Source organism: Clostridium sp. (assembly GCF_016650035.1).
GTDB lineage: Bacteria > Bacillota > Clostridia > Clostridiales > Clostridiaceae > Clostridium_AD.
Map to the genome: position 1 here is coordinate 1 of NZ_JAENWM010000008.1, position 57671 is coordinate 57671.

General features: G+C 31.2%; 64 protein-coding genes and 1 tRNA gene (1 of these 65 running past the window's edge). 6 read left to right on the forward strand and 59 right to left on the reverse strand.

Going from position 1 to position 57671, the window contains the following annotated elements:
* Positions 1-157 precede the first annotated feature (157 nt).
* Complete coding sequence (locus JJD95_RS03130) at positions 158-850, reverse strand: hypothetical protein (protein ID WP_291640261.1); 693 nt, start codon at positions 848-850, stop codon at positions 158-160.
* Positions 851-981: 131 nt separating this feature from the next.
* Between JJD95_RS03130 and yyaC the strand changes: the two genes are divergently transcribed.
* A complete protein-coding gene (gene yyaC / locus JJD95_RS03135) occupies positions 982-1536 on the forward strand; it encodes a spore protease YyaC (protein ID WP_291640263.1) in 555 nt (184 codons plus the stop codon).
* Positions 1537-1622: 86 nt separating this feature from the next.
* Here yyaC and JJD95_RS03140 read toward each other — a convergent pair whose 3' ends face one another.
* The 19 genes from JJD95_RS03140 to JJD95_RS03230 form a co-directional block, all read right to left on the reverse strand.
* The gene (locus JJD95_RS03140) at positions 1623-2657 is read right to left on the reverse strand and encodes a rod shape-determining protein (protein WP_291640265.1); all 1035 of its coding nucleotides are present in this window, start codon (positions 2655-2657) and stop codon (positions 1623-1625) included.
* A gap of 126 nt (positions 2658-2783) precedes the next feature.
* On the reverse strand, positions 2784-3038 hold the full coding sequence (gene spoIIID, locus JJD95_RS03145; protein WP_291640267.1) for a sporulation transcriptional regulator SpoIIID: 255 nt from the start codon (positions 3036-3038) through the stop codon (positions 2784-2786).
* A 119-nt stretch (positions 3039-3157) separates the two neighbouring features.
* Positions 3158-3940, reverse strand: coding sequence for a M23 family metallopeptidase (locus tag JJD95_RS03150; protein WP_291640269.1), 783 nt, complete (start codon positions 3938-3940; stop codon positions 3158-3160).
* Positions 3941-4162: 222 nt separating this feature from the next.
* Positions 4163-5209, reverse strand: coding sequence for a stage II sporulation protein D (gene spoIID, locus JJD95_RS03155; RefSeq protein WP_291640270.1), 1047 nt, complete (start codon positions 5207-5209; stop codon positions 4163-4165).
* A gap of 232 nt (positions 5210-5441) precedes the next feature.
* Positions 5442-6713: a UDP-N-acetylglucosamine 1-carboxyvinyltransferase gene (gene murA / locus JJD95_RS03160; RefSeq protein WP_291640272.1), complete on the reverse strand. Its 1272-nt coding sequence runs from the start codon at positions 6711-6713 to the stop codon at positions 5442-5444.
* A gap of 27 nt (positions 6714-6740) precedes the next feature.
* Positions 6741-7454, reverse strand: a complete 714-nt coding sequence (locus tag JJD95_RS03165; protein WP_291640274.1) for a YwmB family TATA-box binding protein — start codon at positions 7452-7454, stop codon at positions 6741-6743.
* Between the two features lie 305 nt (positions 7455-7759).
* Positions 7760-8158 carry a F0F1 ATP synthase subunit epsilon gene (locus JJD95_RS03170; RefSeq protein ID WP_291640276.1) on the reverse strand — a complete coding sequence of 133 codons (399 nt, stop codon included), beginning with the start codon at positions 8156-8158 and terminating at the stop codon, positions 7760-7762.
* A gap of 43 nt (positions 8159-8201) precedes the next feature.
* A complete protein-coding gene (gene atpD / locus JJD95_RS03175) occupies positions 8202-9599 on the reverse strand; it encodes a F0F1 ATP synthase subunit beta (protein ID WP_291640278.1) in 1398 nt (465 codons plus the stop codon).
* Between the two features lie 15 nt (positions 9600-9614).
* The gene (gene atpG / locus JJD95_RS03180; protein ID WP_291640280.1) at positions 9615-10469 is read right to left on the reverse strand and encodes an ATP synthase F1 subunit gamma; all 855 of its coding nucleotides are present in this window, start codon (positions 10467-10469) and stop codon (positions 9615-9617) included.
* A 93-nt stretch (positions 10470-10562) separates the two neighbouring features.
* Positions 10563-12080, reverse strand: a complete 1518-nt coding sequence (gene atpA, locus JJD95_RS03185) for a F0F1 ATP synthase subunit alpha (RefSeq protein ID WP_291640282.1) — start codon at positions 12078-12080, stop codon at positions 10563-10565.
* A 15-nt stretch (positions 12081-12095) separates the two neighbouring features.
* Positions 12096-12629, reverse strand: a complete 534-nt coding sequence (locus tag JJD95_RS03190) for a F0F1 ATP synthase subunit delta (RefSeq protein ID WP_291640284.1) — start codon at positions 12627-12629, stop codon at positions 12096-12098.
* A gap of 1 nt (position 12630) precedes the next feature.
* A complete protein-coding gene (locus tag JJD95_RS03195; RefSeq protein WP_291640286.1) occupies positions 12631-13116 on the reverse strand; it encodes a F0F1 ATP synthase subunit B in 486 nt (161 codons plus the stop codon).
* A 78-nt stretch (positions 13117-13194) separates the two neighbouring features.
* Positions 13195-13443 carry an ATP synthase F0 subunit C gene (gene atpE, locus JJD95_RS03200; RefSeq protein ID WP_291640288.1) on the reverse strand — a complete coding sequence of 83 codons (249 nt, stop codon included), beginning with the start codon at positions 13441-13443 and terminating at the stop codon, positions 13195-13197.
* A gap of 23 nt (positions 13444-13466) precedes the next feature.
* The gene (locus tag JJD95_RS03205) at positions 13467-14147 is read right to left on the reverse strand and encodes a F0F1 ATP synthase subunit A (protein ID WP_291640290.1); all 681 of its coding nucleotides are present in this window, start codon (positions 14145-14147) and stop codon (positions 13467-13469) included.
* 4 nt (positions 14148-14151) lie between these two features.
* Entirely contained in the window at positions 14152-14526 is a 375-nt protein-coding gene (locus JJD95_RS03210) for an ATP synthase subunit I (protein ID WP_291640292.1), read from the reverse strand.
* Between the two features lie 694 nt (positions 14527-15220).
* Entirely contained in the window at positions 15221-16348 is a 1128-nt protein-coding gene (gene wecB / locus JJD95_RS03215) for a non-hydrolyzing UDP-N-acetylglucosamine 2-epimerase (protein WP_291640294.1), read from the reverse strand.
* A 38-nt stretch (positions 16349-16386) separates the two neighbouring features.
* On the reverse strand, positions 16387-17415 hold the full coding sequence (locus tag JJD95_RS03220; protein ID WP_291640296.1) for a glycosyltransferase family 4 protein: 1029 nt from the start codon (positions 17413-17415) through the stop codon (positions 16387-16389).
* Between the two features lie 43 nt (positions 17416-17458).
* Entirely contained in the window at positions 17459-17947 is a 489-nt protein-coding gene (locus JJD95_RS03225) for a dCMP deaminase family protein (protein WP_291640298.1), read from the reverse strand.
* A 207-nt stretch (positions 17948-18154) separates the two neighbouring features.
* A complete protein-coding gene (locus tag JJD95_RS03230; RefSeq protein WP_291640300.1) occupies positions 18155-18883 on the reverse strand; it encodes an ATP-binding protein in 729 nt (242 codons plus the stop codon).
* 134 nt (positions 18884-19017) lie between these two features.
* On the opposite strand from JJD95_RS03230, the gene JJD95_RS03235 reads away from it, so the two are divergent.
* Positions 19018-19713, forward strand: a complete 696-nt coding sequence (locus JJD95_RS03235) for a Crp/Fnr family transcriptional regulator (RefSeq protein ID WP_291640302.1) — start codon at positions 19018-19020, stop codon at positions 19711-19713.
* Positions 19714-19930: 217 nt separating this feature from the next.
* Positions 19931-20476 carry an NADH peroxidase gene (locus JJD95_RS03240; RefSeq protein ID WP_291640304.1) on the forward strand — a complete coding sequence of 182 codons (546 nt, stop codon included), beginning with the start codon at positions 19931-19933 and terminating at the stop codon, positions 20474-20476.
* 73 nt (positions 20477-20549) lie between these two features.
* Here the strand turns inward: JJD95_RS03240 and upp are convergent, their stop codons facing one another.
* The 9 genes from upp to JJD95_RS03285 all read right to left on the reverse strand — a co-directional run bounded on the left by upp (position 20550) and on the right by JJD95_RS03285 (position 27910).
* On the reverse strand, positions 20550-21179 hold the full coding sequence (upp, locus tag JJD95_RS03245; RefSeq protein WP_291640306.1) for a uracil phosphoribosyltransferase: 630 nt from the start codon (positions 21177-21179) through the stop codon (positions 20550-20552).
* A gap of 28 nt (positions 21180-21207) precedes the next feature.
* Positions 21208-21657: a ribose 5-phosphate isomerase B gene (rpiB, locus tag JJD95_RS03250; RefSeq protein WP_291640307.1), complete on the reverse strand. Its 450-nt coding sequence runs from the start codon at positions 21655-21657 to the stop codon at positions 21208-21210.
* A gap of 233 nt (positions 21658-21890) precedes the next feature.
* Positions 21891-22937, reverse strand: coding sequence for an L-threonylcarbamoyladenylate synthase (locus tag JJD95_RS03255; RefSeq protein WP_291640309.1), 1047 nt, complete (start codon positions 22935-22937; stop codon positions 21891-21893).
* Between the two features lie 15 nt (positions 22938-22952).
* Positions 22953-23681, reverse strand: a complete 729-nt coding sequence (locus JJD95_RS03260) for a ZIP family metal transporter (protein ID WP_291640311.1) — start codon at positions 23679-23681, stop codon at positions 22953-22955.
* Between the two features lie 76 nt (positions 23682-23757).
* Positions 23758-24360: a hypothetical protein gene (locus tag JJD95_RS03265; RefSeq protein ID WP_291640313.1), complete on the reverse strand. Its 603-nt coding sequence runs from the start codon at positions 24358-24360 to the stop codon at positions 23758-23760.
* A gap of 42 nt (positions 24361-24402) precedes the next feature.
* Complete coding sequence (prfA, locus tag JJD95_RS03270) at positions 24403-25482, reverse strand: peptide chain release factor 1 (RefSeq protein ID WP_291640315.1); 1080 nt, start codon at positions 25480-25482, stop codon at positions 24403-24405.
* 81 nt (positions 25483-25563) lie between these two features.
* Positions 25564-26418, reverse strand: a complete 855-nt coding sequence (gene prmC / locus JJD95_RS03275) for a peptide chain release factor N(5)-glutamine methyltransferase (RefSeq protein WP_291640317.1) — start codon at positions 26416-26418, stop codon at positions 25564-25566.
* A complete protein-coding gene (locus tag JJD95_RS03280; protein ID WP_291640320.1) occupies positions 26418-27323 on the reverse strand; it encodes a DUF1385 domain-containing protein in 906 nt (301 codons plus the stop codon). Before JJD95_RS03280 ends, prmC begins: the two co-directional genes overlap by 1 nt.
* 2 nt (positions 27324-27325) lie before the next feature.
* A complete protein-coding gene (locus JJD95_RS03285; RefSeq protein ID WP_291640322.1) occupies positions 27326-27910 on the reverse strand; it encodes a thymidine kinase in 585 nt (194 codons plus the stop codon).
* Positions 27911-28165: 255 nt separating this feature from the next.
* On the opposite strand from JJD95_RS03285, the gene rpmE reads away from it, so the two are divergent.
* Positions 28166-28384: a 50S ribosomal protein L31 gene (gene rpmE / locus JJD95_RS03290; protein ID WP_291640324.1), complete on the forward strand. Its 219-nt coding sequence runs from the start codon at positions 28166-28168 to the stop codon at positions 28382-28384.
* 101 nt (positions 28385-28485) lie between these two features.
* Here rpmE and rho read toward each other — a convergent pair whose 3' ends face one another.
* From rho to JJD95_RS03375, 17 genes are all read right to left on the reverse strand, one after another.
* Positions 28486-29967: a transcription termination factor Rho gene (rho, locus tag JJD95_RS03295; protein WP_291640326.1), complete on the reverse strand. Its 1482-nt coding sequence runs from the start codon at positions 29965-29967 to the stop codon at positions 28486-28488.
* Positions 29968-30173: 206 nt separating this feature from the next.
* Positions 30174-30518 (reverse strand): hypothetical protein, encoded by a 345-nt coding sequence (locus JJD95_RS03300; protein WP_291640328.1) that lies wholly within the window; start codon positions 30516-30518, stop codon positions 30174-30176.
* Positions 30519-30651: 133 nt separating this feature from the next.
* Positions 30652-32256, reverse strand: a complete 1605-nt coding sequence (locus JJD95_RS03305; protein ID WP_291640330.1) for a CTP synthase — start codon at positions 32254-32256, stop codon at positions 30652-30654.
* A 353-nt stretch (positions 32257-32609) separates the two neighbouring features.
* Positions 32610-33032, reverse strand: coding sequence for a DUF1934 domain-containing protein (locus JJD95_RS03310; protein ID WP_291640332.1), 423 nt, complete (start codon positions 33030-33032; stop codon positions 32610-32612).
* Between the two features lie 14 nt (positions 33033-33046).
* Positions 33047-34030 (reverse strand): tRNA 4-thiouridine(8) synthase ThiI, encoded by a 984-nt coding sequence (locus tag JJD95_RS03315; RefSeq protein WP_291640334.1) that lies wholly within the window; start codon positions 34028-34030, stop codon positions 33047-33049.
* A gap of 28 nt (positions 34031-34058) precedes the next feature.
* Entirely contained in the window at positions 34059-35090 is a 1032-nt protein-coding gene (locus tag JJD95_RS03320; protein ID WP_291640336.1) for a D-alanine--D-alanine ligase family protein, read from the reverse strand.
* Between the two features lie 214 nt (positions 35091-35304).
* Complete coding sequence (ypeB, locus tag JJD95_RS03325) at positions 35305-36675, reverse strand: germination protein YpeB (protein ID WP_291640338.1); 1371 nt, start codon at positions 36673-36675, stop codon at positions 35305-35307.
* 35 nt (positions 36676-36710) lie between these two features.
* Positions 36711-37340, reverse strand: coding sequence for a stage II sporulation protein R (spoIIR, locus tag JJD95_RS03330; protein ID WP_291640340.1), 630 nt, complete (start codon positions 37338-37340; stop codon positions 36711-36713).
* A gap of 62 nt (positions 37341-37402) precedes the next feature.
* Positions 37403-38578 carry a Ger(x)C family spore germination protein gene (locus JJD95_RS03335; RefSeq protein ID WP_291640342.1) on the reverse strand — a complete coding sequence of 392 codons (1176 nt, stop codon included), beginning with the start codon at positions 38576-38578 and terminating at the stop codon, positions 37403-37405.
* A complete protein-coding gene (locus JJD95_RS03340; protein WP_291640344.1) occupies positions 38568-39677 on the reverse strand; it encodes an endospore germination permease in 1110 nt (369 codons plus the stop codon). Before JJD95_RS03340 ends, JJD95_RS03335 begins: the two co-directional genes overlap by 11 nt.
* A 42-nt stretch (positions 39678-39719) precedes the next feature.
* Complete coding sequence (locus JJD95_RS03345) at positions 39720-41180, reverse strand: spore germination protein (RefSeq protein WP_291640346.1); 1461 nt, start codon at positions 41178-41180, stop codon at positions 39720-39722.
* A 59-nt stretch (positions 41181-41239) separates the two neighbouring features.
* Complete coding sequence (locus JJD95_RS03350) at positions 41240-41431, reverse strand: CLC_0170 family protein (protein WP_291640348.1); 192 nt, start codon at positions 41429-41431, stop codon at positions 41240-41242.
* A gap of 148 nt (positions 41432-41579) precedes the next feature.
* Complete coding sequence (gene ispE, locus JJD95_RS03355) at positions 41580-42422, reverse strand: 4-(cytidine 5'-diphospho)-2-C-methyl-D-erythritol kinase (protein WP_291640350.1); 843 nt, start codon at positions 42420-42422, stop codon at positions 41580-41582.
* A 167-nt stretch (positions 42423-42589) separates the two neighbouring features.
* Entirely contained in the window at positions 42590-44152 is a 1563-nt protein-coding gene (locus JJD95_RS03360; RefSeq protein WP_291640351.1) for an SPOCS domain-containing protein, read from the reverse strand.
* 428 nt (positions 44153-44580) lie between these two features.
* Positions 44581-44817, reverse strand: coding sequence for a Veg family protein (locus JJD95_RS03365; protein WP_291640420.1), 237 nt, complete (start codon positions 44815-44817; stop codon positions 44581-44583).
* A 226-nt stretch (positions 44818-45043) separates the two neighbouring features.
* Positions 45044-45958: a sporulation peptidase YabG gene (gene yabG, locus JJD95_RS03370; protein ID WP_291640353.1), complete on the reverse strand. Its 915-nt coding sequence runs from the start codon at positions 45956-45958 to the stop codon at positions 45044-45046.
* Between the two features lie 120 nt (positions 45959-46078).
* Positions 46079-47083, reverse strand: coding sequence for a CotS family spore coat protein (locus tag JJD95_RS03375; RefSeq protein WP_291640355.1), 1005 nt, complete (start codon positions 47081-47083; stop codon positions 46079-46081).
* Between the two features lie 139 nt (positions 47084-47222).
* Here JJD95_RS03375 and JJD95_RS03380 point away from each other — a divergent pair, with 139 nt between their 5' ends.
* Positions 47223-48350: a glycosyltransferase family 1 protein gene (locus JJD95_RS03380; RefSeq protein ID WP_291640357.1), complete on the forward strand. Its 1128-nt coding sequence runs from the start codon at positions 47223-47225 to the stop codon at positions 48348-48350.
* Between the two features lie 45 nt (positions 48351-48395).
* On the opposite strand, the gene JJD95_RS03385 is transcribed toward JJD95_RS03380, so the two are convergent.
* The 4 genes from JJD95_RS03385 to JJD95_RS03400 are packed head-to-tail and all read right to left on the reverse strand — an operon-like array spanning position 48396 to position 51551.
* Positions 48396-49451, reverse strand: a complete 1056-nt coding sequence (locus JJD95_RS03385; protein WP_291640359.1) for a CotS family spore coat protein — start codon at positions 49449-49451, stop codon at positions 48396-48398.
* A gap of 48 nt (positions 49452-49499) precedes the next feature.
* On the reverse strand, positions 49500-50264 hold the full coding sequence (locus JJD95_RS03390; RefSeq protein WP_291640361.1) for a hypothetical protein: 765 nt from the start codon (positions 50262-50264) through the stop codon (positions 49500-49502).
* A 47-nt stretch (positions 50265-50311) separates the two neighbouring features.
* A complete protein-coding gene (locus JJD95_RS03395) occupies positions 50312-50536 on the reverse strand; it encodes a hypothetical protein (RefSeq protein ID WP_291640363.1) in 225 nt (74 codons plus the stop codon).
* A 4-nt stretch (positions 50537-50540) separates the two neighbouring features.
* Entirely contained in the window at positions 50541-51551 is a 1011-nt protein-coding gene (locus tag JJD95_RS03400) for a CotS family spore coat protein (protein WP_291640422.1), read from the reverse strand.
* A 186-nt stretch (positions 51552-51737) separates the two neighbouring features.
* Here JJD95_RS03400 and JJD95_RS03405 point away from each other — a divergent pair, with 186 nt between their 5' ends.
* Positions 51738-52865, forward strand: coding sequence for a glycosyltransferase family 1 protein (locus JJD95_RS03405; protein WP_291640365.1), 1128 nt, complete (start codon positions 51738-51740; stop codon positions 52863-52865).
* Between the two features lie 56 nt (positions 52866-52921).
* On the opposite strand, the gene JJD95_RS03410 is transcribed toward JJD95_RS03405, so the two are convergent.
* From JJD95_RS03410 to JJD95_RS03450, 9 genes are all read right to left on the reverse strand, one after another.
* Entirely contained in the window at positions 52922-53203 is a 282-nt protein-coding gene (locus tag JJD95_RS03410) for a nucleotidyltransferase family protein (RefSeq protein ID WP_291640366.1), read from the reverse strand.
* A gap of 1 nt (position 53204) precedes the next feature.
* Positions 53205-53642 carry an HI0074 family nucleotidyltransferase substrate-binding subunit gene (locus tag JJD95_RS03415; RefSeq protein WP_291640368.1) on the reverse strand — a complete coding sequence of 146 codons (438 nt, stop codon included), beginning with the start codon at positions 53640-53642 and terminating at the stop codon, positions 53205-53207.
* A 183-nt stretch (positions 53643-53825) separates the two neighbouring features.
* Positions 53826-53901: transfer RNA gene (locus tag JJD95_RS03420), tRNA-Ala, on the reverse strand.
* A 187-nt stretch (positions 53902-54088) separates the two neighbouring features.
* Positions 54089-54922 carry a site-specific integrase gene (locus JJD95_RS03425; RefSeq protein WP_291640370.1) on the reverse strand — a complete coding sequence of 278 codons (834 nt, stop codon included), beginning with the start codon at positions 54920-54922 and terminating at the stop codon, positions 54089-54091.
* Positions 54923-54945: 23 nt separating this feature from the next.
* On the reverse strand, positions 54946-55329 hold the full coding sequence (locus JJD95_RS03430; RefSeq protein ID WP_291640372.1) for a hypothetical protein: 384 nt from the start codon (positions 55327-55329) through the stop codon (positions 54946-54948).
* A gap of 70 nt (positions 55330-55399) precedes the next feature.
* Entirely contained in the window at positions 55400-55726 is a 327-nt protein-coding gene (locus tag JJD95_RS03435; RefSeq protein ID WP_291640374.1) for a helix-turn-helix domain-containing protein, read from the reverse strand.
* A 435-nt stretch (positions 55727-56161) separates the two neighbouring features.
* Positions 56162-56731 (reverse strand): HNH endonuclease signature motif containing protein, encoded by a 570-nt coding sequence (locus tag JJD95_RS03440; RefSeq protein ID WP_291640376.1) that lies wholly within the window; start codon positions 56729-56731, stop codon positions 56162-56164.
* 255 nt (positions 56732-56986) lie between these two features.
* Entirely contained in the window at positions 56987-57280 is a 294-nt protein-coding gene (locus JJD95_RS03445) for a hypothetical protein (protein ID WP_291640378.1), read from the reverse strand.
* Positions 57281-57481: 201 nt separating this feature from the next.
* A protein-coding gene (locus tag JJD95_RS03450) for a hypothetical protein (RefSeq protein ID WP_291640379.1) crosses the window boundary here: on the reverse strand, positions 57482-57671 show its end. The gene runs 341 nt beyond the window's last position; only the last 190 of its 531 coding nucleotides appear in the window; the start codon falls outside the window, past its right edge; it ends in the stop codon at positions 57482-57484.

The window sequence follows — 57671 nt, forward strand, 5'->3', positions numbered from 1 at the left end:
ATGTTTCTTTCAAAAAAAGTATAGCATACACTAGGTCTATTAAATTTACCCAAAATCATGATATAAAAAAAGTAAAGCACCAACAATTTGTTGGTGCTAATGTTTCACTTATTTAGGGACATTTTCAAAAATGCTTGACAGTGTTTTTTTTATATGATTAATATAACCTCTCCGCTGCCTCCATGTCTATAAACCTCCCAGCTATGATTCGCACTTTTTTATATTCCTTTTCCGATAAATTTTCTTTTAATAATTTTAATGCTTTGAGAACTCCATCCTCAGCATCTCGCGAATATAAATAATTTTTGACCTTTTTATAATCCTCTTTACCTAACTTAATACTTACATATAGCAACTTTATCTTATCAGAGGAAGTTAAGTTTTCTATTATTTTCCCTGTTGATACTTTAAACACTGATAGTTCATTATTTTTATTATCATAATTGTTATTTTCTAGACTGTACCACTCTTCAGATAAATATTTGCCATTGTATATATATTGGTCCATCTCATTTCCCTCTATATCTACATTAGATGAACTTGTATCTAAAATAGCTGTGCTATTTTCACCTTCACTATTAACTTTTTTCTGTGGCAAATCATCTTCCTTTAAATTATCTTTTACATAAGAAGTTTCTATATCATCATTTTTCACTACATTGCCTTCAATATACTTATGGTTATTTTTGCTTGGAATTAGATTATTGTTACTATCTGCTACTGTTTGTTTAAATATTTCATTTTTCTCATATTGATTTCTGTTACTTATATAGTCACTATACGAATTCATAGTAGTAATACTTATAACTGTCGAAAATATAATAATCCATTTTAAATAGTTTTTTTTCATAAGTACATCACCCCAAATAATTAATATACATAAATTATTTGCCAAATAATCACTTTTTTATTCCTTTATCATAATAATAATTGAAATTTATTCATATAAATTATTGATAGGAACATAAGGAGGTATATTTCTTGAGTAAAGCTAAAACCCATTATAAAGATCCTTTAGCCTACTATACAATTTCCGACTTTTTAAAAGACTATATCGACGACAATACTTTAATTGTTTGCATAGGCACCGATAGGTGTATAGGTGATTGTCTAGGTCCTCTAGTAGGTACATTTTTAAAAGACAGTTCCTTTCCCTTACCTGTATATGGCACAATTGATAACCCAATTCATGCATTAAACATAGATAGTAAACTAGCTAAAATAAACGCTTTACATCCCAATTGTACTATAATAGGTGTAGATGCATGTTTAGGAGATGTCTTAAATATAGGTGAAATCCAAGCTAGAAATTATCCGATTCATCCTGGTAAAGGCGTTGGAAAAACACTTCCCAAGGTAGGTAACGTATCTTTAATAGGCATAGTAGATTCAAGTGATGATAGTGAACTCTTCACTAATAGAAACATAAGGCTTAGTTTAGTAATGGAAATGGCTAGTGTTTTGAGTAGATCCCTCTTGCATTCATATTATTTATATTCCCTTACCAACGAAAAAAAAAGTTTAAGTCCTGTTTAAAAATAATATACACCGTATAAACATAAACAAGCAATACAATTAAACTAATAATTGTATTGCTTGTTTATGTAGCTTGTTTACACTTTTTAATCCCTTGTGTAAATTTCTCCTCCATTAAATGAATTGTCTAACTTATCCATATAATCTAGCACTTTTCCCGTTCCCATAGCTACACACGAAATAGGATCCTCTGCAAGATACACTGGGACTCTAGTAAATTCTTGTATAAGTTTATCTAATCCCTTTAATAATGAACCTCCACCTGTCATAACTATACCTTTATCAGCTATATCTGCTGCAAGCTCTGGTGGTGTTTTTTCTAATACGGAATGTGTACATTCTGCTATTAAATTGACTGTTTCTTTTAAAGCTTCTCTAATTTCTTCCGAAGATACTGTTAAATTTTTAGGAAGACCCGTGATTAAATCTCTTCCTCTTATATCCATAGTAGCTACTTCATCTTGTTTGCACGCACAACCTATGTTTATTTTTAAATTTTCCGCGGTTCTCTCACCAATCATTAATTTGTGTCTTTTTCTGATATACTTTATAATAGCTTCATCAAATTTATCCCCAGCTACTTTAATTGATTGGTGTACAACCATACCTCCTAAAGAAATAACTGCAACATCAGTAGTTCCACCACCGATATCAATAACCATGTTTCCACTTGCTTTAGTAATATCTAATCCTGCTCCAATTGCTGCTGCTAGTGGTTCTTCGATAAGATAAACTTTCTTAGCTCCAGCATTTCTACCTGCATGTTCTACCGCTCTTCTCTCTACTTCCGTTGCTTCACAAGGGACGCATATTACTACTCTTGGAGCCGACAGCCTTCTTTTACCACAAGCCTTCTTTATAAAATGCTTTAACATCTTCTCAGTTATATCATAATCTGAAATAACCCCGTCCCTCATAGGACGTATGGCCACAATATTGCCTGGTGTTCTCCCTATCATTTGTCTAGCCTCTTCTCCAACTGCCAATACCTTATCTAGATTTCTATCTATGGCAACAACAGATGGCTCTTTTAAGATAACACCCTTACCTTTAATATATACAAGTACTGTGGCTGTTCCTAAATCTATTCCCATGTCTGTACCTAATCGAAAAAAAAACATCTCAAAACTCACTCCTGCTCTTTAGTATATTCGTTATTTAAATTATACTAAGCTTTATTCTATAAAGCCACAAAAAAACCCTTTTTTTTGACTTTAATTTTTTTTAGTTTTTAGTTTCAAATGTTTTTATCCCTCTATCGCCTTATATTTCAATTTAGTTGCCCTTCCTCCCCTAATATGCCGCTCTGCTTTATTTATATCCAATATTATTTTTGCTTCGCTTGCAATCAGCGGATTTATTGTTGGTAGTCTTTCCGTCATATCCTTGTGTATAGTACTTTTACTAACTCCAAACACTTTGGCAGTTCTCCTTATTGTAGCTTTTGATTCAATAATATACTTAGCAACTTCTAGTACTCGGTCTTCTATATAGTCTTTCAAAGTGTTACCTCCTAAACCCTTGTATATTTATAAATATGCATTACCTTGCTTTTAAATTCCATTCCAATCAGTCATTTATCGATAATTTCGTAAAAATGGCTGATTGGTATGATTTTTGATTATTCTTTATTTTCTACAGCTTGGTATTTTTCATATGTTACATAAATAGCAGGGTCTACATTCTTACTATTTTTCAATACTTCAAAATGTAAATGAGGGCCATATTCTTCACTAAATGAGTTTAAAGTAGTGTCGCCCACTATACCAATCTTCTGATTTTTAGTTACTGTGTCATTTTCCTTTACTAATATCTTTGCATCCAAATTAGAATATCTAGTAACAAAGCCATTACCATGATCTATTTCAACCATTTGACCCTTTTGATTAGTAAGATCAGTACCAACTTTCTTTACTTTTCCAGCCATAACGGCTAAAACTGGTTCACCTATCTTTACACTAATATCAATTCCCAAATTATTACTATAACTCCCAGTAGTCGTCCACAAAGCCGCATCAACATCTACTGAATATGCCCTTGCAAGAAGTCCCTTTGCTACAGGTTTTTCAAATTCAACACTAATTGTTTTAGACACTGGCGCAGTTGAATTTGTAGTTGTAACCTTTTGAATATTAGGCACTGACTTAAGTACCTGAGTCTTAGCTTCATTTTCTTTTTTTACTTGAAGCGCATCCTGATATTTTTTTTCTTCCTCTTTTAAAACCTTTGTTTCATTCTCTTGTTGTTTTTGTGTTTCTAGTTGATTGCTTGCTACTTCTTTTTTATTGTTACTTGCTGATATAGATGCCACAGTAGCTACTATACATAAGCAAACAAATAAAATAACGTAGAAGCCCTCCTTCTTAAAAAAATTTAATGTTTTGTTGTTTGATTTCTTATCCATACAAACACCTCCAATTGTATTTTTGTCCATAATGTATTAAAACATACATATTTTATAAACTTTTTTCTATTTCTTTCATATTTTTGTAATATCTTTAGCTTTAATCCAATATTTATATGAGTCTTCTTTTATTCACCTTCACTTTTGATGTAATAACTAAAATCCCCAAATAAAAAACCGGTTATCCTTTTTAGAGAATAACCAGCTTAACTATATGATTTTTTATTTTGTTATAACAGTACCGCTATAATAATGATTTAATATTTCATTATAATTTTTTCCAGACTTAGCCATGGCATCAGCACCCCATTGACTCATTCCTACTCCATGACCATATCCGCTGCAATTTATTTCTACATCATTTAAGTTAAACACTATTTCAAAATTTGATGACTTTAAACCCAGCATAGTCCTAAATTTACTGCCAGTCATGGTTATACTTCCCACCTTTATAAGCTTGACACTTCCTGCCTCACTCCGCTCAATTACTTTTATTCCCTCCTTAATATTAGCTAGTGATACATTAGCATTATTATAATTGTTATTTATAATTCTGTTAAGCTCACTATACTTAAAAATGTTGCTACTTTTAAAACTTCCTGCTCTTTCTTCTCCTGGGCTTTCTACACTCTTTAAATAAGGTACACTGCTACTAAATACATCTTCAGAATTTTCGGTTTTACCACTACTGGTTGCAAAATAATAAGGCTCCATTACTAATTTACTATTATAGGTTAAGACTTGCCCTGACGTGCTTTCAACCGCCATTTTAATTTTTTGAAAGTATTTTTCTCCTGAATTTTTGCTTGCCTTTTCCCATACTTTTATTAATTCGTCCTTAGTCTTATAGACTTGACAATGGACTGTATCACATAAATCAGCCCCTTTACCATTTTTGCAAGGCGCTCCACCTAATTCAGATATATGAGCTAAAGCATAGGTCCTAGAAGCCACTGCTTGAGCTTTTAAAGCTTCTATATCAAAAGCCGCCGGCATTTCCGAAGCAACAACTCCAGTAACATATTCTTCTAAATTAATTTCCCTTACGATATTTTCTTTTGTGATAAGCACTTTAATACTAGAAATTTTGGGAAGCGAAACATATTTAGTAGCGCTTTCATTAATTTCAAATTCATTTACAAAATCTTTTTTAGTCGTGCTTTTATTATCTCCCACTATTAAAAGAGAAGTTATAACTATAAATGCAGTAAATACAACTATTAACAAAAGAAAGTTTTTCAAATGTTTTGTAATAAAAGCTCTTCTCATTTTTTTCTCCTCTCGTTAAATAAAAGAAATATTTCTTTATACATATTAAATAATTAAAAATAATATTACTTTTCTAAGAAATTTAATTTCTTAGAAAATAGAAAATTATATAAATACCAAAATTTATATAAAAAAAATTGGAATATATACTAACTTATATATTCCAATTTGTTATATTTTATATTAAAAATAAATAATTATATCATTTTATTTTAGTAATAAATAAATTATATTATTGATTAGAACTTACTCTTTTTATATCTGCTCCTAGACCCCTTAATTTTTCTTCAATACAAACATATCCTCTATCAATATGATATATGTCACTTATTGTAGTTGTCCCCTCCGCTGTAAGCCCTGCCAGTATTAATGCAGCTCCTGCTCTTAAATCAGTAGCTTTAACTTCTGAACCTGTGAACTTGTCTATACCTTCGATTACTGCACTTCTACCTTCTATTTTTATATTTGCTCCCATTCTCTTGAGTTCTACAGCATGCATAAACCTATTTTCAAAAATAGTTTCTGTAATTATGCTCGTACCTTTTACTGTACATAATAAACTCATCATTTGAGCTTGCATATCCGTTGGAAATCCTGGATATGGCATGGTTTTTATATCTACTGGATTTAACTTATTCCTACCATCAACTATTATACTATTTCTATTAACCTCAATAGCTACTCCCATTTCCGTAAGTTTTGCTATTATTGGTTTTAAATGAATTTGATCAGTACCATTGATTTTAAACAAGCTTTTTGTTATTGCAGCAGTTATCATAAATGTTCCTGCCTCTATCCTGTCATATATGGGTTTATAAACGACTTCTTTAAATTTAAAATCTTTAACCCCTAAAATTCTAATAGTGTCTGTGCCTTCTCCACTTATTTCTGCTCCCATAGCCCTTAAAAACCTTGCTAAATCTACAATTTCTGGTTCTTCAGCTGCATTTCCAATCACTGTTTCTCCCTCAGCTAGTGTGGCCGCCATCATTATATTTTCTGTAGCACCTACTGAAGGGTAATCTAAATATATGTTATTACCCCTTAATTTTTTTGCTTTTGCCTCCACATATCCATGCCCTACAAATACTTCTGCACCTAGTGCAGATAATCCTTTTAAATGTAGATCAATGGGTCTGGTTCCAATATTGCATCCACCAGGCAAAGAAATTTTAAAGTTCCCAAACCTTCCAATCATCGGACCCATTATTAAAAAAGAAGCCCTCATTTTTCTAACTAATTCATCATTAGCATCATTATCAAATAGATTTGCAGTATTAATTTTCACCCTTTTGTTTATTTTATCTATACTAACATCTGCTTTAAGAGACTTTAATACCTCACATATTACAAATACATCTTCAAGCATAGGTGCGTTTTCAATGATACAACTATTGCCATTTAATATTGTTGCTGCAAGTATAGGAAGCACTGCATTTTTAGATGCACTTATATTCACTTCTCCCTGTAATTTTTTCCCGCCACTTATTATTAATTCATCCATTTTTTTCCTCCACGATATTATTAATTTTCAATAAGTTGTAATTATTTCGGGTGTACCTATGATAATGTACCTTCCAGATGAATAATTACATACAGCATAATTAAAATCAATTAGCTTGTTATTATTTACTACGACATCATAATTTTTCGTATATGCCACAGTACTTAATCCACTATTAATACTAACCGTCTCAATGTTTTTACTTCCATGAGATTCTAAAATCTTTATTATACTTTCATTAACGCTATAAATTTCTTCTATATTTTCACTATCTTCTCCGATTTTCGCCTTTAAATATTGATAATATTTGATATTCTCTCCTCTATATCCAATGCTAACGCTAACTTTATTTTTAAGAGATACCAGTCCATTTTTATTACCTACCTTGCTTATGTTTACCGTTATAACGTCCTTGTTATTATTTTTTAAAGATTGTATATTCCCCTTAATATTTCTACCTGAAAACTCAACAGAGTAGAAATTTTCATTTTCAAAAATTCTTGATTTTATTTCTTTATTATCAAAATCTAATGTCTGAAATAAATAGTTACATACTTCCTTTGGTAGTTCTCTCGTTTCAAATTTTACCTTGAGTCCATATTCTGAGATCTCACCTTTAGTTTCAAGTAGTATTTCATCAAATAAATTAATTTTCTCCTGTGCATCTGAGAAGCTAACATTAATTCCAAAAATAATTAAACACAATACTATACACAAAAGTACAATACTTTTTCTTTTCATTTTAATCCCCCTATCCTTTAATTAAATTGTTGACAATAATTTACTTTTATATACTTTAAAAAGACTATTATATTGTTACCATTAATAAAATCATCCCCCAGCACAAATGTGAAGAGGGCTATTCCATTAAATTGTATAGATAGGGGGGCTTATAAGAGTTAAACCTAGGAATTGATTGTTATATATATCTATTCACTATATTATTAATATATAAAACTTAGACGAAAATGTGCTTAAAAGAATTTAACCTCATTTTTGGATATAAAAAAATGGAGACAAATTAATTTATCTCCACTTTATAATCTCTATTCTTTTGTTTTTATTCTCATAAGTGCCCTTAAAACACTACTTTCTGCTCGCTTAACGTCAATATCATCCTTATGATTTAACCTTTCTTCTGCTCTTTCTTTAGCTCTACTTGCTCTTGCTAAATCTATATCTTCTGGCCATTCACAGGCACTACATAACAGTTCTATACCCTCATTATGCACTCTTAAAATCCCTGCTCCCGTAAAAGCTTTTAAGGCTTTACCATTTAACTCTATAAACTTTGTTACCGTAGGCTTTAATGGCGCTATCATAGCAACATGACTAGCAAGAATTCCAAATCTACCATCATCATTCTCCGTATTCAAACTTAAGATTTCACCACTATAAAACTCTTTTTCAGGAGTAAGTATAGTAAGCTTCATATGATTTTCCATGTAAAAACACTTCCATTTCATTGTTCATATTCTTATTAATGCCTTATTCACTAGCTAGCGTTTTTGCTTTTTCTACTGCTTCTTCTATAGAACCAACAAACATAAATGCCGCTTCCGGTAATTTGTCATGCTTGCCTTCAAGTATTTCTTTAAATCCTCTTACTGTTTCTTTTACCTTAACAAATTTACCCTTCATTCCAGTAAATTGTTCTGCTACAGTAAATGGTTGCGAGAAAAATCTTTGAACCTTTCTTGCCCTTAGTACTGCCATTTTATCCTCTTCAGATAATTCATCTATACCGAGTATTGCAATAATATCTTGAAGTTCTTTATATCTTTCTAATATATGTCTAACCTTTATTGTAACATCATAATGCTCCCTTCCAACTATCCTAGGATCAAGCATTGTTGAAGTAGATTCTAGCGGGTCTACTGCAGGATAAATGCCAAGCTCAACTATTCCTCTAGAAAGTACAGTAGTGGCATCGAGATGAGTAAATGTAGCAGCCGGTGCAGGGTCTGTTAAGTCATCTGCTGGTACATATACGGCCTGCACCGATGTTATAGATCCTTGTTTTGTAGATGTAATTCTCTCTTGAAGTGATCCCATCTCCGTAGCCAGTGTTGGTTGATACCCAACAGCACTTGGTATTCTTCCAAGGAGTGCTGACACTTCTGAACCAGCCTGCGTAAATCTAAATATATTATCTATAAATAACAGTACATCTTGACCCTGATCTCTAAAATGCTCACACATAGTAAGACCAGTTAAAGCAACTCTCATTCTAGCTCCGGGTGGTTCATTCATCTGACCAAAAACTAATGCCGTTTTAGCTATAACTCCCGATTCTTTCATTTCATTATAAAGATCATTGCCCTCTCTTGTTCTCTCCCCAACTCCTGTAAATACTGAGAGTCCATTATTTTCTTTTGCAATATTGTTCATAAGTTCTTGAATAAGGACCGTTTTACCAACCCCTGCACCACCAAAAAGGCCAATTTTACCACCCTTTTGATAAGGTGCTATTAAGTCTATCACCTTAATACCAGTTTCAAACATTTCCGGATCAACAGACTGCTCTTCAAAGGTTGGGGCTAATCTGTGAATTGGCATATATTTATCTGCCACAACTTCTCCCATTTCATCAATAGGTTTTCCAAGAACATTAAATACTCTTCCCAGTACTACATTTCCAACTGGGACTGATATTGGATTTCCAGTATCAACAGCTTCTAGTCCTCGCCTTAACCCTTCTGTGCTTTCCATAGCTATTGATCTTATAATATCATCACCGATATGTTGCTCAACCTCAGCTACAATAACCCTATCTTCCATCTGAATTTCAATGCTATTGTGAATATTAGGAAGACCCTCTGCTTCAAACTTTATGTCTATAACAGGCCCTATTATTTGTACTACTTTTCCTATATGTCCTGACACTTCTCTCACTCCTTTTTACCTTTGAGCTTCCGCCCCTCCAACTATTTCGGAAATTGCTTGTGTAATTTCGCTTTGTCTAATTCTATTATAACTCAATTTAAGTTTATCAAGTATTTCGTTAGCGTTGTCAGTAGCTGACCCCATTGACTGCATTCTAGATCTGTGTTCACTAGCTTTTGAATGTAGCATAGAGTTCAACATTTTACCGCTTAAATATAATGAAGTAATCTCATACAATAATTTTTCATCTATTGCTTCAATTTCTACATATTCTTTACTGCGTTTTTCTTCAATATCAACATTTAGAGGGAGTAACTGCTCTATTTTAACTTCACTTTTTAATGATGAGATAAGTTTTTTATAAACAATATGAACTTCTCCTATATCTCCGCTACTATACATACTAAGCGAATTATTAATAATCGTTTTAGCTTCCTTTTGAGAAGGCGTATCTGATATTTCAATGTATTCAGCCACAGTTTCAATATTAAGCTTTTTAAGTATGGTTTTTCCCTTTTTGCCTACAATAATAACTTTGTAATCTCCTTGATTACTTTTAAGTTTAATCATCATTTCATTTATTATCGACCAATTGAATCCGCCGCAGAGTCCTGTATCTGAAGTAAGTACAACATACAATTTCTTGTTACTATTGTTTCCTCTAACAAAGATACTATCACCTTCATAATTGTCTGTTAGCTTTTTTATAGTGTCCTTTAGGGCATCCATATAATTATTGTTAATATCTACCTTTTCTCTTATCTTCTTATATTTAGCTGTAGCAACTAGTCCCATGGCTCTGGTGATTTTTGTAGTATTCGTTATGGATTTTATTCTTCTCTTAATTGCAACAAGCCCCATACCTGCCATGTTTCACCTCTCTTTAGCCTCCATAAATATATTATGGAGGCAAATTGATATTTTCCTACTTATCGTGCATTAACGAATTCTTTTAAAGTGACTCTAAAATTCCTTAATTGAGAATACTTTTTTAAACTCCTCTATAGCTTCAATAAGCTGCTGTTTTAGTTTATCATCTAACATCTTATTATCCACTATTGCTTTGCCTATTTCTCTATGATGTGTATCCATGTATTCTAAAAATTCACTCTCAAATCTTATTACTTGGTGTACTGGAATATCCGTAAGATAGTTATTGGTTCCAGCAAAGAAAATCATAACTTGCTTTTCTACTGGCATAGGCATATATTGATCCTGCTTTAGTAATTCAATTAATCTTTTCCCTTTTTCCAGTCTCCTCTTCGCATCTTTATCAAGATCTGTACCAAATTGGGCAAAAGCTGCAAGCTCCCTATATTGAGCGAGCTCTAGTCTTAAAGTCCCGGTAACTTGTTTCATAGCTTTTATTTGAGCATTTCCCCCAACTCTTGATACAGATATTCCAGCGTTAACAGCAGGTCTTTGCCCCGAATGGAAAAGTTCAGCCTCAAGAAATATTTGCCCATCTGTTATAGAAATAACGTTAGTTGGTATAAACGCCGTAACATCCCCTGCGAGAGTTTCTATTATAGGAAGAGCAGTTAATGATCCACCACCTAATTTATCTGAAAGTTTTGCCGCTCTTTCAAGTAACCTTGAATGAATATAAAATATATCTCCTGGATAAGCCTCTCTACCTGGTGGTCTACGAAGTAATAGCGACATGGCCCTATAAGCAACTGCATGTTTAGATAAGTCATCATATACTATTAATACATTCTTACCCTTATGCATAAAGTATTCTCCCATACTACATCCAGCATATGGAGCTACATACTGTAATGGGGCTGAATGAGACGCTGTGGATGCTACCACTATTGTATAATCTAAAGCTCCCATTTCTGATAATGTGTTAACAATATGTGCAACAGTTGATTGCTTTTGACCAATGGCTACATATACACATATGACATCTTTACCCTTTTGATTCAAAATAGTATCTATAGTTAATGCTGTTTTACCTGTTTGCCTATCTCCAATTATAAGTTCTCTTTGCCCTCGACCAATTGGTACCATAGAGTCTATTGATTTTATTCCTGTTTGAAGCGGTACGTTAACTGATTGTCTTTCAATAACTCCAGGCGCTTCAACTTCTACTTCCCTCGTCTCCGTAGTCATTACTGGACCTTTGCCATCTATAGGTACACCTAATGCATTTACAACCCTCCCGAGTAATGCCTCTCCCACAGGAACCTCTACCACTTTACCAGTCCTTTTTACAATGTCGCCTTCTTTGATTCCCTTTTCCGGCCCCAAAAGCACACATCCTACATTGTCCTGTTCTAAATTTAGTGCCATCCCAAAAACTCCATTGGGGAACTCTAACATTTCATTTTCCATACATTCATCTAATCCATACACTCTGGCAATTCCATCACCTATTTGAATTATAGTACCTGAGTCAACAGTATCGATTTTCTTGTCATATCTTTCTATTTCCTTTTTTATTATAGATGTTATTTCTTCTGGTTTTATGTTCATAAACTCACCTCTATCCTATTTAGACATTAATTTTTTCATTTCCTCTAATTTGATTTTTAGTGTACCATCAATAACGTCGTCACCGACCCTAATATACACTCCACCTATGATTCTTTTGTCTATTTTTTCAACAAATATAATGTTCTTATCATAAATATCTATTAATTTTCTTCTGAGGTTTTCTCTTTCAGAATCATTAAGAGGTATTACTGTTTTAACTTCTACTAGCAATGTATTATTTCGCTCTAAGTGGATCTTTTCCATTTCTTTAAGTTTTTCTTCAGTAAAAAGTATCCTATCTTTTTCTATAAGAATAAGCAGAAAGGACAAAAGATCTTCGTCAATTTTCCCCTTGAAAATGTTAATAAATATCTTCTTCTTTACAGAAGTACTTACGAATGGCTGTTCGATTAATTTCATGAAATTAGCATCATTGTTCATAAGCGAAACAATTTCTCGTAGATCATTTAAATATTCTTCTACTTTCCCTTTTTCCTCAGCCACTGTATATAGTGCTAGTGCATATCTTTTATCTAAGTATTCATACATTTTAGCTACCTACCTTAAAAATAAAATCCTCAATTAATTTTCTGTGTTCACTTTCACCGATATGCCTGCCAAGAGCTTTTTCAGACAATACTAAAGATAAATCTATAACTTGCGTTTTGATTTCACTTTTTGCTTTTTCTTGTTCTCTTTCAACTTCAACCCTTGCTCTTTGAATAATAAGTTCGGCTTCTTGTTTTGCATTTTGAATTAATTCTGCAGATATCTTCTCTGCCTTTTGCTTATATTTTTCAACTATTCCCTTACCTGCTTGTTTTGCTAACTTTAATTTCTCTTCATTCTCTATTTTTAATCTATTAGCCTCTTCTTTATCACTATTTGCTTTTTCAAAAGAAGAATCTAATTCTTGTTTTCTTGTTTGTAAAATCTTACCTACTGGTATAAATAGAAAATGTTTAGCAATGAAAAGTAGTAAAATGAAATTTATCATTGCAGCTATAACTTTATCTAATACTATCGAAATATCCATCTATTAAAATCTCGGTTTATAAAGTTTTTTGCTCTTACTAACCGAGACTTTCACCTACCTTCCTTTTACTATTTCTTTTTATCCTTTTACACCAAATAAAATTAATAATAACGCTATTAAGAAACCATAGATAGCTGTTGCTTCTGATAGTGCACCACCTATAACTAATGCTCTTGTTATTTTATCACTTGCTTCTGGTTGTTTTGCAATACTCTCTACAGCCTTTGCTGTGGCATTCCCTGTTCCTATTCCACCACCTATAACCCCTAAAGCTGCTATTCCTGCTCCTATCGCACACATTCCTGCTACAAATCCTGCTGAATCCATAATATAATCCTCCTATTCATTTTTTATTCTTCTGAAATTATTACAATGTTAATCATTGTTAACATTATGAATATAACCATTTGTATAGTGCCATCAAATACATCAAAATACATATGTAATGGTATTGGTATTCCTATTTGAGCCACCCAAGCAATGCCCCCTAATGCTTCATAAACTAGATCCATAATTATAGTTGCAGCAAACATATTGCCAAATAATCTTAGACTTAAAGATACTGGAAGCATAATTCTCTCCATTATATTTACAGGAAGCAATATAGGTAATGGTTTTGCATATCCAGTAAAATATTTTTTAAGGCCCGTTTTTTTAATTGTATACCCCTGTATCACTATAAATGTAATTAGCCCCATCCCTAGAGTCACACTATAATCTGTAGTAGGCGGCTTTATTCCAAATAGCCCTACCAAGTTCATTGCTAAAAGATAAATTCCTAATGTACCTATAAACGGAACAAACCCTTTAAAACTTTTACCCATAGTCTCTTCTACTGTTTTTTCCACAAATTCAATAAAAATTTCAACTATCGCTTGTCTTTTGTCTGGTATTTTTTTGAGATTTTTGTTAATAACTGCTATTAGTAAGCACAGTCCCAAAACTATTACCCATTGCGTTATTAAACTAACTGTAATTTCAAAATTGTATCCAAAAATATTTACACTAGGTAATTGTGAAATATCTCCCACGTGCTCACTTCCCTTCACACTCTTTAATATTAATTCCGTAAAGTACTAGAGAAATAAGCTGTGCACTATATCCTAATATAAACGCAATTATACCAAAATTGTTATAATTAAAAATCATTAAGCCTATTACACACACTATAATCACCCTAAAGGCAAGTCCAAAAAAAGTAATTAATCCATATTGATTTTTAAATTTATTAAAGATAAAATCAATAGATATTAAATTTAACAACAAATTAATATCTGCTAATAAGAGTCCTAACAAAAAAAATACTGCATATTTTTTATCAAAAAGATAAATTACAGTAAATCCAAAGAGTGCTATGAAAAAATTAAAAAAGTTAATTTTTTTATACATCTGTGTCGACTTAATATTCAATTTTTAATTCCCCTTCACTATTTGTTTACATTTTTAATTATAGTCCTCTAATTTTCATAAACAAAAGTCCAAATAAGTCGTTTTTTTAAAGTATATTCTCAAATAAGTTTATTAAATCGTTTAAATCATATGTTTCTTCGGAATTACTCTGTTTTAAGAAGTATTGCTATTTAACAGATGATTTATAAAACCGTTATTCATTTATCATAATATTCTGATAACCAATGCTTAAAGTTTAACAAATTTGATTCCCATTGGGTCTGAGTACATTTTATTATAAATTGTATATAGTTATACATTTACAAAAATTTTAAAACGTATATATCGCCAGAACTTTTGTTTGTTTATTTAGAACAATTGCAATATTTTTTTTAAAAAATATCATTTTTTTTATAATTCTTTTCTAATTTAGATTATTTTTATCATAAAGTGATGAAATTATGCATATAATTCTAAATATTTTAGTTCATATAAGCTTTTAAATACCTCATATGAGGGTAATAAATACAATTAGGCGCCCCTTAGACTGTTAATTCACGTATGATTTTTACTTATAACAAAACCTTCTATTTTAGACTATTATACTTGTACCCCTACAAACAAAAGTGGGTTCAAAAATTTATAATTCTTGAACCCACTTAAAAGGTATCTAGCATATACAATAACCTTATTAACACAATATTATATATATTTATTAAGATTTCTTATTAAAATAATTCAATAGCGCATCTACTATTTTAGCAGAAGCATTACCATCACCATAAGGATTAATTGAGTTACTCATGCTATTATACTCATCTAAATTTCTAAGAAGTTTACTAGCCTCACGTACAATCTCTTGTTTATCTGTTCCAACTAGCTTTACAGTACCAGCCTCCTGAGCCTCTACCCTCTCAGTAACATCTCTAAGCACTAAAACTGGTTTACCTAAATGAGGTGCCTCTTCTTGAATACCACCTGAATCAGTCATAATTAGATAACATTTTTTCATTAAATTATGCATTTCACTAGTATCTAATGGATTAAGTAAATGTATTCTATTTATACCTTTTAATATTCTATGCACCATATCCTTCACTACTGGGTTTGGGTGAACTAGATATAATACTTCTACATCACTATTTTCTTTTACTATAACTTTTAAAGCATTACATATATTTTCAATTCCACTTCCCCAATTTTCTCTTCTATGAGCCGTGACTAATATTATTTTTTTGTTTTGATAGTCAAGTGCATTTAGGTCACAATCTTCAAAAACATAATCGTCTTTGATTGTATACTTCATAGCATCTATAACTGTATTCCCTGTAACAAAAATTTTGCTCTCATCTACACCCTCTCTTAATAAATTTTCTTTAGAGGTAGTAGTAGGTGAGAAATGCAAGTCTGTAAGGACTCCAGTTAACTTTCTATTAATTTCTTCTGGGTAAGGATAAAATTTATTATGACTTCTAAGCCCAGCTTCTACATGACCAATAGGTATTTTTCTATAAAAAGCTGCAAGAGATGCCGCAAAGCTTGTAGTAGTATCTCCATGTACAAGCACTATATCAGGTTTCTCACTCTCTAGAATGTCCTCTAGTCCTTGTAGTACAGCACAAGTTATCCCTGTTAAACTTTGTTTTGATTTCATTATATTTAAATCGTATTTAGGTACAATATTAAAAATTTCTAAGACTTGATCTAATATCTCTCTATGCTGAGCAGTAACACATACCGTGCATTGTATCTGAGGAACTTTTTCTAGTTCCTTCACTAAAGGTGCCATTTTTATAGCCTCAGGTCTTGTTCCAAATATTACTATAACCTTAATAGTTTCCACCAGATACCCTCCTAACTTAATCTTTAATTCTATGTAATTTATTCTCTACGCTTAAAAATGCCATATTTCCAAGCTGTCAAAACTGATATAAACATTACTAATCCTAATAAAAAATATGCCCTTTGATTACTTATTTGCATTGCTATAATTGCAATTGCGCCCAAAAGTGCACTTATTAAATACATAATAAAAACCGCTTGTTTTTGGCTCAGTCCCATATTTAAAAGCCTATGGTGTAAATGCCCTTTATCTGCTTGCATTATAGATTGCCCATTAACTTTTCTTCTAATCATTGCAAAAAGAGTGTCATAAATAGGCAATCCAAAAATTAAAATTGGTACTACAATTACAAAGACTGTTGCAGATTTGATTGCTCCTTCAATTGAAATAGCAGCTAAAAGAAAGCCCAATAATTGGGAACCCGTGTCTCCCATAAAAATAGAAGCTGGATTTGAATTATATGGTAAAAACCCTAAAATCGCCCCACTTAATACAGCAGTTAGAAATGCCGCTTCCAATCTTCCATTAATTAAAGAAACTATCATTAAAGTAACAGCGGATATAAATGCTATTCCTGCTGCTAAACCGTCTAACCCATCTATTAAATTAAAAGCATTCGTAACACCTACAATCCATATTATCGTTATGGGGATTGCAATCCATCCTACACTTAGGTAAGGATATATTTGTTTAAACGGATTAGTTACAATTGATATATTAATTCCTGATTGCAAAAGACATATAGCTGCTATAACCTGTATTAAAATCTTATATTTAGGCCTTAAATCTTTAACATCATCTATAACTCCTCCGATAACAATTATAGTTGCTCCTATAATTATACCTGTTTGTGAGGTGGTTAAAATACCATTATATAAAACGACTCCTAAAACAAAAGCTATATATATAGCAAGCCCTCCCATAACCGGGGTAGGCTTTTTATGAATTCGCCTTTCATCTTTAGGGCTATCAATGGCATTCACCTTAATTGCTATTTTTTTAACTATAGGAGTACTAATAAAAGAAATTAGCGCTGCAATTATTGCTATAATATAAATATTACTCATAAAAAACCCTTTCCTTCATAAAAGCATTGTCTTTATTTAATAATTAATATCCGCCATCACCTTGAAGTGAGTCGTCATTTTCTATCCACTCTTCTACATATACGATATTGTATTGTGTTTCGTTATCTCTAATTATTACCTTTTCTATACCTGAATTAATTATAAATCTTTTACATAAAGAGCATGGGGATGCATTTTGAACTAATTGTCCAGTTTTTACCTCCTTGCCGATTAAGTACAGAGTCGCACCTAACATGTCATTTCTGCGAGCTGATATAATTGCATTTTGTTCTGCATGCACCGATCTACAAAGCTCATACCTTGTACCTCTTGGAACTTTTAATTCTTCTCTCCTGCACACCCCTAAATCAGAGCAATTTTTTCTTCCTCTAGGTGCTCCTGTGTATCCTGTAGAAATAATCTCATCATTCTTCACTATTATAGCTGCAAAATTTCTACGTAAACAAGTTCCTCTATTAGATATAGTTTCACATATATCCAAATAATAATTATGTTTGTCAATTCTTGACATAATTATACCTCTTATTAATATATTTTAATTATTTAGATTAAAAACCGAAAACTACAAATATAATCTACATAATCAATCAATATTATTTTACACTAAAATAATACTAATTTAAAGTATTTAATAAATTATATACAAACAAAAAAACATATATTATACAAAACTAATGCGTTTTGTATAATATATGTTTTGTATCCTACTAAAACATTCTTAAATTATTGCTCCGTTTATACTAATTGTAACCTCTTTATACGGAACTATTATTCCAGCTTCTAGCATAGCTGCCTTTACAGAACTAACAATCCCTGCACAACATGGCACTTCCATTCTAACTACAGTAATACTCTTAATATCATTATTTTTTAATATTTCAGCAATTTTCTGTTTGTAATAATCATTATCATCAAGCTTTGGACACCCTATAAGTGTTACCTTTCCTTTAATAAACTCATTATGAAAATTTCCATAAGCATAAGCAGTACAATCTGCGGCAATCAATATATCTGCACCATTTAGAAATCCAGCCTTTGAATTAGCTAATTTCAACTGTACAGGCCACTGATTTAATTCTGAAGCTACAGATAAACCTGAATCGTTATTTGTTTTAGCAGGTGCTATTTTCGCCTTAAGATTTACATTTCTTTTTATAGACTTTTCCATAGTACCAGGACACCCACAAGGTAAATCTTGCTTCTTGTTACCTTGTTCCTTCTTTGTTTCAACTGCCACTACGTCATAATCTGCTGCATCTCTTTGAATTATCTTAATAGCATCTGTAGGGCACTGCGGGAGGCAATCTCCTAGGCCATCACAATACTCATCGCTTATTAATTTGGCCTTACCATTTATTAACTCTATGGCACCTTCATGACAACCACTTATGCACAATCCGCAACCATTACATTTATTTTCATCTATACTTATAATATCTCTTTTCATTTTAACTCCTCCTAAATTTATATATATATTTTTAAAAATTTAATATCTCATTGACTGTATGTACTAAGTATATTAAAATTATTTATGATGGTATGTAACTTATGTTACCAAATTTAAAGTTTAAGGGTGATTTTATGAATAATCTAATAGATAATTTAAAACATTGCATTTTATTTAAAGACTTAACTCCCGAGGAATTAAAAAATTTATTAGCGGATATAAACTACTCCATCTACGATAATTGTAAAAACTGCGATGAATGCCGTGGCTGTATAATTGCACTAGAAGGTGATATTTGTAATTCTTTAGGAATTGTAATTCGTGGCGAACTAGAAGTACAAAAACATTACGCTAGCGGGAAAGTTGTTACACTTGCCAAATTAAATAAGGGAAAGACCTTTGGTGAAGCAATAGCTTTTTCTGAGACAAATATATACCCAGCTACTATAGTAAAATCTAAAGGTTCAATTATTCTCTACATTTCAAAAAAAGATATCTTAACTATGTGTAGTGCCTATCCTAAAGTATTAAATAATTTTATGCAACTTCTATCAAGTAAAATCCTTTTACTTAATAAAAAAATTAAAGAACTCTCTTTTGAAACCTTAAGACAAAAGATATCTAATTACTTACTATCTCAATATGAAATTCAAAATACTTTGGCCCTTGTACTTCCTGTATCTAGAAAAGTTCTTGCTGAGCATCTAGGCGTACAAAGACCATCTCTTTCAAGAGAACTTATAAATATGAAGGATGACGGATTAATAGATTTCAATAAAAACTTAGTCCAAATAAAAGATCTAGAGGGCATAGAAGACATATTGATGTAAATAAATATTTACTATGCTGTGACTTTCTTTTAACAAATATTAAATTTTACTTGATAATTATTATCCATTCATGTATACTCTTTATTATAAGGAATATAAGTTTCCTACAAAATCAGTAAATTATATTACTTAATATAATAAACACGAAGTAAATAACAAGGGAGATAACAATTAATAATTATTATCTAGCCCAGAGAACTACGAGGGGGAAATAAATATGAAAAAATTTGTTTGTACAGTATGTGGATATATACATGAAGGAGACTTCGCACCTGATGTGTGCCCAGTTTGTGGTGCAAAATCCGATAAATTCATCGAAAAAACTGATGATGATATGACTTGGGCAGATGAACATGTAATTGGAGTTGCTAAAGAAGTAAGCGAAGAGGTTCTAGAGGGACTAAGAGCTAATTTTGCCGGAGAATGTACCGAAGTTGGTATGTATTTAGCAATGAGCCGCCAAGCTGATAGAGAAGGTTTCCCTGAAGTAGCAGAAGCTTACAAGCGAATAGCTTTTGAAGAAGCAGACCACGCTTCAAAATTTGCTGAATTGCTTGGAGATGTAGTAACAGCTGATACCAAAAAGAATCTTGAAATGAGAGTTGCAGCTGAACATGGAGCTTGCCAAGGTAAAAAAGATTTAGCTACTTTAGCTAAAAAACTTAACTACGATGCAATACACGATACAGTACATGAAATGTGTAAAGACGAAGCACGTCACGGTGCAGCATTTAAGGGATTACTCAATAGATATTTCAAGTAAAATAATATAGAGTAAAAAAGCAACTTACAGATAATTTCTGTAAGTTGCTTTTAAGTTTTCATATAATAATTAACTATTTAGTTCCGAATAACCTGTCGCCAGCATCTCCAAGACCTGGTACAATATATCCTTTTTCATTTAATCTTTCATCAATTGAAGCTACATATATATCCACATCTGAATGTGCCTCTGTAATAGCCTTAAGTCCCTCTGGTGCCGCTATAAGACACATGATTTTTATGTTTATAGCACCTCTTTTCTTAAGAGCTGCAATTGCATCTATTGCAGACCCTCCTGTAGCAATCATAGGATCTGTAATAATTACATCTCTTTCGTTAATGTCCTGAGGTAATTTGCAAAAATATTCAACTGGTTGAAGTGTTTCCTCATTTCTATACATACCTATATGTCCAACCTTAGCTGCTGGTATAAGTTTTAGCATACCGTCAACCATTCCTAGCCCTGCTCTAAGTATTGGAACTATTGCCATTTTCTTTCCCGCTAAAACTTTACATTTAGTAGTGCAAATAGGTGTTTTTATTTCTATTTCTTGTGTTTGTATATCACGTGTAACTTCATAAGCCATTAGCATTGCAACTTCAGAAACCAACTCTCTAAAATCCTTTGAACCTGTATTTTCGTCTCTTATGAATGATAATTTATGTTGTATAAGTGGATGTGTAATTTGTGTTACTTTACTCATATATATTTCCTCCTAGATTTTTTATTATTTATTTAATATATTTTTTCTCGATTTCTGTGATTTTGTCAATTCTCCTTTGATGTCTATCTCCTTGAAACTTGGCATTAATAAAGGCATCTACTATATCCAGTGCTAACCCCTTGCCAATAACTCTTTCACCCATTGTAAGTATGTTAGCGTTATTATGTTCTCTAGCAGCATGAGCGCTAAAGGTATCATTACATAGCGCCGCCCTTATTCCAGGTACTTTATTAGCAGCAATGCCTATCCCTATTCCTGTGCCACATATAAGTATACCTAATTCGTAATTATCTGCCACTACCTCTTGTGCTACTTTTAGTGCATAATCTGGATAATCACAAGATTCTTCAGTATAAGTTCCAAAATCTTTTATCTGTACGTTTTTACTCTCTAAATGCATAATTATCTCTTTTTTTAAGTTTAATCCACCATGGTCGCTACCTAATGCAATTTTCATTATAAAACACCTCCGAAATAAATTTCCTTATAGAAAGCTACATATTACAAAAAAAGAAGACATTGGTATTTAAATAATCATTTAAATACCATTATCTTCCTCGTTTTATGGATAATACGAATAAATTGTTATTTAATTCTTCAAATTCTTTTAAATAATGCGAAAAATCTTTATCATACAATATGTTCATAATCATCCTCCTTGTATTCTATAAAGTATAAATTGTCATCTACCTACACATAAGTTATATCAAAACCTGCGGATTTCTTAAGCCTATTCATTATAGCAACACCTATGCCTTTTTCTTCAAAGGCTTCTGATAGTATTAAATCTACCTCTGTAGCATCAAAGCCTCTTAAAACTTCGAAAAGGTTTCTGCCCACATTACCAAGCTGATTTCTACTACCTAAAGAAACAACCGTTCCATAAGGATATTTATCTTTAGTTTCATCCGTTGCCATGATGCCTATTTTTTTGTTGCCCATACTATTCTGCACTATTTCATTGATTTTTGCAACAGTTTTTTCTAAATCTCCACATATAATTTTCACTGGAGCTTTTGGAGCATAATGTCTATACTTCATACCAGGCGCCTTAGGAACATAATCACTCTTTGGTTTAGACATTATATTTTTATCAATATATATTTTATGGTCTATTTCTCTTAGCATCTCAATAGTTATAGCTCCTGGTCTTAATATGCATAATGGAGTACAGGTACAATCAACTATTGTTGACTCAAGCCCTACTTCACTTTTGCTCCCTCCTAAAATATACTCTATCTTTCCACTTAGATCCTCAATACAACTTTCTACATCAGTTGGACTAGGTTTACCAGATATATTAGCTGACGGAGCTGCAATAGGCGTTCCCGCTGCTTCAATAAGTTTCCTTGCAATAATGTTTGAGGGCATGCGTATACCTACAGTACGGAGTCCCGCACTTGTAGTTTCAGGAATTAAATCCGACTTATTAAAAATAAGTGTTATTGGCCCAGGCCAGTACCTATTCATTATTTGCTTAGCTAAATGCGGTATTTCTTTAACTAATGGACCTATATTAAAATCAGCCACATGAACGATAAGAGGGTTATCTTGCGGTCTACCCTTAGCCTTAAAAATCTTCTCAACAGCTATTTTATCTAAAGCATTAGCTCCAAGGCCATAAACCGTTTCAGTAGGAAACACAACTAACCCTCCTTCATTAATAACACGTCCTGCCTCATTAATTATATTTTGTTCAATATTATTTTCATCTAAAATTACAATCTTTGTATTCATCCTCACACCTCTTAATTAAATCGCATTAGTCATTATGAGCCCTAGTATTATGCCTAAAAGAATACCCAACGTACTTGTAGTTCCTGACCAAAGTTTTTTAGACTGTGGAACCATCTCTCCGTAAATCACATATAACATAACTCCAGACGCAAAAGCTAAAGCGTTTCCTAATATTTCCATAGATATACTGCCAATATGAATCCCCATCCAAGCACCAATTGCAGTAGGAAGTGCCGTTAAAAAAGCATAAAATAATATTTTTCTACTCTTTGCCCCGGTCAGCATTAAAGGTGCTGCAACTGCTAATCCTTCGGGTATATCATGTATTGCAATTATCACACTCATTTTAAGGCCTAAACTTTCTCCATTAACAAATCCAAATCCCATTATAAGCCCTTCCGGAAAATTATGAAGCATTATTCCTATAGCAACCATAAATGCAACCTTTGTATACTCAGAATTTACGTTTTGGCTTAAGCTGCCGATTCTATCTATTATCACAACAATAACAATACCTAGAACTAAAAAAAATAAAGTTCTTAAAAATCCTGTTTTATCCGTTGCCTCCGGAATAAGTTCAAAAACTACTATAGAAAGCATAAGTCCTGATGCAAATCCTATAGTATTTCCTAAAAATTTTCGGGAAGGTTTCTTCATAACTACACCTAAAAATGCACCGAGCATTGTTCCTATAAGTGCTATTATCCCAGTAAATAAGATTATTAAAATAATTGTACTTTCCAAATTTCTCCCCCCACTTCTATATGAAAATAAGCATAGAAGCATTTATGCACTATACTTATCTCTATATATATTAATCTTATTTATGCTCGCGAGGGTTTATGCTGTATTCTCTATATTCTTTAATTCTCTCTATAGCATCATCCGAAAAAAATGCTCCAACACATGATTTATATATTTCATCTAATAAATTATATTTCTTAAATCCGCCATTACTAATAGTAACATAGTAATATTCTTGATCTAGATCTGAAATTTTAATCTTATTATACATTTGAGCCACATAAGGATATTTTCGTAAAAATTTTAAATCTATAGGGATAATCTTTTTATTTCTAAATCTAGATTTTGTTATTATAATAATTTCTAAATTCCTATCTTGATTTATAGTGTGAACTAAAGCAACTTTATTACATATAATAATAAATTTAGCCTTTGCAATTCCACACCATATACTTATCTTGTAGCCCTCAAATTTAAATTCGATAAATTCTTCATTAAGCCTTAAAAGTATAACAAACGTAATCATAAGCTCGATGCAAACTAAATATATCACAAAGAAAATATTAATAATCTTTGATATTATTAATATGATCGGTAATAAAACAAAAATAAAGCACATTGATAGCATAAAACGTTTATAAGTTTTCCTTTGCTTTCTAATGGCTTTATTTATATTCATAACTTCACCCTTCATTTATATTAATGCATATTTATATAATGACTATTGATCATTATTACCCATAGATTTCATCTTTTCTGCTTGGTCAGCGGTTATTAGTGTATTTAGCATTTCATCTATATCTCCATCAAGAAAATCCTCTAATCTATATAGAGTTAGCCCTATTCTATGATCTGTTACTCTTCCTTGGGGGTAGTTGTAAGTTCTTATTCTCTCACTTCTATCTCCTGTACCTACTTGACTCTTTCGATCTTCAGCTATTCCTGCAGATCTTTCAGCCTCAGCTTTATTAAATAATCTAGATTTTAGTATGATCAAAGCCTTAGCCTTATTCTTTAACTGAGATTTTTCATCCTGGCAAGAAACTACAATCCCTGTAGGTAAATGTGTCATTCTAACAGCAGAATCCGTTGTGTTAACACACTGACCTCCATTTCCAGATGCTCTAAATACATCTATTTTTAGATCAATAGCATTAACTTCAATATCTACGTCATCAACCTCTGGTAAAACAGCTACCGTAGCCGTAGATGTATGAATTCTTCCACTTGACTCCGTGTCTGGAACTCTTTGGACTCTATGAACTCCGCTTTCATATTTAAATTTACTATAGGTAGATTCGCCTCTTATCATAAATACTATTTCTTTGAATCCGCCGATGTCAGTTTCATTAGCACTCATCACTTCAACTTTCCAATTATTACGCTCTGCATATCTTGTGTACATCCTAAATAGATTTGCTGCAAAAAGTGCTGCTTCATCTCCACCTGCACCTCCTCTAATTTCCACAAATACATTTCTTGCATCATTTGGGTCCTTAGGTAAAAGTAAAACTCGAATTTCTTCTTCTACAGTTTCTTTAATTTCATTTAATTCTTTAATTTCAGCTTGAATCATATCTTTCATTTCTCTATCAGTTTCTTCTCTAAGCATTTCTTTATTTGTATCTATATCTTCTTTAGCTTTTTTATATATTCTATATTTCATAACAAGTATTTCTACTTCAGCCTGCTCTTTAATTAGTTTTTGCCATTCCTTTTGATTAGCAATAACTAAAGGGTCGCTAATTTTCATATTAAGTTCATCATATTTATTTTCTGTAAACTCTAGTCTATCTAACATTTTTATCACTCCGTATATATATTTTCACATTATCTATTTTATCACATTTATTAGCAATATACAAATTGAAATTAAAGCGCCTTATTCAGGTAAAGTTGCACTAACAACTCTATCATTTCCCGATAAATCTTTGATACATTCTACTTCCTTAAATCCTGACTTTAATAGTATTCTCATAACCTGATCCTTTTGATCATATCCTATTTCAAAAGCTAAAAGCCCACCTTTTTCTAAGACCTGTAAACTTTGCTTTGTAATCCTTCTGTAAAAATCCAAACCGTCCTCCCCACCACTAAGGGCTAAATACGGTTCATAATCCTTTACATCTTCCATAAGAGAGGGTATAATCTCATCCCTTATGTAAGGAGGATTAGAGACTACGACTTGGAACTTCTTATTCTCATCTATAGCCACTTGCAATAAATCACTAAACTCCGCGTGGACTCTTTTAGACAAATCAAATCTTTCTATATTTGATTTTGAAAGAGCTACTGCTTCCTTGGATATATCATACAGCGTTACCTTAGCTCCTTTAACAAATTCAGCTATAGCTATACCAATAGCACCACTTCCGCTACAAACGTCGCAAACCTCAGTATAAGCCCTCTTATTTATGTGTTCAATAACACCTTCGACTAAAATTTCCGTATCAGGTCTTGGTATTAAAACTCCGGGCCTTACAATGAAATTCATACCCATAAATTCACAATCTCCAAGAATATATTTTACAGGCATCTTATTTTTTCTTAGATTAATTAACCTTATAAATTCATTTTCCTGATTTGGATTAAGTTCAAAACTTCTATTAATCATTATGAATAATTTATCCACATTTAAAACTTTGGAAAGTAAAAGCTGCGAATCTAATATATAACTTTCAATCCCAACTTTTTTTAATATTCCATAGGATTCAATGAGTATTTCTCCTATATTCATTATACTTCAATACCTTCCGCTACTTTAAGCGCTTTTATCGCCACCTCAAGTTGTGACAAATCCGGTTCTCTTGTAGTTAGATTTTGTAATTTGAGCCCTGGGTAAGAAAGGATTCCAGCTAAACTTCCACTGCTTTTTCCCATCCATTTAATAATTTCATAACTTACTCCTGAAATTACAGGAAGAAGTACAATCCTATATATTATTCTCTCCCCAATTGAATTCCAACCTGTTAAAGAAAACACTATTATACTAACTATCATTACTAAAAATAAAAAATTCGTACCGCATCTTGGATGTAACCTACCAAACTTAGCTGCATTCTCTGGTGTTAATTCCATATCACTTTCATAACAAAATATGGTTTTATGTTCAGCACCATGATACTCAAACACTCTTTTAATATCTTCCATTTTTCCTATTAGATACACATACGCAAGAAATATCGTGACTCTAATAATTCCTTCTACAATATTCAAAGTCATTACACTTGCACCAATTTTGCTGAAAACACTAGCTACGAAAGTTGGCAAAACAAAAAATAATCCTATTGATATAATAAGTGAAAGGGCAAGAGATATCCCCATAATCACATCATTACTTTTCTCTTTAAATATTTTTTTTAACCATTTATCTAGTTTTGAAGGTTCTTCTTCCTCTTCGAAAAAAGAGGCTGAATAGTTTAAAGTTTGTACACCTATAATTAGTGATTCAATTAACGAAATGAATCCTCTTATTATTGGGAGTCCCAAAACTTTATTCTTTTTAGTGTAAGATATATAATCCTTTTTTTCCACTACAATTTCTCCCCCTGCAGTTCTAACTGCAGTGGCAATTCCCTTACTCCCTCTCATCATAACTCCTTCAATTACTGCCTGACCTCCAACATTTACATTTCTAGCCATAATTACACCCCTTCCCTAGGAACAATGTGACACTTTCTACATCTAGCTTCATAGGATTCTGTAGCCCCAATTAACACAATCCGGTCCTCATACTTAGCTGGTTTTCCATTAATTAAACGCTGAGTTCTAGTAGCTGGATTACCACATACTACACAAATAGCTTGGATTTTATCAACAAATTCAGCTGTAGCTAAGAGGGCAGGTATCGGCCCAAAAGGTACTCCCCTAAAATCCATATCAAGTCCTGCACAAATAACTCGTTTATTATTATCAGCTAAAATAGTAATTATATCAATTATTCCTAAATCAAAAAATTGAACCTCATCAATGGCAACAACTTGTGTATCCTCATCTATAAGATTTAATATCTCTGCACTATCTTTAACCGGAACCGCTTCTTCCTTAACTCCACAATGAGAAACCACATCTTCCTTGCTAAATCTAATATCAATTTTCGGTTTAAAAACTTGTACCTTTTGTTTTGCAATTTTAGTTCTTCTTATCCTACGTATTAGTTCCTCAGATTTCCCACTATACATAGGTCCTACAATAACTTCCACCCAGCCATGATTTTTTGGTCCGTACATAACTTTACCTCCAATTTGTTAATCCTTCTTTTAAAAAGTTAAAAGTAAGACTTTAAATACGCATATAATTTTAAAAAAAATTTCCACACACCTTATTACCCAACAAAAAACTTGAGCATATACATTTTATCAAATATATACAATATATAAAAGTAAAAATTAATTTTATTATTGTTGACTTAATTATTCATTCTATGATAAAATTGAATAGTTGACAATACGGATATACATTTTTTTTAGAAAGAGGTGAAAAATATGCAAGAAGGAATACATCCAGAATACCATAATGATACAGTTGTTAAATGTGCATGTGGAAACACTTTTATTACAGGATCTACTAAACAAGAACTTAAAGTAGACGTATGTTCTAAATGTCATCCATTCTACACTGGAAAGCAAAAGAATATTGATGCTGGTGGAAGAGTTGATAGATTTATGAAAAAATTCAACCTTAAAAATGACGATATCGAATAATATATTAATGGAAAAGATTTAATTATCTTTTCCATTTTTTAATTTATAGAAGTAATTTTAAAATACCAATAAATAATTAACAATATGTACTTTAAATTATTTTATCTAGCTAATACTTCAAAATTCTTATTTATCATTTCAATAAATTCTTTATTACTTTTAGTTGTAGCTAATAAATTTAGGAGTTTCTCTGTTACACCCATAGCATTACCTTCTCTATACATAATCTTTCTTAAATTATATATTGTTTCCATTTCAATTTTAGTAAGCAATAGATCTTCTCTTCTTGTTCCTGATTTATAAATATCAACAGCAGGGAATATTCTTTTTTCTTGAAGTTTTCTATCTAAGTGAACTTCCATATTACCCGTCCCCTTAAATTCTTCAAAAATCATATCATCCATTCTACTTCCCGTATCTACCAAAGCAGTCGCAAGTATTGTTAAACTTCCACCTTCTTCAATATTTCTAGCAGCTCCAAAAAATTTCTTTGGCATTAAAATTGCACTAGGATCGAGTCCACCGGATAGTGTTCTTCCTGAAGGTGTTACCGTTAAATTATAGGCTCTAGAAAGTCTAGTTAAACTATCTAATAGAATAATTACATCCTGACCTTGTTCAACCATTCTTTTAGCTCTTTCAAGTACCATATAAGCTACTTTTGTATGATGATCTGGTTCTTCATCAAAAGTTGAATAGATAACTTCGCCTTTGATAGATCTTTGCATATCAGTAACTTCTTCTGGTCTCTCATCTATTAACACAACAATTAATTTTACTTCTGGGTGATTTACAGAGATACTATTAGCGATTTTTTTAAGAAGTGTTGTTTTTCCTGCCTTGGGCGGTGCCACAATTATGCCTCTTTGACCTTTACCTATAGGTGAAATAATGTCCATAATTCTTGTAGATAAATCACCGGGACCAGTTTCTAGTGCCAATCTTTGAGTTGGGTAAATAGGCGTTAGCCTTTCAAAAGGTCTTCTACCAACAGCTCTTTCTGGATTTTCACCATTTACTGCCTGTACATACAATAAGGCTTTGAATTTTTCGCCTTCCTTAGGTGTTCTAACTTTACCTTCTACTTCATCTCCAGTTTGCAAATTAAATCTTCTAATTTGAGATGGCGAAACATAAATATCATCCTGACCTGATAAATAGTTATTTCCTCTTAAAAACCCATAACTATTATTTTCAATTATTTCTAGAACCCCTCTTGCTGCCCCTGATTCATTTATCATTTCTTGCAGTTTCTCTTTTTTATTTTCATTTTGATTCTTAAAACCAGTATCTACGTCTGCACTAGGAGTTTTCACTTTTTGAATTTCTTCTTTTTGAATTGATTTATTCGGAATTTGTTCTTCTGAATTTTCCATGGTATTAGTTTGGACTGTAGAAGTGATTTTAGGGCTTATTTTTTCTCTTAGAAGAACTCCATCCCTTTGCAATGATATGGGAGTTATCTTCTTTATTTCCTGAATTAATTCTGTTTTTTTAAGCTTGGAAATGTTTTTAACGCCAAGCTCTTTACAATGTTCTCGTAGCTCAACTACTGTCATGGTATCAACATCTTTATTTATCAAAAATCTGCACCTCCGAAGGGTATTTTATATAATATCTATTTAATAAATATCATGGGAATTTAAAAACGTATTTACTATCCAATGAATTTTTTTGAAATGATATACTATTTTAATTATATCCTATTTCATAATTTTAATCCACTATATTAAAAATGCACATAAACCACTAAAAGTTTATGTGCATTTTATAACCTATTACATTTATTTTATATCATAGCATAAATTTTTTCTATAGTCTTTCTATGTTCATTTACTTTTTCTATAACCTTTCGGTTCTTTCCAATAAAGAATATAGGTAAGGCTAGTTGCTCGCATCCCCCTATGACCATATCTCTTTTAAGAAGCTCCTTAATATTATAATGATAAGAATGCTCTTCACCACATAGTGAGCACTTAACCTTAATTACTATTTCGTTACCTTTGTTAACCTTAAGGTTTAAAGATGGAAATCTAGTATTAATACTCTCTAATTCAAATATTGTAAGTTCACAAACCTTATATCGACCATTAGAATCCTTTAAAGCCATAGCAATATTAGTATCAAATATCAATTACCCCACCTCCATATTATTATAAATTAATAAAATCAAAAGTATTAATTTATTAAAGTGTTTTATATTTAATTCTATATATTTTATGAAATTCCTTCTAAATTAGACTTTAAATTTACGGAAATTTTATTTCTTATTTGTTATTTTTCAGTGATGCCTTAATAAACTCTTTAAATAATGCATGTGGTTTATTAGGTCTAGATTTAAGTTCAGGGTGAAACTGAACTCCAACAAACCAAGGATGATCTTTAATTTCAACTATTTCTACTAATCGTTCATCAGGGCTTGTTCCTGTAAAAGAAAGTCCTGCATCCGTTATTATTTTTCTATACTCATTATTAAATTCATATCTATGCCTATGTCTTTCATATATCACTTCATCACTGTATGCTTCATGAGCATTAGAATCACTTGCTAATTTACATGCATATAACCCTAGTCTCATAGTTCCACCTTTTTCATCTAAATCCCTTTGATCTGGCATTAAATCTATTACAGGATACTCGGTTTCAACTTCGAGTTCTGAACTATTAGCTCCACTTAGTCCTGCCACGTTTCTTGCATACTCTATAACAGCACACTGCATGCCAAGACATATGCCAAAGAATGGAACTTTATTTTCTCTAGCATACCTTGTAGCCTCTATTTTTCCTTCTATTCCTCTGTCACCAAATCCTCCTGGGACCAATATCCCATCTACATCACCCAATATTTCATTTGCATTTTCAGAAGTTACATCGCAAGCATTCACCCATTTAATTTCCACATTAGAATCATTATAAAGACCTCCATGACTTAATGCCTCGACTACAGAAATATACGCATCATGAAGCTCTACATATTTTCCCACTAATGCTATTTTTACATTCCCAGATAAATTCTTTAATCTATGCACCATAGAAGTCCATTCACTGTTATCTATTTCACCACAACTCAATTTTATTTTTTTACAAACAAGAGTATCTAAGCCTTCTTTGTGAAGCATAAGAGGCACTTCATATAAATTCTCAGCATCTAAATTTTGAATTACCGAGTCCGCTTCTAAGTTACAGAACAGACCAATTTTAGCCTTCATATCATCAGATATTTCCTTTTCAGAGCGGCATACTATGATGTCCGGTTGAATTCCTATACTCCTTAGCTCTTTTACAGAATGTTGAGTTGGCTTGGTTTTAAGTTCTCCTGCCTTACGTAAATAAGGTACTAATGTAACATGTATAAAGCAAGAATTCTCTATTCCTACTTCATATTTAACTTGTCTTATAGCCTCTAAAAACGGTAGCGACTCAATATCTCCAACAGTTCCACCAATTTCAGTTATAACCACATCTACATCTTTTTCTTTAGCCACTCTATACACTCTTTCTTTTATCTCATTAGTTATATGTGGTATTACTTGCACTGTACCACCTAAATAGTCTCCTCTTCTCTCTTTTGATATAACTGACCAATATATTTTTCCTGTAGTCACGTTGCTACTCTTGCTTAAATTTTCATCAATAAATCTCTCATAATGTCCTAAATCCAAATCCGTTTCTGCACCGTCATCCGTTACAAAAACTTCCCCGTGTTGATAAGGACTCATTGTGCCTGGGTCCACATTAATATACGGGTCAAATTTTTGAATAGATACTTTTAACCCTCTATTCTTTAAGAGCCTTCCAAGTGAAGCTGCTGTTATTCCTTTACCTAGTGATGAAACTACCCCGCCTGTGACAAATATGTACTTAGTACTCATAACTGTTCCTCCTATGTTGTTATTAATCATTTCAACTTGTATGTTATTATTCCAAATTGATTTTGATAATTGCATAACTATATAAATTTTAAAAAACATTTATACTATTTTTAAAAATAGCTTGACAGATGTTCTTAATGGTTCTATAATAGAAATTACCCTATAAAAACAATCGTATAGTAAACTGGCATATGTGTTTACAAAAACCATATCAATATCTTATCACACTTTTTTATCATACACCAGTGCTTTTTTTGTTTTTATTTTTTTTGAAAGTTTTATTAAATATTTTTTATAATAGCAAGGCTATGTTCTATATAGAACATAGCCTTTATTTTAGTTATATTTTAATACTATTGAGCTTTAATATTAATTTTAAGTGTGGTACTTAAAACTTGTTGATTTCCTATTATCATATCATAATCTATAAATACATCTCCTCCATTATTATCCACCTTCATTTTTAATTCCTTAGTATCCACTGTAAGATCTAAAGCTCCATGAGGTGTATTATATAACGTTAAATCCCTTTCATGTTTTTTAAATTTCATTTCAGTATTAGTAGTTCCAGTTCTTATAAGTGTGAAGTTTTCCTCATCGATCTTTAATGTAGTAGTAGTTCCCTTCATTCCTGAAATCTCCGTCTCTTCATATACTGCATAATAAGAATTATCTTGTTTGTAAAACTTACCAGGTGTCACCACTTCAATTATGTCATCCTCATCTTTGCTGTCAGCTTGACTACTAACAACTGAAATTATAGCATTCTTATTCATAAATTTACCCCTCGCTAAATTAAAATATGTTGACTTATTTCTTCATCTGTGGCAGGCACCGCTTCTATAGACTCGCTTAGTGGATCATCACATCTACCATATCTAATAGATATAATTTCCTCATCTTTGCCCTTAGAATACCGTCCTGTAACTTTAGCTGCAAATTCAATATCGACCTTGGTTTCTTTACCAATTATAACTACCGTAGATCCAATATAGTCCGCTGCTAAAAATTTCAAATCTTCCTGCGTTATTAATTGATTTAAAAGTTCTCCTTCTTCCTGCGTTCTTGTAGATATAATCTTTGCATCTTTAGATAGCCTAAAATGTCTTCCTATTTTTAATAATTCTAAATCTTTTGTAGATATATCTTGTTTATGATCTACAAGATCCCTAAGTCTTAAAGCGTAGTTAGGTTCAGTAAGTTTACATCCACCAGCTGGTGATGGATAGTCTAAAATCCCCCACTTCTGCGCTAGTTCCATTTGGACTTTTCTGTTTCTTCCTTTTATGTCCATAAGCGCTTCTCTATTTATTAATCCATCCAACTCCATTTCCGTTGGATTAAGGTTTTTAGCACTTAAAGGTCTCAATATTTTATGCCCTATCCCAGATTCATTTTTCACTATATCTAACGCTGACCTATTTTGAGACATAGGCCTTTGATTTAAAACTTCTCCTGTTATGATAAAATCCGCATGATATTTTTCCAGTAGCACTCCACAATGTGTCATCATCATAGCATGGCAATCAATACAAGGATTCATATTTTTACCATGTCCATGTTTTGGATCCTTAACCATTTCAAAATGTTCATCTGAAAAATCTATAACTTCTAAGGGTATATCTATTTGTTTAACCATTTTTAATGCATGCTCCTCATTAAAAAAATTCGATTTAAAACATATCCCGATAACTTCTATTCCCTGATCTTTTACAAGTTTTGCTGCGAGTATGCTATCTAGCCCTCCAGAAATCATAGCTAAAGCTGTTGTCATAAATTTTCTCCTTTCTACCTTGTATTTATTATTTATTACTTCTTTCTATAGCAAGTTTAATAAGCTCATCAATAAGCGTTCCAAAATTTTTACCTGTAGCAGCCCACATTTTAGGATACATACTTATTTTAGTAAAGCCCGGTATAGTGTTAACCTCATTTAAATAAACCTCTTCAGTTTGTTTATCAACTAGAAAATCCACCCTTGCCATGCCAGCACAATCTAATATTTTATAAATCTTTATAGCCTGTTCTCTTATGATTTCAAGCTTAGCTTCGCAGAGTGCCGCGGGTATTAAAAGCACAGACGCTTCACTTTTATATTTAGCTTCGTAATCATAAAATTCTTTTGCGGGAACTACTTCACCCGGAATAGATGCTTCAGGATAATCATTACCCAGTACAGACACTTCAATTTCCCTAGCATTTATAGCCTTTTCAACCAAAACTTTTCTATCATATTTTAGAGCCTCTTCAAGTCCAAGTGTTAATTCTTCTTTGTTATGAGCTTTTGTTATCCCTACAGAAGAACCCCCATTAGATGGTTTAATAAATACATCATAGCCTAATCTTTTCTCTATTTTCTCTACAAATACATCTTTATTTTCTGCATATTCATGAGCATTAATTACTACATAATCAGCTTGCACTATATTAAAGTTTTCTAATAAGTACTTCGTATAAATTTTATCCATGCAAATAGCAGAAGACATTACTCCAGGTCCTACACAAGGAATATTAAATATTTTACACATACCTTGAATCGTTCCATCTTCTCCAAATAGCCCGTGCATTACTGGAAATACTACATCTACCTCTTTATTAAAAATAACATTTTGGCCATCCGATGCTTTATTAGATTCATCTTTTTCCCATTCTCCACTCTCTATGTTATCTAAGTTCCCAGTGTACTTAAACCATAATCCTTCCTTTGTTATTCCTATAGGATATATATCATATTTTGTTCTATCAATATTTTTCAATACCGATGTTGCTGATGATCTTGAAACCTCATGTTCAGTAGACTGTCCACCAAATAAAACCGCTATTTTCTTTTTCATTAACTATCTCTCCTTATAACTATAATAATTATTTTATGAATAATGAAATCATTAGTTCATTAAATAAATTCATTATTATATCTTATTATAACATTTATATATATTACATTGCATCTATTTAAAAAATCAGGATTATAAATTAACTCAATACAAGAGAGGATATATGTGCACCTTATGCAATATATCCTCTCTTATTCATACTAAAGATAATAACCTAAATAGTTAGCTTACCATTAGGAGTATCTATTATTTCTATTATTCTTTGTTCATACCCAGTACTTGTGTCAATGTATACTATAAATTCTTTTTCCTTATATGAGCCTAAAAATTCATAACACAAAACTTCTATATTATTCTCAGTTGGTATAATAGCTAAACTAATTTTACTTATTTCTAGTCGCTTTCCAACCTTTTCCTGTGCTTTAGCAACAGTTATTTTGGGTTTTGCAATCTCCCTTTTTTCAACATGAGACACTAGAAATTTTTCTGATTCAATTCCTATAATGCTGCCATCATCTAGTGCAATCTTAAGTTTTACTTGATCTGGGTAAATTGCTACTTCTCCTTGGTTATACACATAGCTCACCACTGCTGTGTTTTCATAATTCAACGTATATGTAGGCTCCATATTTTCATAGCCTATTTTCCCGATAAAGGCGCTGCCACCTTTTATTGCATCTTTTATATCTATAGCTTTCTTTCCTATAGATCTATTATCCAATAAATATACTACTCTTCCTCCATTTTTACTTATTTCTATCACTGCAACCCCATCATTTTTGTCTCTTCCTTTAAATGTTATATTAAAGGTATATGACGGTATTCTAGTTTTTCCTTCTACTGGTTTATTCTCAATGCTTACAATTTTATCTTTTCCATATATATTTTCTATTATCTTAATAGCTTCATTTTCACTTACTTCTTTTTGAGTCATTATTTTAGGCTCTATTTCTAATATATTGTCAGAAAAAGGCCCATCATAAATTAATGCTGGATATTGAACTATTTGTTTTTGTATTCCCTTGAATTTTTTAGTCATAAGGTCATCCCCTGCTTTGGCAAATACCCCACTACTTTTTTTTCTAATCTCTCCCCATTTTACTTTTCCTTCATTTATTTCTGAAAGCACCCCATTTAATTGCTCCTGAAGAGTATATGATTGCCTTTCTAATTCGTCAATAAAATCATATTCTTTATCACTAAGATCCTTCCCTTGTGATGTTGCTTTTGCCAAGGTATAACAGAAATCTCCTACTTGAGCTAAAAATTCACTGGTGTCTCCAACCACCGATTGATCAATTGGTAAGGAATGTAACTTATCATTTGCAGTTGCCGAAAATCTAAAAATCTCTTCAAACACTACTATGCTTTGTTCTCTAGACCCTACAATAGCAGCTTTACCCAGATTCACTCTTATATTTTGTACAGAATCAACAAGCTCATACATATTTTTACTATATTGACCTTGAAGATAATTTCTATAATCTAATCTTTCCAAATACATTAGTATAGCAAAAGTAGTTGAAAACACAACTATTATAGTCACAGCACTTGTATACAACATTCTTTTCTTTATCATTTTCATTAGTTTTCCTCCTAGCATTTTCCTTGATAATTTATTTAAGAGAATAATCCACCTAATATTTCCATAATTTTGAATTTCACAATTATTTCTTTGTTATCTTTAGTATTATCTATTAATTCATACTCCGCATCTGACAATACGCTTTTCATATCACTTTCTGTTTCCTCAAAAGCTACCTCTCCCTTTGTAATATCCACAAAACATAATGGTGGAAACATAACACACCACCAATTTTGTCCTCTTCCACTCCCAATAAGTATCCTGTAAGCTTCATATTCACCCTGAGGAAGCGTTACATTCCCATAGGTTTTAACCGGAAAATATTCCTCTGAAAGAGTTGTATCTGCAGAATATTTAAATCCATTTTTATTTATAACCATTTGTGCTATTTTTTTTATATTTTTATCTTCACTATTTATAATTACTCTTGACTCTTCTATGCTCTTACTGTTTATAAGTTTTGGTGATACATATTCTAAAACAGCATCTCTTACTTTTAACTTTAACTCCTGATCCACCTTATCATCACTATTAGCTATTACATGAAACCTTATAAGTTTACCTGCAACATCACTTTGGCTTGCCTTTCCACTTATATTGTTTGTATTTAAAGCTATAGAAATTATAATAATTATGGTAACACTTGTTAATATAATTTTTTTCATAGTGATCCACCCCCGAATACAATGATTTATATTAAAATTATTACCAATTTTTGTAACTATATTCACTGAACTGCTCCAACTCTTCGTATTTTAGTATCAACAGTTACATTTATTAATGCATTTTTATATTTTTCATCCCATTCACCTTCTATTTTGTTCCAAAGTGAAGGTTTGAACTTTTCAATATATTCGCGTACTCCAAATGGATCTATCTCAAATTCTGTTTTGGATATCTCCATAATTTTTTCACATTCTACAGAAATCGACTTATTAAATATACTCTGTAAATTTTTCAGCTCATCCTTTTGGAGCATTGTTTTACCTACATAATATCCCCCTAATTGACCCTCAATATCTAAATCCATATTAATGACTAACTTATCTCCCTTTTCATCCACCGTGATTTTTCTTTTACATCCGTCTATTAAATAATCAACAGGATGTCCGTCCATATAAATAACTTTTTTCCCAATATTAAACTTACCACTTAACATCTGAATGCCCATTAGTTCTATGGCGGTAAAATGCCCCTTTAATTCATAATCTTTAATAATGGCAGCCCCAGTTAAAATCAATTCATTTTTATCCTTATCTAAAGTTATTCTAGGTAGTAACACATTCCCATTTTCACTTAAAAGAATAAGAAATTCATTCAAATTCATACTCAAAATCCTAGAATTCCTCTTACTATTAGCCATAAGTCCAGAAATGTAATTTTGAGTGCTTTTTTCTGTAATTGGTTTGAATTTTATACAGTCCTCAGCTGTACCTTCTGAGACAACTATATCCAACATCCTATTTATGTTAGGATCCCTTTGCAAATAATCCACTATTTCCTTAACTATTTCTTTATATTCTAATAAATTGCTACTTAATATAAGTAACTTAGCATGCCCCATATATATATCTCTACTACTTTTAGCCATAGCTTCTGAAATAGCATCCTCCATAGAGGAAGCCTCAGTATTAATATATTTCTCCTCTGCACTTCCACCTTTTTCCGCACCTAGCATACTCATATCTGGAAATCCATAAGTTACATTGATTTTTTTTATTTTTCCCTCTGCAAAAGGATCTTCCGGATTGATTTTTTTTAATTCTCCCTCTTTGTCAATATCCTCTCCTGTGTCAACCGCTATAGTGGATATGAAATTAAGCCTATCTATTTCTATTTTATCCCAACACCCACTAAGTAATATGCAACTGAGTATAACCGGTAAAACCTTTTTAAATTTCATTGGCAGATTTCCTCCTCTCTTTACCTTTCCCTACTAGCAAGATAAGTATCGGTAAAATTACAAAAACAAATATAGCCGTTAATAGTACCGGGGTTGTTTCAAACTCTAAAGTATAAAGGTCTGCTATATTTTCCGGATATAATGCTACCACATAAACAAGAGGAATAATTAAAAGTGAGGATAGTTTAATATCTTTCAATTTAAATACAGTTTTTATAATTTCGCCAGAAAAGAAATAAGCGTTAACAAATGTAGTGAAATAAAAAAATACCCAAAATGCCATTACAACGCCATCCCAACGTTCTATAAATGCGCCTGGTATCTTTAAAGACCTTACCATAGAAATAGTTGGCCATAATAAAATCCGACTCTGTTCTTTTGAAAATACCGCTAAAACAAGTATCATTACAATTTCATAAAATATTGTTACAAATACAATGCTCCTCCTTAACACCCGGGACAAATTTTTCTTATTCTTGACATAAGGAAGAATAAGATATGCTATTTCAATTCCTCCAAAACAGAATAAGATATATTTGGAAGTCCTAAAATATTCAGAAGGCTTATTATTAAGCACTGGTAACAAATTTGTGAAATCAGCATTCACTGCAATAAGTATAAAAACTATAAGTACCGGAATGAACATAATCCAAAATACAATTTCATTAAATTTAACTAGATCGCCAATCTCACCTCTAACTAAGTAGGTTGCGGTTAAAATAGTAACTATCAAAATAAATTCTGTAGGGGTCTTCCTTAATAAATATAGTTTAATTACTTCAGCAAATTCCCTCATTCCTAGAGAAACAATAAATATACTATAAAGTGCAAAGATAATAGCAAATACCCCTCCTAGCATCTTACCAAAATTGTTCTGCAATATATTTGTAAACTGTTCAAAATTGTTCTTCTTCATAACCATGTATATAAGATACAGTAATAAGAAAATTACTGCCCCGCCAATTAAAGCAACTATCCATGAATCACTCCCTACTTTATCTATAACGTCTCTAGGAGAGGAAAATATTCCTATTCCTACTATAGCTACCACTATGGTACTAAATAAACCAAAGTCTCCGATTATTTCTTTATGCCGCATAATATGATTTTTCGCCTCCACTTGCAAAGATGATGATTCAAATTATTTTTGTCTTATCTTATCTCCCGTTTTCATGTATTTAGGTCTTTCTTTTAGCTTAGATATAGGTACTCTGATATACATATCTTTTAAATCTTTTATATTAACATTAACCGCCGGTGCTAAATACGGTATTCCAAAACTTTTCAGTCTAACTAGATGAACAAGAAGCACAATGAGCCCCATTATTATTCCATAAAGACCTGCAATTGCCGACGCAATAATAAGTAAAAATCTCGTAAGTCTAAATGCCGAAGTAACTTCATAATTAGGGGTTACAAATGTAGTAATAGCTGTAATCGCCACAATAATTATCATAATAGGACTAACTATTCCTGCACTTACTGCAGATTGCCCTATAACAAGTCCTCCTACAATACCAATAGTAGCTCCAATGGGTCTTGGCAACCTAACCACAGCTTCCATAAGGAGGGCTAAAAACAGTTCCATGATTATAGCCTCTATAAATGCAGGAAATGGGACCCCTTCCCTTGAAGCTGCTATAGAATAGGCTAATTTAGTGGGTATTATAGACGTATTAAAAGATGTAATTGCTACATAAAGAGCCGGAGCAGTAAGGGAAATAAATATAGAAATCATCCTAATAAGTCTAACTATAGAAGCATGCATCCATCTTTGATAGTAATCATCAGGCGATTGAAATAAATTAGGCAAAGTACACGGAACAATAATTGCGAAAGGAGAATTATCTACAAGTAATGCTACTCTGCCCTCATATAAAGCCGCTGCTACTACATCAGGCCTCTCAGTACTTTGTATTTGAGGAAAAGGAGAATATTTATTATCCTCTATTAACTGTTCAATGTATGCAGAATCAAAAACTGCATCAATGTTTATTTTTTCTATTCTATCTTGAAGTTCCTCAAGCACCTCTTTATTTACAATATCGTCAATATACATAATAGCCACATCGGTTTTTGATCTAGTTCCTATGGATTTAGATTTAATTCTTAGCCTAGTATCCCTTATTCGCCTTCTAACCAATACGGTATTAAACCTTACAGTTTCTGTAAAGCCGTCTCTTGCTCCCCTAATTACTGTTTCACCAGATGGATCTCCTATACCTCTAGCTGGCCAAAAACGTGTAGCAATAACATAGGCGCAATCTAACCCATCTATAAACATTAACGTCTCACCAGAAAGGGCAGCATTAACCCCTTCACTTAATTTTTTAACTTCCCTCATGTCACTTACCGCAAGCAGATTATCTTTTATTTCTTTTACGTCTTCTATGCCTTTTGAGCACAACATTAGTGGCTCTAATACATAATGATCTAATAACAATTTGTCTGCCATTCCATCAACATAAACTAAAGCTGCTTTCCAATCTCCCACATTAAAAGTTCTAAAAACAACGTCTGAATTATCTTTCAAAAGTTCTTTTATATACGCTATATTTTTTTCTACGGACAACTCAATTTTATCTTCGATTTTTTCTTTCATAATGCTTCACTTCCTTACATATGTATAGGTGTGCTATATCCTTAATATTTTATATTTATTTAAAACATCCACCTAAGTATAAATAGAATTATAGATATGATAATTGCTGCCCATCCTAAAATACCCGCTTTCTTACTAGTACTGTCCATATGATTTTTTTTAAAATTCCTTGAATCCACAGTAAGTACAACAGTGCCTTGAATCATCATCATCGTTAAAAAATATACATCAAACAAATCTAATATTTTCATTACTTTACTCCTTATATTAATTTCGCTTTGGTATAACTAGTTTCTACGACAGGGATAAAAAATATTCACTAGTCTCATGAAAATAAAAAAAACCTGCAAAAACCAACAAAGGCTTTTACACGTTTTTATTTATCATATAGAATTGAATCTAAATTGTCCTTGTAATATATACTTCTTTATATTGAGTTTTGAACTTATCATAACATCTTTGTGCTTTTAACATATCTTCAAAAAAGGCAAATATCGTTGGTCCACTCCCACTCATCATTGCCCCCATTGCGCCCATTTTAATCATATCCTCTTTTATCCTTTTAAGAACTGGGTATTTTCTTAGCGTAACGTTTTCAAGTAAATTTTTCATGCCGTTACATACATCCTGTAATTTTTCTTCTTCCATAGCCTTTATTAAGCCTTCTGTATCTGGATGCTTATAGATTTTACTAGTATCTAAACCTTTATAAACTTCCCTTGTGGATACGCCAAAATTAGGTTTAACCAATACTAAAATATAATTTTTAAAAGACGCCAGCGGAGTAATAACTTCTCCTATACCTTCGCATAAGGCAGTCCCTCCAACTATACAGTAGGGAACGTCTGCACCTGTTTTCAAGGCTAACTCCATAATTTCATTGTCATCCGCTTCTACTTTGAATACTTTTCTAAGTGTTTTAAATACCGCTGCTGCGTCTGTGCTTCCACCTGCCATCCCTGCTGCTACAGGAATATTTTTCTTTAGATATATGTTTATACCTCCAGTAACATTATAAGTATCCATAAAGAGTTTCGCAGCTCTATACATTAAATTTTTCTCGTCTATAGGTATGTAGGGTTTATTACAGCTTATATTAATACCCTTACTACATTTTTCAAAGGAAATAGAATCATATAGGTCTACACTTTGCATAATCATTTTTAATAAATGATATCCGTCTTCTCTTTTACCTACTATATCTAAAGATATATTTATTTTTCCATAAGCTTTTACTAACATTATCTTCCTCCAACTCTATTAAATATCCCTAAAGTGGCACCATCCACTAAAACGGGTGAAATATTACTAATAAAGTTAGTATATTACAACAAATATAATATTGCTACATATAATTTAAATAAGACAATAACAAACCCCCATGTGTAAAAACATCATGAGGGTTTAAATTAAATAATTACTCTACCAGGTATTATAAGCTTTTGTGAAATTTTTATAACATTAGGGTCATCTATTCCATTCACTCTTGCAATTTCTTGCATTGTAGTATTATATTTTTTAGCAATTTTCCACAAGGTATCTCCAGATTGGACTACATAAATAGTAATACTAGCTTTTTTCATAGGTATTTCGCCATCCATCGGGTAAACATCAACTAAAAATTTCTTTTGTACCATATAATTTACTCTTACATATACTTTCACTACAGCTCTAACTGAAATTTTTCCTGCATCAATATCTGCATTTATATTTTCAAGTGTTACCTTACACATACTACTCATGTTTATCTTAGTACCTAATATCTCAGCCCCACAGGTAAAAGGAATCTCATCTGATACAGCCGATAAATAATTTTCCTCATCATTACTTCTGTATAATGCTGTTACATTCATTACACCTTCAATTATAACCTTATCCTCTATGACTTTTTTATCTGTTACACAAACGCTAGCATTACACATAATTATCTTACTAAGCCTTGCCACATCACTATTTATTTCTATATCGCCCTTAACTAAGGTCTCAGTAAATAATTGTCCTTGCATTACATTAAGGCCAAAATCTTTTTTATCCATCTCTAAATTAGTAGTCGGCGAATATACATCTTCAATTACGTCCACTTCTTCTTTGTGCATAGCTCTAGTGCTAGTTTTTATCATGAACTCTACATCTATAATTCTTTTTTCACCTAAATCATCTTCTTTAATGTCAAATTCAATAGCCTCTACATTGAAGTCTGTATAATTTTCCATATATGGGTTTACCTCTTTAAACTCTAATTCTTTACTTAGCATAACATCATTCTCAATATAAGTTAATTCTCTACTGTCTCTTCCTTTATAAATAATACTTACACTAGCATAAGCATTAATTAGAATTTTTTCTTCGTACAGTTTTACTTCTTTCTTATGGATATTAATATCACATTTTATAATCTTAGCAATTTCTGGTTTATCCATTGGAATTTTTATATTAGCATTGCCAATAAGCTCTCCATTAAAATTCCTTATAACTTTATCTATGCTAATAGGATTTTTTAAATATTGAACATCTTTAACAACTTCAACATCTTTAACTATTTGAAAATTAAAATTTTTATACACTTCAGATTTTAATCTTAAAATACCTTCTAAACATATTTTCCTCTCATTTACTATTTTACATTCCATATGTTCTACAAAACACTCAGCATCACATAGCATTTCAGATTTAGCACCCATTATATCTATTGTATTTGAGAATTTGGAACTATATTCAACGTTTTCCACATCAGTGCGTTCTTGATCTTTAGTAATATAAAGTACATTATACTTAATCTGCCCCTCTAAATATACCTTATCTTGAATTATCTCTTTAGAGTTTATAAAAGCTTTAACATCTAGCATAAGGATTTCCCTAACGTCCGGGTGGGTATCGGGTATTACATATTCTTCTTTCACTACCGTATCAGCAGTATTTTCTCCTAACAGTTGTTCATATTCTATATCTTCTCTTATTAAACTTATCTCCATATTATACCTCCTTGTATTTCTATTGGTAGGTAACGTTATGGGTTGTTATCTACCTAAAATACCTACTGTTAATATATATAGAAATAGTAAAGAAAATATGATATTCTACACTTTTATTCGTATTACAATTTTCTTTATAATTCCTTACAAAGCGATTTATATAAGTCATATTATATATTTTTTTATCTATAATATAAATATTTTAACGGTTAAATATATTTTAAAGACTGGTATATCATTTTTTTACTTTAAAAAAAGGCATATATTAAATAGATTGCATTGTTATTAAAACTAATGCATTCTATTTAATATATGCCCTGTTAATCTTATATAAGCTAAGTCCAAACCAACAACAAATCAGTATATTAGTTTATGTGCTTGAGATTAATTTATAAAAACAAAAAACGATACCGAAATAAAGTATCGCTTTATCCTGCAAAAACTATTTGAACTGTTTTTGTCAAAACATCAGAATAACTATATGTCACTGTCCTGTGGGTGTCATTATCTAGTCTTATAACAAAAATACTTGTATACGTCTTTTCAATAACTCCATTATCCACAAGAATTTTTCTTCTTCCACCATTAGCTTTTAATGTTACTCTTTCACCAACATGACTTTCTATTTCATCTTTTATCGAAGTCAATACATTAATTTTTTCCATAGCAAGCACCTTCTCTCCACATTATACATTATACACTGTATATATATTATTGTCAAGCAACTTATTATTTTATCACTACTTTAACAATTTTGTCAATGTTAAATTTATGTTAACAAAAACGAATTTATATATATTTTTACACTCACAATTGATTTTTCTCCGTTTTTTACCCATTTAAATGCATACCTAATAGTATCTCCATTACTTAAATACATATTCATAGGTTCTACATATACTGAGACTTTGGGAACCCCTCTCTATATTTACCTCTAGTTTGAAGTCCACCTACACCTTTGATTCCTGTTATAGTGTTTTGTATGACATCTTCTATAGCTACAACATTTTCTACATTTGTATAGGCTATTTTCTCAGCAACTAGAACTGGATCCAAACAATGTATTAAAACCCGATTGGGAGAAGACGCAAAATTAGCACCAGCATCTAACAGTGCCTCATAACAAGATTGGCATGCTCCTGCGAATATAACTAAATCGTCATAATTGCTATTATAAGCTCTAAGGGCTATAACCGACTCTACAAAGTATTTTGAATTTCTATAATTATTTAAATTTATATAATCAGTTATTCCTTTTAGCATACCATCATGTCCCGTTATTACCACTATATCTGGCTTAATTTCTTTTACTAAATTTACTATTTGATTTGGTTGGTCTTTTTCATCTATTACCCTGCCTACAGCCTCTAAAGATAATTGTTTATAGGTTTTCAAACAAACCTCTAGATATTCTGCATCCCCGTCAACATGTAGTATTTTACCTGGTCTTCCGAAAACCATATCTTTATTTTTGTATTCTTTGTATCTTTCTTCCCTTAATTGTGAATCTTTAATTTTTCCAGTAATATCTATAGCTGTCCCTCTGTAGCCTCTGGTTCCCTTAATCCTATTCATTAGTACTCTTTTAATAGACGCGTTTACTTTTTTATTAAAGACCTTATCTATTTCACTAATTCTATTCTCTGATACTAATTGTAAATCTTCACTTAGAGAGTCTGCTTCTATTCTTAAGTTTATCCCCTTAAGTAAATACAAATCATCATTCCCATCAGTTATAATATCTATTATTTTAAAGGTAATGTCTCCGCCGTAAGATTTCCTTACCACAATGTCTCCTACTTTCACAATATCATCTCCATACTTAAACTCATATTATATAGTATGAAAATATATTTAATAGGTGAGAGCAAAAAAAATCATGTAAACATTATATTTACATAATTTTTTTATATAGCACACTTTATATTACTTCTGGTTAAAAGCCTTCTTATATTCTTCAATGAATACCATAAACTTTTCTTTTTCAGAAATCAACTCCTCCATCTTCTTGTTAAAGGAATTTTGAATCCAGGTGACTTCATTATAATAGTATCTATTACAAAGTCTCCAGTACCTTTGTGGAAACATTAAGAATGCATATATGAGTCTATATTCTTCTTCTAGCAAAGGATTTACACTGCTATATGCTTCTAATATCATTTCAACGTGTTTTATATCCCAATCTTGCTTTTTAAGTACCTTTATTAGGAAATTTGATAAATCATATGCTTTTACTTCCCTTTTACAGTAATCGAAATCAATTATGTTAACATCATTATTTTTATCAATAATAATATTATGATAAGTATAATCATGGTGGCAAAACCCTTTTTCTTCTTCTGTTTGCCTACACATATCAAAGTACCTAGAATCATCAAGTATAGCCATAGCTCTTTTACCTAGTTCCTTTTGATCATCCACACTCTTAATATAATTCATATCAAAATCCGTTTTAAAATTCTTCTTTTTCCTAATCATTCCCTTCATCTTCTCAAAGGACTTTATTCTTTTTTCCATTAAGTGAGGCCATCTTCCAAGATCTGTTTTCAGCTTACTATTTTCTGGTGGTTCATACCCCTTAGATGCGATATGCATATAAGCTAAATTTTTTGCTGCAGCAATTAATTCTTCTTCAATATGAAAATCACATTCTCTACCATCTATCCAAGTCGATAGCGTATAAATATCTTCATTAACTAACGCGTAAGGGTTTCCTTCAGTATTCAAAAAATATCTATCCACCTTGTCAAATCCATTCTTTGCAAGATGTTCTTTGGCGCCGTATACAAACAAAAGTTTTTGTGTCCCATAATTAATTTTCTTTAGACATTTAGTCCCATCATCCGTCTTCAAAAAATACACTCCTTTATTAGGACGTATACTTTCTATTTTAATACCATATTGTCTCTCAATTTCAAATTCCCTCATCATGTTACTCACCCCCCTCTATAATTTATATTACTAATATTTTTTTTTAGAATAAATTCTTATAGGTTTTAATAACATTTATGCTTTCTTTTAATATAATGAAGTATATTGATATAATAATCAGTACTTAAGGAGTCTTAAAATGAAAATAGGAATTGATGCTAGGGCTGCAAAATGGTATAGAGGAACCGGTATAGGAACTTATTGTTACCAACTAATTCACTCTTTAAATAAAATAGACAATTATAATGATTATTTACTTTTCGTACCAGAAGACTGTAAACTCAACATACCTTTTCAAAAAAATTTTCACATAAAAAATATTGCAAAGTATAATCAGAATAATTTCTGGAATGAAGTAACTGTCTGTAACAAGATACTAGACAAGTCTATGGACATATATCATGTTCCTCAAAATGGAATAGGCCTTCCTAAAGACAAAAACTGTCCCTTTGTTATTACATTACACGATGTTATCCCCTATAAAATGCCAGAAACCGTTGGTGAACAATATCTAAAGATTTTCAACGAAAAATTACCAGATATCATTCCCTTATGTGATGGGATAATTACAGTATCTGAATATTCCAAAGAAGATATTATTAAAGCTTTCAACTTTCCTCGCGAAAAAATATATGTTACTTATTTAGCCAGCGAGGACATTTATAAACCTTACGATAAAGCACTCAGTAAATCTATTATCCAAAAAAACTACTCCATTACAGGAGACTATATCCTCTATGTTGGGGGCTTTAGCCCTAGAAAAAATATCCTTGGACTACTTAATTCTTTTAGCTTACTCCTGCCAAAGCTAAAAAAAGATATGAAACTCGTAATTGCGGGTAGCAAAGGTAAATCCTATGATATATATAAAAAAAGAGCAGAAGAGTTGCATATTGAAGGCAGTGTAATTTTCCCCGGCTTTATATCTATGGACCATATGCCCTTCCTGTATAATGCCTGTGAGCTTTTTGTATATCCTTCTTTTTATGAAGGTTTTGGACTTCCACCAATTGAAGCAATGGCTTGTGGAGTCCCCGTGATTGCTTCTAATTTAACATCTATTCCCGAAATAGTTAAAGATTCAACTTTACTTGTAAACCCCTATGATGTTAATGACTTAAGCGAAAAAATGTATAACGTGCTCCATGATAATTCCTTAAGACAATCTCTTATAACTAAAGGATTAAAAAGAGCCTCTGAGCTAACTTTTGAACATACAGCTGCAGATACTCTAGCTGCTTATAAAAATATATTACTAAATAAATAATTTAAATCCCCACATCGTGCATCTAACACCATGTGGGGATTTAAACTAGCAATTATAATAATTCTTAAAGCCATTTAAAAACTCTTCTCTATCTTCTCTATACTCCACTTTTTTCTTTAATCTGTTTAAAAACATTTCTTCACTCCACTGTTTTTTCCTTGTGTAATAATCTTTAGATATACTGTAAAAATCTTCAGGGAAGCTAAGCATACCGTATAATACGGTTAGTTCCCTTTGATCTAATGAGTTTACTTTGGTATATTCACTTAAAATACTATGACATTTTTCTATATCATAGCCAGAATTTTTAATTACTTTATTTGCAAAATTACAAATGTCGTGCACCTTTAAATCTACAATCGAATAATCAAAGTCTAAAAAATATACCTCCTCATTATGGATAAGTATATTATGGTGTGCCAAATCGTGATGACAAAATACTACTTTTTCTTTCTCCTTACATAAATTAAAATACTCAGAGTTTTCTAGAATTTCTATACTACGCAGAATATTTTTCTCGTAATATTTTTCATGCTCTAAAAAAATGTTATCAAATTCATTTTTATTTTCATATAAGGTTACTAACCTTTTAAAAAATTTAAGTTCCCTTAATTTCTTATTAAAATTCTCTATCCCTTTACCGCATAAGTACCTCTTCTGATTCTTTTTAAGTAACTTCTGAAATTCCTCTTCATCTATAATGCCATTTGATGCACTATGGAACTCTGCTAGCGCTGAAGAGGCAAGCGTTACATCCACTGGGCTACTATACTCACACTCTCTACCTTCTAATAAATTCATAATACAATATATATCATCTTTCCAAGGCACATATATAAGTTTGTTTTTTGTCCTTTCAAACTCTATTATTCTATTAAAATTATTGTTTCTTATATACTCAATCCCATAATTAATAAATTCAAGTTCCCCCGTATTATAGCTGATTTTTTTTAAAACCTTATCACCTTTATCAGTATCGAGTATAAATACTTTCCTTACTGGAATAACATCATGGACCAATAAATCAAATTCACTAAATAAATTTACATCTAAATCATATTTACTTAAATAAGCCTTATCTTTATATCTTACGTCTAACATATTTTCACCTCATATCTAAACCTCTAATTTTTTTATAATATTAATAATTTAAATTAAAGAATCTCCATCTTGAATTAAAGCTTTTATAAGCTTCTCAGAAAATTTTTCACTAGGCCACTGTTTTTTACCTTCTCTATACCTATTACAACACCTCATAAATTCATGAGGGTAAGAAATTAAAGCTAATATAAATTTTGAACTCGTAGCGCCAAGTCCTTCAATATAACAGAATTCATTAGAAAGCTTCTTAAAATCAAGATTCACACCTTTTCTCTTTAATCTACTAAGTAAAAGAAAACAATCCATTTCCACCATGTTATAACTACAATCTTCAAAACTAACTACGGAAGTAAATTTATTTTTTTGGAGATTATTAAAATCTGTATTACCCAGGCATACTTCAACTCGGCTCATGCTTCTTTTTATAATTCCTATATAGTCTGAATAGTATGCTGCTCTTATGCACTCTTCCCCTCTATTTATAACTTCACTTCCATGTTTAATAATTAATTCTTCAAAAAAATTTTTAGGTCCATCCCTTTTAATTTTATTTATGTCCTTATTCAGCCTTTTGATATATAATTTATATTCCTCTATGATCTTCCCTGTATTATTATTTAATCTATTCCTTAGGTATCCATTAAAACCCAAAGATTTTTCATGAAAAGCATAAATAGCACGAAACTGCTCTATTACTAAATCTTCAGTTATATCAATATCTATATTGGAAGGTTCAAAGTTCATTACATCTACATTTTTAATGCCTTTGAAAATCATGTAATCAGAAAATTCATTATAGATGCATATTGCCATTGGCACCACCTCTAATCAAATCTATTAGTTAAATGCTATAGTAAGGCCTATCTATTCTTTTTATTAGTTTTTTCCATCTTCCTTAATATCTCTCTTTGTTCAAACTCTAGCTCTTTAATCTTTTTTTGTCTTTTTTTTATTTTTTTTAGTCTTTTAACTTCCTCTTCCATCCTATCAAGTTCCATATCATATTCTTCTACAGTAGCATCGCGTGGCTCTATTATGTCAATTTCACTCTCATCCATGTATATATCCTCTTTGTTTTTCCCCACAATATTACCTCCCATATTTTATTTTTCTAAATTCATCAATGAAAATTTGCCTCTCCACTCTATCCTCATCTATCTTTTGAAGCTTCTTTAAGAAAAATTCTTCTCCCCAATTCTTTTTTTCCCAATAGTATTGAATTCCTATTTGCCAATATTCCTGAGGAAATTCCATAAACCCAGCCATTACCTCTATATCACTTTTATATATTGGATTTGTATTATGGTAGACGTCCAATATAAAAAGTGCATTTTCAAGGCTCCATTTACCGTTCTTCATTCTTCTTATTAAAAGACTACTTAAATCATGTAAATGAGTGTCTAAGATGCAATAATCAAAATCAATAATACTTACGCCTCCATCTTTTTCTATTAATACATTATGGTGAGCATAATCATGATGACATAATCCCCTATGTTTAATTTCTTCTTTCATCTTGCTTACATATTCACTTTTGCATAAATTGCATATGGATCTATCACATCTTAATAATTCCTCCTCCATCATCTCTTGGTAATTTATATCAAATTCTGTTTTAAGCTGTTTTTCGCCTATTCTTCTTTTGAAATCTAGTATTTCACTCCTTCTGGTTTTAAAAGTTTCGATCCACTTAAGCCATGCAATCCTTGGTTTCATATCAGGTGTAACTTTGAAATTCAAACTTTTTATATGAAGCTGTGCAAGCTTTGAAGTACATAATTTTATTTCTACAGGATTATCATAATTACACTCCCTTGCGCTGAGCCACGGTGTTAAATAAGCATATTTATTATGGACAGCTATATACTCTTTGTTATCAATAGTTTCAATAATTCGCGGTATATTTTCGAAACCACTCTTCTGCAAATGTTTTATTGCACCAATAATAAATAAAAAATGCTTAAAGTCATAATTAATGATTTTAAGGCAAAACATCCCGTTATCAGTCTCTATTCTGTAGACATTTTTTATTTTCTCAATATCAACAATACAAACAGAATATTTATCCTCTACTAATTCCTTTAATTCCTGGGTATCCAAATGCATGCCTCCGAAGTATTCTTCTATTTCATTATATGAACTTAGTGAATAATTTGTTCTCATTTATATTTATACAAATAGCACACTTTTTAAGTTGAAATAGTATATTAATATATATTATCTTTTTTTATTGTTTTATAAGATATGGGTTTAGGATTTTTATAATAATATTAAGGAGTGTACCACATGAGGATCGCGCTTGATGCTAGAGGTATCAATTTTTATAGTGGCACCGGTATAGGAACATATACAGAAAATGTACTTAAAAATTTAATTAACATAGGTACTACAAACAACTACCATATTTTTTGGTCCGGTAGTAATTACGAGAGCATAAAAAAAGAAAATTGCAAAATAGTAATGACCTCCAAAAGACACCAACGTTTTTTTGAGGACCACTATTTTCCTGAAAACATAGGTATGGAAAACATAGACATATATCATATGCCACAAAACGGTATAGGCTTTTCCGGAGAAATTTCTTGCAAAAAAATAGTCACTATACATGATTTAATTCCATACATTATGCCCGAAACTGTAGGAAAGGGATATTTACTGAAATTTTTAAAAGAAATGCCTTTAATTATAGAAGGTTCCAATGGAATAATAACTGTCTCTGAATTTTCAAAACGGGATATTTTGAAATTTTTCCCTATAGATGAGAATAAAGTTTTTGTAACTCCACTGGCTGCCGATAGAAAATATGCCCCCTTAGATAAACTTTTCTGTAAGACTTTCCTAAAAGATGTGTATAATTTAGAAAAGCCATTTATACTCTACTTAGGTGGATTTAGTGAGAGAAAGAATGTAGCTTCTGCGATAACCGCTTTTTCCAATATATATAAAGATTTAAACAAAGAATATAATTTAGTTATTGTAGGTGGCTATAAAGATTCTAGTCAAACGCTCATAAAACTTACAAATAAGCTCAAAATAGACTCTCAAGTTATTTTTACTGGGTTTGTCCCAGAAGAACATTTACCTATTTTCTATAACGGTTGTGATACTTTTGTATACCCCTCTTTTTACGAAGGCTTTGGACTTCCTCCTCTAGAGGCAATGAGCTGTGGCACCCCTGTGATAGCTTCTAACCTCACCTCTATTCCGGAAGTAGTGGGTGATGCCGGGATTTTAATAAATCCTTATAATATATCAGAGATATCTTTTGCCATAGGAGATCTCCTAAGTAACGAAAAACTAAAAGAAGAGCTTAGCATTAAGGGTCTTAAAAGAGCCAGTGAATTTTCTTGGCAAAATACAGCACGTAATACTCTTAGAGTCTACACGGAGATATACAATCGTGAATCTCTTTGATAACAAAAAAACTCGCTATACAGCGAGTTTTTTTGTAGGTATGATTTTTTTCTTTACTAATAAATTTCAATTCCGTCTCTATCTATTTGTTTTTTTATATTTTCATTTAATGAATCTTGAAAAACAATATCACAAGAATATACTCCTATTATATCATTTATTTCTTCTACAATGGTTCCTTTGCTTTTCCCCTTATACCATATACATAAATCTATATCAGAATTTATATTTTCAGTACCTTTTGCTCTTGAACCAAAAATTATTACTTTTTCTATATTACTAGTATGATCGAAATAATCCATTAATTTCTTATAAACTTTTTCATTAATTCCATACATTTCATATTACCTCTTTTGCAACATTATTTAATAGACTTTCTATTGCGTGAATATATTCACTGACTATTTTATTTTTGATCCTCTCATAATCTTGCTCATCATAAATATGTGATGTAGAGTTTCTTGATAATAAAATATCATTCCAAATTTCTATATCTTTAATTAGCCCTTCTTTGAATGCTTGCTTATAACACTCTCTTGGATTATTTATTTCTAAACCAGAAGCCTTAAATATCTTGGATAATAACTTCCAAACTAAATCTTCTAACGTTTCATACTTTTTTATAATAGAATCTCTATATACTTCAATTGTTATATCATCTGGTTTTTGTAAATTATTAAAGTTATCTGTGATATTTTTTAAATGAACTAACATTCTATATGCATAATTATATGTTAATTTTATTGATTCATCGTATTTACCTAATATCCCACTCATGCTTAGTCTCCCCTTCTAAATTATATATATTTATTATTATTAATTTTCAGGAATGAGTTATATAACCACACTTATTATTTTACCATATATAATGTTATTTAAACCCAAACTACTAATAAATATATTTTTAGATTGAAAATAATCCTATAAATTAAAAAGGACTCACTATACAGCGAATCCTTTTGGTGGAGATAATGGGACTCGAACCCACGACCCCTTGAATGCCATCCAAGTACTCTCCCAGCTGAGCTACATCCCCATATACCGTATATTATATACTAAAAAAAATAAATAATCAATATCTTTTTTCTACACAAAAGCCTTGAAGTATAACGCTTCAAGGCTTTTATATTAATATTTTAAGTTAATGATGTTAATCTCCATAATACTATTTTATACTACACATTTTTGTATCTTGCAGCCAATTGCGTAGCCAGCTAAATCATTTAACCTAAGCCAAGTCTTTCTTCTAAACTTTTCCCTAATCGTTCTCTGTTACTTTCAGCAATCTTTTTAGATGCTCTATCTATATACTTCATTGTTGTTTTTGCCTGAGTATGCCCCAATAACTGCATTAGTTCAAATAAGCTCGCTCCATCTTCAGCTAATATTGTCGCCACCGTATGCCGTATCCGATGTAAACAAAGTCCATTTATATCCTTAGTATTACTTTTAATATACCTGTTTACAGTTGTTCTAAATCCACTGTATGTCCACCTATCATTTTTGGAATTACCGAATACATAATCGTCTTCTTCAACCCCTGTTTTGCTTATTTTAAGCGCTTCTTTCTTCCATTTTATCAATATATTAACCATACCTTCTGTAACACTAATATCTCTGTCGCAAGAACCCTTTTTAGTAGAGCCTAACTTAGTTTCCCTATTAATCTTCTTCCCATCAGTATCATAATTCACTTGAAGAGTAATTGCTTTTCTTATCTGAATTATCCCATTATCTAAATCAACATTTTGCCATTTTAGTCCAAGTGCTTCTTGAGTTCTCATAGCCGTATTTAACATTAACTGAATGATAGGATAAACAAGCAGATTAGTTTTTAAAACATTTAAAATTACTATTAATTCCTCTTTTGTAAGTGCAAGTATTTCCTTTTTATCTTGTTTTGACTTTGGATTGCTAAGATCCTCGTCATCAAATACATTAACTGCAATATATTTTTTTCTATAGCCTCTTTTAAACATTAGTTCAACAATATATTTAACCCTGTCTAATGTTACTTGTGAATATTTAAATTCACCGTCAATCTTTGTCTCTATCATACATTCAAAAAAATCCTTAATCTTTACAGTATCAATTGAACCAATTGATTTACCTTTAAAATATCTTTCAAAATGGTTAAGACTATATTCATAATTTTCATATGTCCTTGTTGAAATTTTCGGGTTCCCCCAAAGTCTATTTTTTTGAATTCCTTAATAAAGTCTTCCACTAGTGTTTTACTATCAAAAGTAATTATAGAAATTTCTTCCTCATCTATAAGTTCCATTTTCATCAACAAGACTCTCATCTTTTCCTTTGCTTCTTCTTCAGTTTTGCCAGTAACATTAGGTCTAATCCTTTTACCATTTTCATCTTTTCCAAGACTGACAGCTGCACCGTAGCGTCCGTCTTTCCTTAGGAATATAGTACCTTTCCCGCTTGAGTTTCTTACTTTATTCTTCACCATTTTCATACATCTCCTTTAATAAATTTCGGTATAATTAGAACGCTAATACAGCCAACAATCAATAATTAATTTACTTTTCAATATTGATTCCTAACATTAAATAATTAGCCAACGCCATAACAGTAACCACTTTACGCCTTCCTATTGTTCTAAAAGGTAATTTCTCCTGTTTAAGCATTGTATAAATATTGGTTTCTCCTACATTTAATACTTCCTGTAACTGTTTGACATTCAAACAGTCTGAATTGTATTTATTCTTTAATAACTCATATTGCATCTTTATCAGCTTTTCAATATCGACCGTTAGTTCTCTAATATCATTGATGCTTTTCGTTTTGTTACTGCTAGTATTAAAAATTGTTCCAGTTAATTTTTTTTGCTTATTGTTAACACTCATTTTTCATTCTCCTATCTTATTTTTATAAAAAAAATAAAATAGAGCTTTAAAACAATGCTGGGTATCAAAAAAATACAAGCAATCATCTATTAAAGATGATTGCTTGTATTTCTTAAATAATTATTTGTTTAATTATGTATTTTGATTAAAAAGGTATTTATTTACCTTAATAAATATTTATATAGTATTTATTAGCCTATCCTTGTATTTTTACAAACTGTAAAGCACTTATTTTTCCATATGCCATATCCGACAGTTGCAGAAAACTTTAAAAAAATAATATATAACCTCCATTTTAAGTGGGAACTATTTGACGTTTACGTATAAATATTAATAACAATATTCTTAAAATGTGTAATGAAAAATACCATGAAACTCATATCTAATTAATACCATGTTTTTACATAAGCAACAGTGATTTATATTGAACTGTTTTTACCTTAATAATTCTTTTAGAGAATCACTCTTCCTTAAGTTACAATCGCTACATAATACTCTTAAATTTTCAACTGTTGTTGGACCACCTTTTGAGAAAGGTATTATATGATCAAATTGAACCTTATCATCTGGAACATTTTTCTGACAAACTTGACACACTTGTCCATCTCTACGAATAACCTTAAGCATAATGTTTCTTGGAATATGCCTGCTCTTAGTCCATCTTCTATTTTGAAGTGTCTCAGAAAACTCCTCAGCATGAAAAAAAACTGGACATACATGCCCAAACACATTACACCTTAAGTCGGAATAATCATATTCTTCTAGTTCAGTCCACATATAGGGAGAGTTAAAACTCAAACAATTATATGCACTTAATATATCATTTTCCGTTTTATAAACACCATTTCTGATATTCTGAAGTATTTCATTATAGTTGTTTTTCACTTCTTCTATATCAATTTTGTCACCTGGTGCTGGAAAGTCTTCTACTAAACACCCGTATGGACAATATTTCAATTCCCAACAAGGTTTACATACAACATACTCGAACTTCTGTTTTTTCATTTCCTATTCCCCTTTAACTTAATGATTATAATTGATATTTAGGATTCTCATAACTATAATTTTTGTGTCCGCGTACTTGTTTTTTTGTTTATTAGTATTTAGGACTTTAATCTAAGTTTATAATAATTATATCATATTTACCATATTATAACTGGTTTATATTCAATCACAACGAAATTGAAAAAGTCAAAAATATTAACAATTAAATTAAAAAGGAAAGTATTTTAAATACCTCCCCAAAATTGTTTAGCTAGTTTATATTTCTATAAAATGTTCACCATTCCATTTATATTCTTGTCTATAGTCACATATATCCCTTCTTACAACTTTATATGCCTTTTGCAATCTACTCAATGTATCTCTCAAAGCTGCGTCTTCTGTATCCCTAAATACATTAAACCCGCTTATTATATTACCCTCCTCTGTATAAGTTGGATCTCCAGTATAATTCACATAAAACTTGTTTGAATCTATTTCAGAAGTTTTTATTTCAAAATCGCCAATTTCCTTTAAAGTTGCTATTATCATGATTCTTTCTTCTTCAACCATACTAATGCTCCCTCCCTTTTTATATTTAATAAAAAATACATTTCTAGACACTCACCCAAACAGGTAATGTCAGTATCTTTTTCAGCTAGTCATTTCATGTATGAATTTAATCCATTATTACTTTTAAAGTTTATAGTTTTCCTTAGTATCTATTTGAGGTATACCTCAAACAAATGCCAATATTTCTTAATTACGTATTTTTTAAAAAATCAGGTTATATAAATCAACCCAAACATCAAACATTAGTTGAGCATTCATACTTATTATGTCATCTTGAGTTCTGGTATTTAACCCTAATGAACTATATTTAGCTCCTGTGTCCAATTTAATCCATTTATTGGTATTTTTTTTATTTAATAAATTAATTATATTATTTCTTAGTCCTTCATCT

Coding starts and splice junctions, on each gene's coding strand:
- JJD95_RS03130 (WP_291640261.1), bottom strand. CDS start 850: ATGAAAAAAAACTATTTAAAATGGATTATTATATTTTCGACAGTTATA.
- JJD95_RS03140 (WP_291640265.1), bottom strand. CDS start 2,657: ATGTTTTTTTTTCGATTAGGTACAGACATGGGAATAGATTTAGGAACA.
- JJD95_RS03150 (WP_291640269.1), bottom strand. CDS start 3,940: ATGGATAAGAAATCAAACAACAAAACATTAAATTTTTTTAAGAAGGAG.
- spoIID (WP_291640270.1), bottom strand. CDS start 5,209: ATGAGAAGAGCTTTTATTACAAAACATTTGAAAAACTTTCTTTTGTTA.
- murA (WP_291640272.1), bottom strand. CDS start 6,713: ATGGATGAATTAATAATAAGTGGCGGGAAAAAATTACAGGGAGAAGTG.
- JJD95_RS03165 (WP_291640274.1), bottom strand. CDS start 7,454: ATGAAAAGAAAAAGTATTGTACTTTTGTGTATAGTATTGTGTTTAATT.
- JJD95_RS03170 (WP_291640276.1), bottom strand. CDS start 8,158: ATGGAAAATCATATGAAGCTTACTATACTTACTCCTGAAAAAGAGTTT.
- atpG (WP_291640280.1), bottom strand. CDS start 10,469: ATGGCAGGTATGGGGCTTGTTGCAATTAAGAGAAGAATAAAATCCATA.
- atpA (WP_291640282.1), bottom strand. CDS start 12,080: ATGAACATAAAACCAGAAGAAATAACATCTATAATAAAAAAGGAAATA.
- JJD95_RS03190 (WP_291640284.1), bottom strand. CDS start 12,629: ATGTATGAATACTTAGATAAAAGATATGCACTAGCACTATATACAGTG.
- JJD95_RS03195 (WP_291640286.1), bottom strand. CDS start 13,116: ATGGATATTTCGATAGTATTAGATAAAGTTATAGCTGCAATGATAAAT.
- atpE (WP_291640288.1), bottom strand. CDS start 13,443: ATGGATTCAGCAGGATTTGTAGCAGGAATGTGTGCGATAGGAGCAGGA.
- JJD95_RS03220 (WP_291640296.1), bottom strand. CDS start 17,415: ATGAGTAATATTTATATTATAGCAATAATTGCAGCGCTAATTTCTTTT.
- JJD95_RS03225 (WP_291640298.1), bottom strand. CDS start 17,947: ATGTCAAGAATTGACAAACATAATTATTATTTGGATATATGTGAAACT.
- JJD95_RS03230 (WP_291640300.1), bottom strand. CDS start 18,883: ATGAAAAGAGATATTATAAGTATAGATGAAAATAAATGTAATGGTTGC.
- JJD95_RS03235 (WP_291640302.1), top strand. CDS start 19,018: ATGAATAATCTAATAGATAATTTAAAACATTGCATTTTATTTAAAGAC.
- JJD95_RS03240 (WP_291640304.1), top strand. CDS start 19,931: ATGAAAAAATTTGTTTGTACAGTATGTGGATATATACATGAAGGAGAC.
- upp (WP_291640306.1), bottom strand. CDS start 21,179: ATGAGTAAAGTAACACAAATTACACATCCACTTATACAACATAAATTA.
- rpiB (WP_291640307.1), bottom strand. CDS start 21,657: ATGAAAATTGCATTAGGTAGCGACCATGGTGGATTAAACTTAAAAAAA.
- JJD95_RS03255 (WP_291640309.1), bottom strand. CDS start 22,937: ATGAATACAAAGATTGTAATTTTAGATGAAAATAATATTGAACAAAAT.
- JJD95_RS03265 (WP_291640313.1), bottom strand. CDS start 24,360: ATGAATATAAATAAAGCCATTAGAAAGCAAAGGAAAACTTATAAACGT.
- prfA (WP_291640315.1), bottom strand. CDS start 25,482: ATGTTAGATAGACTAGAGTTTACAGAAAATAAATATGATGAACTTAAT.
- prmC (WP_291640317.1), bottom strand. CDS start 26,418: ATGAATATAGGAGAAATACTCATTGAATCCTATGGAATATTAAAAAAA.
- JJD95_RS03280 (WP_291640320.1), bottom strand. CDS start 27,323: ATGGCTAGAAATGTAAATGTTGGAGGTCAGGCAGTAATTGAAGGAGTT.
- JJD95_RS03285 (WP_291640322.1), bottom strand. CDS start 27,910: ATGTACGGACCAAAAAATCATGGCTGGGTGGAAGTTATTGTAGGACCT.
- rpmE (WP_291640324.1), top strand. CDS start 28,166: ATGCAAGAAGGAATACATCCAGAATACCATAATGATACAGTTGTTAAA.
- JJD95_RS03305 (WP_291640330.1), bottom strand. CDS start 32,256: ATGAGTACTAAGTACATATTTGTCACAGGCGGGGTAGTTTCATCACTA.
- JJD95_RS03310 (WP_291640332.1), bottom strand. CDS start 33,032: ATGAATAAGAATGCTATAATTTCAGTTGTTAGTAGTCAAGCTGACAGC.
- JJD95_RS03315 (WP_291640334.1), bottom strand. CDS start 34,030: ATGACAACAGCTTTAGCTATGATTTCTGGAGGGCTAGATAGCATACTC.
- JJD95_RS03320 (WP_291640336.1), bottom strand. CDS start 35,090: ATGAAAAAGAAAATAGCGGTTTTATTTGGTGGACAGTCTACTGAACAT.
- ypeB (WP_291640338.1), bottom strand. CDS start 36,675: ATGAAAATGATAAAGAAAAGAATGTTGTATACAAGTGCTGTGACTATA.
- spoIIR (WP_291640340.1), bottom strand. CDS start 37,340: ATGAAAAAAATTATATTAACAAGTGTTACCATAATTATTATAATTTCT.
- JJD95_RS03335 (WP_291640342.1), bottom strand. CDS start 38,578: ATGAAATTTAAAAAGGTTTTACCGGTTATACTCAGTTGCATATTACTT.
- JJD95_RS03340 (WP_291640344.1), bottom strand. CDS start 39,677: ATGCGGCATAAAGAAATAATCGGAGACTTTGGTTTATTTAGTACCATA.
- JJD95_RS03345 (WP_291640346.1), bottom strand. CDS start 41,180: ATGAAAGAAAAAATCGAAGATAAAATTGAGTTGTCCGTAGAAAAAAAT.
- JJD95_RS03350 (WP_291640348.1), bottom strand. CDS start 41,431: ATGAAAATATTAGATTTGTTTGATGTATATTTTTTAACGATGATGATG.
- ispE (WP_291640350.1), bottom strand. CDS start 42,422: ATGTTAGTAAAAGCTTATGGAAAAATAAATATATCTTTAGATATAGTA.
- JJD95_RS03360 (WP_291640351.1), bottom strand. CDS start 44,152: ATGGAGATAAGTTTAATAAGAGAAGATATAGAATATGAACAACTGTTA.
- JJD95_RS03365 (WP_291640420.1), bottom strand. CDS start 44,817: ATGGAAAAAATTAATGTATTGACTTCGATAAAAGATGAAATAGAAAGT.
- JJD95_RS03375 (WP_291640355.1), bottom strand. CDS start 47,083: ATGATGAGGGAATTTGAAATTGAGAGACAATATGGTATTAAAATAGAA.
- JJD95_RS03380 (WP_291640357.1), top strand. CDS start 47,223: ATGAAAATAGGAATTGATGCTAGGGCTGCAAAATGGTATAGAGGAACC.
- JJD95_RS03385 (WP_291640359.1), bottom strand. CDS start 49,451: ATGTTAGACGTAAGATATAAAGATAAGGCTTATTTAAGTAAATATGAT.
- JJD95_RS03390 (WP_291640361.1), bottom strand. CDS start 50,264: ATGGCAATATGCATCTATAATGAATTTTCTGATTACATGATTTTCAAA.
- JJD95_RS03405 (WP_291640365.1), top strand. CDS start 51,738: ATGAGGATCGCGCTTGATGCTAGAGGTATCAATTTTTATAGTGGCACC.
- JJD95_RS03410 (WP_291640366.1), bottom strand. CDS start 53,203: ATGTATGGAATTAATGAAAAAGTTTATAAGAAATTAATGGATTATTTC.
- JJD95_RS03415 (WP_291640368.1), bottom strand. CDS start 53,642: ATGAGTGGGATATTAGGTAAATACGATGAATCAATAAAATTAACATAT.
- JJD95_RS03425 (WP_291640370.1), bottom strand. CDS start 54,922: ATGATAGAGACAAAGATTGACGGTGAATTTAAATATTCACAAGTAACA.
- JJD95_RS03430 (WP_291640372.1), bottom strand. CDS start 55,329: ATGGTGAAGAATAAAGTAAGAAACTCAAGCGGGAAAGGTACTATATTC.
- JJD95_RS03435 (WP_291640374.1), bottom strand. CDS start 55,726: ATGAGTGTTAACAATAAGCAAAAAAAATTAACTGGAACAATTTTTAAT.
- JJD95_RS03440 (WP_291640376.1), bottom strand. CDS start 56,731: ATGAAAAAACAGAAGTTCGAGTATGTTGTATGTAAACCTTGTTGGGAA.
- JJD95_RS03445 (WP_291640378.1), bottom strand. CDS start 57,280: ATGGTTGAAGAAGAAAGAATCATGATAATAGCAACTTTAAAGGAAATT.